The sequence below is a fragment of the Candidatus Methylomirabilota bacterium genome (genome assembly GCA_035764725.1).
Taxonomy (GTDB): Bacteria; Methylomirabilota; Methylomirabilia; order Rokubacteriales; family CSP1-6; genus DASRWT01.
Window position 1 is genome coordinate 1 of sequence record DASTYT010000073.1, and the last position, 41,479, is coordinate 41,479.

Genomic DNA, 41,479 nt, shown 5'->3' on the forward strand with positions numbered 1-41,479 from the left:
GCGTTCGAGCGCCCGCCCACGCCTTCCACCGCGCGATCGATGTAGCCGGGCCCCCACTTGTCCGTGCCCTTGAAGAGCATGTGCTCCTGGAAGTGCGCGTAGCCGAGCTCGTCCGGCTTCTCGTAGCGCACGCCCACCCCGACCCAGAGGTAGACGGCGACGATGTCGGAGGCGCGGTGGTCCTGGTAGATGAGACGGAGGCCGTTCGGCAGCTCCGTGCGCGTGGGCGGCGGAAGCTCGCCGCGGGCCGCCGTCGCGGCGGGGTTCGCCGCGGGCAGGACGGGCGTTCCCGCCGGCTGGCCCGCGCAGCCGGCGAGCAGGGCGCAGAAGCCGAGGACGGCGCGCGCGCGCAGCCCGCGCCCGGACGAGGACCGGGGGATCACGCCGGGGATTATACCGTCACCGCGGCGCCGGTCACCGCATCTGCGGTATCGGAGGCGAGGAAGGCGACGACCCGCGCCACCGACGCCGTCGAGACCCAGCCGGAGCGATCGGCGTCGGGCATGGCCTTCCGGTTGGCCGGCGTGTCCATGGTGCTCGGCAGCACTGCGTTCACCGTGATGCCGTGCGCGCGCACCTCCTGGGCGAGCGCCTGGGTGAGGGTGATCACGGCCGCCTTCGAGACCGTGTAGGCGATGAAGCCGCCCTGGGGCGGGATCACCGCCCGGGAGGCGATGTTCACGATGCGGCCCCAGCGCGCCCGCGTCATCTCGGGCAGCACGGCGCGGCAGCCCACCACGGCGGTGGTGAGGTTGAGCGTCATCATGCGGTTCCACTCGGCCAAGGGCGTGGAGGCGAGGTCCCCGCCCGCGAAGCCGCCCACCGCGTTGACGAGCACGTCGACCCGGCGGTGCCGCGTGGCGATGTCACCCACGTACGCGTTGACGGCGGCCTCGTCGGCGAGATCGCAGGGCTTCATCTCGACCCGCGCGGCCTCCCCGGGGGCCAGGCGCGCCTGGAGCGCCGCCTGCTCGGCAGGAACCACGTAGGGCACGCAGACCCGGGCGCCGGCGCCGAGGAAGGCGAGGACCATGGACTGGCCGAGGGCGCCGGTGCCGCCGCTGATGACGACGACGCGATCGCGCACGATCAGGGCGCGGCAGGGAGATCGGGCAGCCGCCGGTGGGGCGGCGCGGCCGCGAGCTCGCTCATGCGCGCGGCGAGGGAGAAGTCCAGCTCGGTGAGCCCGCCCGCGTCATGGGTGTTGAGGTCCACGGTGACGCGGTTCCAGACGTTGAACCATTCCGGGTGATGCTCCAGGGCCTCGGCGGCCTGGGCCACCTCGGTCATGAATCCGAAGGCGGCCACGAAGTCGGAGAAGGTGAACTCGCGGTGTAATTTGCCTCCCTTGATGGTCCAGCCCGGGAGGTCGCGCAGGCGCGCGCTCACGTGATCCGCGGAGAGCTTCGGCGGCGCGGGCATGGCCCTAGCCCGCCGCCGGCGCGGCCATGATGCCGGCGCGCTGCACGTCCTCGTAGCGGACTTTGGAGGTGTCGAACTCCTCCAGGTTGGCCACGAGCTTCTTGAACGTCTGCTCGAACGTGGGCAGCGTCTTCCGCTGGCGGGTGAGCGGCGTCGTCCGCGCCAGGACGTAGTTCTTCACATAGGGATGGTTGATGCCCCGCTTCTTGATCTTTGCCACGACCTTGCCGAGCGCCTCGTCGGCCTCCGCGACCATGTCGGCGCGCTCCTCGCGCTCGCCGAGCGTCTTCGGGAAGTGGCCCTTCAGGAACTTGTCCACGCGGCGCAGGATGGGCGCGAAGGCGCCGCCCGAGAAGCGCTTGTTCCGCTCGTAGAGCAGGCCCAGCGTGATGAAGTGGGGCGCCTCGAACTGGAAGGCGTAGGCCTCTTCGCCGCGGTCGGGCTCTTCTTTCACGAGACCCTTGTACATGCGGATGACCTCGAGGGACTTCTCCTTGAGGTTGTGGGCCTTCTCGGTGTTCAGGGCGAGGATCTGGTACGCGACCTCGGGCTCCACCACCACGATCGCCGGCACCATCTTGGCCTTGAGCTTCTCGAGGACGATTCGCCGGTGATTTCCATTTGGCGTCCAGTAGCGGCCGGGCTCGGGCGACATCACCACGATCGGGTCGACGAATCGGTCGACCTTCTTCACGCACTCGAGCAGGCGCTTGACGTGCGCGGGCGAGGGATCGCGCTGATAGGGCGTCGCGTCCACCTTCGCGGCGGGCAGCAGGCAGAAGATCTGCCAGTGATCCCCCACCGGCTCGCGGTAGATCGTCAGCACCGCGCCACCGTCCTGCTCGACCTGCTCGGCCAGCTTCAGCGCCGGCTTCGGGGGCTCCGCGTCGTCGGGAAACACGCTCCACCGCGCCATGCCACACCTCCTGGGGTGATCGCGGTCATTATGCCCGACGCGCGGGCCGCGCGATAGGCGCTACACGGACGCCTTCGCGGCGACGCCGGCACCCCCGGCGCTCCGGGCGGCGCGGCGAGCGAGCGCGGCGCGCAGGCTTCCGTAGATTCCGTCGGGCAGGAAAATGATGAAGATGATCAGCAGCAGGCCGTAGATGGTGTCGGCCATGCCGAGGAGCTTGAGCCCGAACAGGATGCGGAGGAATTCCGACAACGCGGTGGTGAGCGCGGTGCCGACGAGCGGTCCGAGCAGCGTGTACATCCCGCCCAGCACCACCGCGAACACGATCTTGAGCGAGACGCCGATGCCGGCCAGGGTCTCGGGGTTCACGTAGGCGATGGCCTGGGCGTAGAGGGACCCGCCGAGGGCGGTGAGCGCCGCCGAGAGTACGGTGATACCCAGCTTGAAGCGTGTCACGTGGATGCCCACCGACGCCGCCGCGGTCTCATCCTCGCCGATCGACTCAAGCGCCGCGCGCGCCATGCTCCGGTCCACCCGGTGCCAGATCCAGAGGCCGATGAGGAACATCGCAAGGCTTCCGTAGTAGAAGACCTGCTTGCTGCCGTACTGGACGGCCCAGAGGGAGTCGCCGCCCGCGCTGCGGAGGGTGAGGCCCAGGGAGCCCGCGGTCCAGTCGCGCTCGGCGATGATGAGAAGGCGGATCACCTCGCCCACCGCGAGGGTCACGAGGCCGAAATAGTGGCCGACCACGCGGAACCGGAAGCATGGGAGCCCCACCACCACCGCCAGGAGCCCGGCGAGGATCATGCCCGCCACCGCGCCCAGCCACGGCGTGACCCCGTAGACGTTCCAGAGGAGCACCGTGGCGTAGGCGCCCACCCCGAGGAAGGCGCCGTGGCCGAGGGAGACGAGCTGGAAGCGACCCATCAGCGACCACGCGCTGCCGATGAAGGACCAGATGAAGATCTGGATGGTGACGTGTAGCACGTACTGCCGGTAGCCGCCGAGCGGGATGAGTGGCTGGAGCAGGAGGACGAGGAGGAGGGCGCCGGCGAGAACGCGGCCGCGGGTCACTGGCGCCTCGCCAGGATGCCGCCGGGGCGGATGAAGATCATCACGATGAAGATCACGAAGGCGATCACGTAGCCCATCTCGGTGGACATCACCACGCCGCCCACCGCAATCACCTCGCTCATGATGAAGGACGCCACGAAGGCGCCCACCATGTTCCCCAGCCCGCCGAGCACGCACACCATGAACGTCAACGGCCCGAACTGGCCGCCGAAGAACGGGTGCACCGCGTACTGGAAGATCAGCAGCGCGCCGGCGAGGCCGGCCATGAGCCCACCCACTGCGGAGGTGACGACGTAGATGCGCTGCGGGCTCGCCCCCATCAGCGACATGGCCTCACGGTCCTGGGAGACGGCCCGGATCGCGGTGCCGATGTAGGTGCGGGTGAGGAAGAGGTAGAGGCCGATCACCGCGAGGATGGAGATCCCGAAGGGAATGAGGCGGGTGGCGGGGATGAAGATGCCGCCGATCTCCCAGGACGGCAGGGAGAGCCGGACCGACCGGTGGTCGGTGGTCCAGAGAAGCGTGGCCGCCGACTGCACGAAGAAGAGCAGCCCGCCGGTGGCGAGGAGCTGGTTGACGGGCGGGCTCGTGAGGATGGGCGAGATGATCAGCAGGTGCACGGCCACGCCGAGCAGCGCGCCGACTCCAAGGGAGACGAGTCCAGCGGCCCAGAACGGCCAGCCGTGCACGGTCACCAGGAAGTAGATCGCGTACATGCAGAGCATGACGAGATCGACGTAGGCGATCCACACGATGTCGAGCACGCCGAAGATCAAGTTGAGGCCGAGGGCGAGGAGGGCGATGACACCGCCCAGCAGCACGCCGTTGACCATCGCCTCCACGAGGAAGATCGGATCGATCATGGCTAGACGCCCATATATGCCTTTCTGACGAAGTCCTGCTCGCTGAGCTCGGCGGCGCGGCCCTCCATGCGGATGCGGCCGACCTCGAGCAGATAGGCGCGGTCCACCAGCTTGAGCACCTGCCGCACGTTCTGTTCGACCACGAGGATGGTGTAGCCCTCCTCGCGGACCCGGCGGATGAGATCGAAGAGCCGCAGCACCATCACGGGGGCCAGCCCCATGGACGGCTCGTCGAGGAGGATGATCTTGGGCCGCGACATGAGCGCGCGGCCGATGGCCAGCATCTGCTGCTCGCCGCCCGACATGCTGCCCGCACGCTGCGCACGCCGGTCCGCGAGCACGGGGAAGAGCGCGTACACCCGTTCGAGGCTTTCCGCGAAGCGCGCGCGCGCCGCGGGGAGAAAGGCGCCCATCTTCAGGTTGTCCGCCACGGTGAGGGCGGGGAAGAGCCGCCGCCCTTCCGGAACATGGGCGATCCCGTGCCCGACGATCTGATGCGCGGGGCGCCCGGCCAGCTCGGCCCCGTCGAAGGTGAGGGCGCCCGACCGCGGCGCGATCAGCCCGGAGATCACCCGGAGCAGCGTCGTCTTGCCCGCGCCGTTGGGCCCCACCACCGCGACCGTCTCGCCCCGGTCCACCCGGAGGCTCACGTCCCAGAGGGCGGTGAACTGGCCGTAGCCGGCGCTGATCGCGCGAAGCTCGAGCATGTCAGGCGGCGGTCACGCGAGGACGAGCTTCTCGCCGAGGTAGGCCTCGACCACCTTGGGGTCCTCGGCGACCTGCTGCGGCGTGCCTTCCGCGATCTTCTCGCCGTGGTCGAGGACCACGATGCGGTCCACCACCCGCATCAGCGTGGCCATAATGTGCTCGACCCAGACGATGGTGATGCCGAGCTCGCGGCGGATACGCTTCAGGAGCTCGGCGGCATCGTGCATCTCGGACGGGTCGAGGCCACCGAGGCTCTCATCGGCGAGGAGAAGCTTGGGGCGGGTGGCGAGCGCCCGCGCCAGCTCGAGCTTCTTGAGCCCGCCCGCGCCCAGGAGCGCGGTGGACGCGGCGGGATCGGTGGGTAGTCCCACCAGGGCCAGCGTCTCGCGGGCGTGCGCGCGTGCCTGCGCCTCGGTGCCCCGCTGGCTTGCGCCGTAGTGCGCGGCGACCGCCACGTTCTCCAGGATGGTGAGCTTGCGGAACGGCCGGGGAATCTGGAACGTGCGCGCGATGCCCTTGTGGCAGATCCGATCGGGGGTGAGGCCGCCGATCTCGGCCCCGCCGAAGGTGATGGAGCCCGCGGAGGGCAGGAGGGCTCCCGAGATGCAGTTGAACAGCGTGGTCTTGCCCGAGCCGTTGGGGCCGATGAGTCCCAGGATCTCGCCCTCGCGCACCTCCATCGAGACCTCGTTGAGGGCGGTGAAACCGCCGAAGCGCTTGGTGAGGCGGGAGACGGTGAGCATGGGGCGGGGCGGGGCCGGGGCGCCCGACCGCGCGCCCCGGCCCGTCCGGTCAGATCAGCCGCGCGCGGCCCACGGCGAGGACGCCGGGAGCGGGAGGATCGGCGCCGCCGTCGACACCGACTTCGGGAACACCACCTCGAACTTCCCCTCATGCACCTGGAACACCACCGGGAACGCGCGCTCGTTCTGGCCGCGCATCGGGTTGCCCTCGGGAAGGAACTTCACGCCGTAGCCCATCATCGTGCCGCCCTCGGGGATGTCGGTCTCGCGCGCCGCCTTCGCGAGCGCGTCGGGCCCGAAGCCGCCGTGCTTCTGGATGGCGCGGGGGAGGACATCGTTCAGGAGGATCCAGAGGTTGTTGAAGCCCATCGAGACGTGCGGCGCGATCGCCCTGGCGTCCATGTTGGGCTCGAACTCCTTCTGGAACCGCTTGACCATCTCCGCGGTGAGATCGCCCACGCCGGACTTGAGCTTCTTGGGATCGAGGAGCTGCGAGGCCACCGGGTCCACGGAGTGGAATGCCTCGATGTCGGCCACCCCGAAACTCTCCTTCAGCTTGTCGATCTGGCTGTGTCCGGCGCCGTGGCCCAGGTAGGCCTTCACGCGGAGTCCCTGCTCCTTGGCCTGGCGCAGGAACAGGGCGATGTCGGGGTTGTAGCCGGTGTGGAAGAGCACGTCCGGACGCTGCGAGCGGAGCTTGGTGACGAGCGCCGAGAGATCGGGCGCCTGAATCGAATAGCCTTCCTTCAGCACCACGTTCATGCCCTGCTTCTTCGCTTCCGCCTCGTTGGCCGCGGCCACGCCGGTGCCGTAGGGGCCGTCCTCGTAGATGATGGCCGCGCGCAGGTCCTTCGGCGCCGCCTTGAGCCGCTCCTGGGAGAAGGCGGCGATGTACTGCACGGAGATGGCGCCGAAGAGGCCGCCGTTGGGCTGCGGGCGGAACGTGTACTGGAGGTTCCGGTCCTTGAAGACGGCGTCGGAGATCGCGGTGGTGATCCAGAGGAAGCGCTTCTGCTTGTCTACTCTTTCCGCGAGGGGCACGGCGTGAGCGCTCGAATAGACACCGGCGAGGACGTCGACCTTCTCCACGTTGAGCAGCCGCTCCGCCTCGTTGATGGCGATCTCAGCCTTGGACTGGCTGTCGCCGTCCACGCGGACGATCTTGTGCTTGCCGAGCACGCCGCCCTTCTCGTTCACGAGGTCGATGATCATCTTCGCGCCGCGCCAGCAGTTGAGCGAGCCGGCGGCGGAGAATGGCCCCGTGTGGTCGAAGAGAATGCCGATCTTGATCGTGGGAGCCTGCGCATGGGCCCGCAGCACCCACGGCCCGACGGCGGTGCCGGCGGCCGCGGCCCCGGTGGTAGCGAGGAACTGGCGACGCGAGATGACGCCCATCGTGTGTCCTCCTCGGCGATGAAGAAGAGTGTCCGGGAATCGGCGGCACGCGCGCCCCATGGGACCGGGCGGCGTGGGCAGGAGAGTACAACGAAGCGCGGGCTTCCGTCCAGCCTCGCATAGACTGTCCAGGATGTCCGGCCCGGCTCTGGCACTGGTCCTCTGCGCCGCCGCCATTCATGCCGCCTGGAACGCGCTCGCCAAGCGGGCCCGGGCGCCCATGGCCTTCCTGTGGTCGTCCGTGGCGCTCGCCACCCTCGTGCTGTCGCCGCTGGGCCTCGCCTATCTCCCGGACGAGGGCGTCCCGGCGTCCGCCATGCCGTTTCTCGGCGCCACCATCGTCATCCACTTCGTCTACTTCTACGCGCTGGCCCGCGCCTATTCGGCGGGCGGCGACCTCTCGCTCGTCTACCCGGTCGCGCGCGGGCTCGGCGTGGCGCTCGTGCCCGTGGTCGGCGTGCTTCTGCTGGACGAGCGCCCTTCGGCGCTTGGCGCGGCCGGCATCGTACTCGTGATCGCTGGGATCGTCGCCATCGCGCTCGCATCGCGCCTCAGCCTCTCGCCTTCGGGGGGAGGGGGCAGGGTGAGGGGGCTCGGCTGGGCGCTCCTCACGGGATTGACCGTCGCCGCCTATTCCCTGGTCGATAAGGTCGGGGTCTCGCGGCTGCACCCGCTGCCCTATCTCGTCATTCTCGGCGCGGGGATGACGCTGCTGCTGGCGCCGCCGGTACTGCGCGACCACCACGCGCTCGTCGAGGAGTGGCGGGCGAACTGGCGCACGATCCTGCTCGCCTCGTGCATGAATCTCACCAGCTACCTGCTCGTGCTCTTCGCCTTCCGCCTGGCGAAGACGGGTTACGTGGTGGCGGCGCGCGAGCTCTCGATCGTGCTGTCGGTGCTGATCGGGTGGCTGTGTCTCGGCGAGAAGAATCTGGGGCGGCGGCTCGTGGGCGCCGCCGTGGTACTGGCGGGCGTGGCCTGCGTGGCCCTCGCGCGCTAGCCGCGCTTCCGGATCACGCGGCGCGCCCCGAATCCGAGGAGGCCGAGCCCGAGCAGCGCAAGGGAGGCGGGGAGGGGCACCGGCGTGACGACGGGCTCGAGGAGGAAATTCGGGCCGAAAAATCCGTTATCGCTGCCCGGCGACGCGTCGGAATTCGGGAATTGTAGATTTGCTCCGACGGCAAACTTGGCCGAGTCGAAGTTCGCCAGGGCCGGGTCGAGGATCACGTCGTCCTGGGACGCACGAAACATGGTCACGTCCTCGATGATGACCGATCCCAGCACATAGAATCCCGGCGCCAGGTCCACGTCGGCGATGTCCTCGAACAGCCACTGCCCGGCTCCGAGCACGGACGGGACCGCGATGTCCGCGCCGCCGCCTGCGGGAACAGTGGTCGAGGCGAGCAGTGTGCCTGCCGCCGTCCACAAGCCCACCGGGGTGCCGACCTCCAGTCCATTGGAGCCCTCGTCCCATACGCCGAGCGCGGTCACACGCACCGGCGTCTTCACCTCGACAGCCCAACCGATGGTGAAGGAACTATTCACATCAACTCCGGCAATTCCATCCCCGTTGATGTCGATGGCCAGGCTAGCCGCGAGCGCGGGCAGAGGTGTCGCCAGAAGCGCCAACGCCAGCACGGCTCCCCGGAACCCGCGCATGCAGTTTCCCTCACGCTATGAGAGGCACAACGCTCTGCAACACCAATTAGCGCGAAGATGCAAGTGTCGCGCCATGCGCGGTGGATCACGAGTAAGCTGCGGTATTTGCGCGTTTGCGCAAAGAGACGAACGTAGTGCCGCAGTGATATGCGGGAATGTTGGCAAGAAACCTGACTCCGCGAGTCCTCACGCATGGCCCCGCCATCTCGCGGTTGGCGGCGCCGAGGTCCCGTAAATACGCGCGGCGCAAAGGGAAATCTAAGTAGGCGCATTCGCGGTGGGAAGTATATTCTCTGTAAACCCGGCTGACGGCGCTGGAGAATGATTTTCCAGTAATAGCACCTATAGAATGTCTATATCTGCATTCCGAGCGGTCACAGCCGCGTGGCGCGAACCATCCATTCGAGACCACGCCGACGCTCGATCGACGCCGCCGGCGGCCCGGATTCCACGATGGCGAAGTGCGGCGCGAGCAACCGCTCCACCTCGTCGTACGCGACGGGGAAGGGCGGCCCGTCCTCGCCCTCGCGCAACGGATAGAAGCACCCGAGCAGCGTGCCGCCGCGCTTCAAGATGGTACGCAGCACGTCGACATAGTCCGCGCGCCGCGCGGGATCGATGGCGCAGAATCACGTGTACTCCCACACGCCGTCGAAGGCCTCGCGGTGGTCGCGGCCGAGGGTGAAGACGTCGCGCTGCTCGAACGTCGCGCCCACACCCCCCGGGGAGGTGAGGCCACGCGCTTCCGCGACGGCGGCGGCCGCGAAGTCGAAGCCGACCACGCGATAGCCCTGGCGCGCGAGCAGCCGCACGTCATGCCCGCGCCCGCAGCCCGGGACGGCGATTCGCGGCCGCGGGTCGTCTGCCGGTTGGGGGAGAGCGGGGGCCATTTCTCGGCCCCCGCTGATGGCGAATCGCCCGCCCCCGGCAAGCCACGCTCCCAGCACTGGACTGGGCTCGCCCAGCTCCCAGCCGTCCTGCCCCTCGGCATAGAGCCCTTCCCAGAAGGCGGGCGTGCTTACGGGCTTCCGATCGAGTCCCATCCGAAGCCCTCGAAGTGATCGATGACGCGCTCGGCCCCCGCCGCATGGAGCTCTTCCGCGGAATAGGCAGTCGCCACGCCGATCGCGCGCATGCCCGCGGCGCGCGCCGCGTGGATGCCCACCACCGAATCTTCGAACACCAGGCATTGCGCGGGATCCGCGCGGAGGCGACGCGCCGCCAGCGTGTAAACCTCGGGATTCGGCTTGCCGTACGTGACGTCGTCGGCGGTCACCACCACCGGGAAGTGATGCAGGAGCCCGATGCCGCGCAGGAGGTGATCGACGTCGTACGACGACGCGGACGTGCCGACGGCCAGCGGCACGCGGCGGCGCGCCAGATCCCCCACGAAGCCGGCGACCCCCGCTACCGCGCGCGGCCCCTGGCGCGAGAGGCGCGCGTAGTGGTCGCGCTTGCGACGCGCGAGCTGATAGGCCTCCCAGTCCGGCACGTGCCGGCCGAGGAGGAGCGGGATGGCTTCCTCGCTGGGCCGCCCGATGGTGAGCCGCCAGTAGTCCGGCCGCGGGGGCGACTCACCCAGCTCGGTCAGGAGCGCGTCCCACGCGGCGCGATGCCATGCCCCGCTGTCGAGCAGCACTCCATCCATATCGAAGATCAGCGCACCGATGGGAGCGATCATCACCTCAGTCTAGGGGTAGGTGGTATCGGGGTCGAGCGGGAAGATGGGTCGCCGCACCCGCTTGAAGTCGAAGCGCGCAAGGTTGGACGACGAGAGTCCCGGCGCGTCCACCTCGATGATCGCGCGGGCGATGGGCTCGAAGGCGGCCCGGTAGTGAATGGTGGACTTCACCACGAGGATCTTGTGCTCGAGCGGGTCGAGGCCGACGAAGCGGATCATCTCCGGATCCAGCGTTTGCCAGCGGTAGGAGATGAGGACCACCTTGACGTCGTTGACGTCCAGCACCGCGGTGATGCCGAGGCGGCCGGGGAGACCACGCGCCATCGGCCCCTTGTGCACGAAGCGGCCGTCCGACAGGGTGCGCACCACCCCGGTGACGCGGAGGGGGGCGCCGTGACGCTGGTCCACCTTGCCGCCCACGTCGAGGGTGACCGACTGACCCACGCCCGCCTTGACGCAGGCGGCCACCGCGGCCGGATCCCAGATGCACGCCACCACCGCCGAGCGCGCGCCCACGCGCAAGAGCTCCCGCAGGATCTCGGTGCCGTCGCCGGCCGCGCCGCCGCCCGTGTTGTCGGCCATGTCGGCGAGCACGATGGGCCGGCCCTCGGCGGTGAGCGCGCGCGCCACCGCCTCGGAGACGGGCAGGCCCTGGTGGATGAACTCGTGGCGATGCTCCCAGGCGGTGCGCGCGAGCTGATCGGCGAGGCGATCCGCGAGGGCCTGATCGCCGTCGGTGACGACGTAGACGCTGAGGCCGGCCTGGGGGATGTCCGCGTGGGGAAACCCGGCGAAGAGAGAGATCGAGATGACCCGGGGATCCTTCTCCATCTCGTCCGCCATGTCGTAGAGCCGTCGCATGGGCCCGCGCGCCGTCCCCTGGTTCCCCAGGGGAGGAAGGATGGGCGGGGTGCGCAGCGCGGCGGTTGGACGAAGCCGGCCCGCGATCACCTGCAGCAGGCGTTCGGTGGCTTCGACGCCGCGCTCGGCCATGTCGACATGGGGATAGGTCTTGTAGCCGTGGAGGAGATCGGCGCCGCGCACCATCTCCTCGGAGAGATTGCCGTGGAAGTCGAGGCTCACCGCGATGGGCACGGAGGGCCCGACGACCGCGCGTACCGCGCCGATGAGGTCGCCCTCGCCGTCGTCGATGCCGTCGCACACCATCGCCCCGTGCAGATCGAGCAGCACACCGTCGAGCGGCCCCGCCGCGCGGAGATCGGCGAGCATGCGCTGCTTCACGTGCGCGTAGATCTCCTTGGTGACGAGGCCGGCCGGCGACGCCGCCGCCGCCACCGAGGGGATGAGCCGCACGCCGTGGCGCTCCGCCGCGTCGATCATGCCGCCCAGGCAGGTGCCGGTGCCGCGGTACGTCTCCACGAGCTCACCGCCGTAGTGGAGATTCCGCGCTTCGAACTGGCGTCGGTCAGTCGGAATGTTACTGAAGGTATTGGTCTCGTGGGACATCATCGCGATGAACACGTTCATCGGCGTCTCCGATCAGAGCTTGAGCCGCGGATCCAGCCAGTCGCGCAGGGCGTTGCCGATGAGGTTGATCACCAGCGTGGTCACGAAGATGGCGGCGCCCGGGAAGGCGGCGATCCACCACGAGTTCAGCATGTAGACGCGGCCCTCGCCCAGCATGTTGCCCCAGGCGGGGATGGGTGGCTGCACCCCGAGACCCAGGAAGGACAGGAAGGACTCCAGCACGATGACCTGGGCGACTTGCAGGGTCGCGATGACCACGCTCGCCGAGATGAGATTCGGGAGGATCTGGCGGAAGATGAGGCGCCGGTGGCTCATCCCGAGGGCACGCCCCGCGGTGACGAACTCGCGCTCGCGGAGGGCCATGGTCTCGGCTCGGATCACGCGGGCGTAGAGGGGCCAGCCGGCGACCCCCAGCACCGCGATCATGTTGGGCAGGCTCGGACCCAGTACCGCGATCACCGCGAGGGCGAGCAGCACGAACGGGAAGACCAGGATGATGTTGACGAGCGTCATGATGATCCAGTCGATCGCGCCGCCGAAGTAGCCGGCGGCGAGCCCGGCGAGGATGCCGATGGTCGCGGACAGGATCACGGCCGACACGCCGACGATGAGCGAGATGCGCCCCCCGTAGATCACCCGCGAGAGGAGATCGCGCCCAACTTGGTCCGTGCCCAGCAGGTGGTCGGACGTCCCGCCCGCCATCCACGCCGGCGGCGACAGTCGATGGCGAATGTCCACCACGAGTGGATCGTGCGGGGCGAGCAGTGGCGCGAGAATCGCGCTGAGCACGATGACGAGCAGAATGGCGGCGGCGGCCACGCCGAAGCGCAGGCGCCGGAGCCGCCGGAGCAGGGGGGATCCCCGCTCGGCGTGAGGGGCGGCCTCGCTGGGCTGGAGGGCGACCTCGGGTGGGGCGCCGATCGCGTCGCTCACGCGCCGGCCCGGATGCGGGGGTCGATGAAGCCGACGATCACGTCGACCACCAGATTCACCAGCACGATGATGAGCGCGAGGAGCACCACCGCGCACTGCACCACGGGGAAGTCCTGGTTGCGGATGGAGTCCACGGTGAGGCTGGCCACGCCCGGCCACGCGAAGACGGTCTCGGTGATGATGGCCCCGCCCAGGAGCTGGCCGAACTGGAGCCCCAGAACGGTGATGACGGGGATGGACGCGTTCCGGAAGGCGTGCTTCCACACCACGCGGCGCTCCGCCACGCCCTTGGAGCGCGCGGTCTTGATGTAGTCCATGCTCATCACCTCGATCATCCCCGAGCGGACCAGGCGCATGGTGATGGGCGCGAACGCCATCCCCAGGCAGAGGGACGGCATGAGGAAGTGCTGCCACGTGCCGTAGCCGGAGGCGGGGAGGAGCTTCATCCGTACCGAGAGGATGATGATGAGCATGATGCCGAACCAGAAGAGTGGCAGAGCCTGGCCGGCGGTAGCGATCACCGTGCAGAGCGTGTCCACGATCGAGTGACGGCGCAGGGCGGCGAGCGTGCCGAGCGGGATCGCGATGAGGAGCGCGACGGCGAGGCCAGCGAAGGTCAGGTAGATGGTGGGCGGCATGCGCTCCATCACGAGCGGGAAGGCGGGGACGTCGCCGTACCACGAGCGGCCGAAGTCGCCGCGCACCGCATTGCTCGCGAAGGTCCAGTACTGGACGTAGATGGGGCGGTCGAGCCCCAGCAGGTGCCGATAGCGCTCGAACTCTTCCTTGCCGGCGTTCTGGGGCAGGAGGAGGAGGACGGGGTCGCCGATGACATGGAGGATGGCGAAGGACAGGATGGAGATGCCGATCACCACCACGACGAGCTGGGCGAGCTGGCGCGCGAGGTAGCGTCGCATCAACGAGGAGACGGCGCCCGCTCACTCACGGCCGCCGCGCCCCCTCGTGCGTGGAGGCGGGCGGCCGGGAGCGGCAACAACACGGGCGCCGGAAGCAGCCTACTTTTTCCGAGGAGTGGCGAGGAAGAGCCGGTCCACCTCGTCGGCGGGCGCGGTGTACTCCACGCGGTTGCTGATGCCCCACACGCCGCGCAGCCCCCACTTGTAGAGGTAGGCGGCGTCGTCGAAGAGGAGCTTCTGGGCCTTCACGTATATCTCGGTGCGCTTCTTCGCGTCGAGGGTGGACCGGCCGGTGGCGATCAGGTCGTCCAGCTCCTTGTTGCAGTAGTAGCTGTACGACTCGCCGCACTTGAACACGTCGTAGAGGATGGCGTCGGCGTCGAACACCGAGTAGTAGCCCCACGACCAGTTGAACATCGGGCCGCCCTTGCCTTCCTTGATTCGCGCCACCAGCACGGTGTTGTCGCCGATGTAATTGCGCTTCACGCGGAAGCCGGCCTTGGCCATGTCGGCCACGATGGCGTCGTTGGTCTGCTGGATGGCGGGCTCGACGATGGGCGGGCCCTCGTGGAACACGATGTCCACGCCGTTGGGATAGCCGGCTTCGGTGAGGAGCTTCTTGGCCGCGGCGAGGTCTTGCTTGTACGGCTTGAGGTTCGGGTCCCAGCCGAAGGCCATGGGATTGATGCCGGTGGCCACCCGGTCGCCCAGCCCGTTCAGCACGTGCTTGATAATCCCGTCCGAGTCCACCGCGAGATTGGCGGCCTGCCGCACCTTCCGGTCCGTGAAGGGATTGGGCCCGCCTCGCGCGGCCTGGTCGAGCTGTAGCATGGCGGTGCGGAGGATGGGTGAGGTGCCGGTGCGGGCGACCCCCGACTTCTCGATCACGTCCATCTGGTCCGGCGGCACCGCCTTGATCACGTCCACGCCGCCGGAGAGGAGCTCGGCGATCTCCGTGGCCTTCTCGGGGATGATGCGGATGCGGAGGTACTTGTAGTAGGGCTTGGGGCCCCAGTAGTCGTCGTTCCGGACGAGCAGATGCTCTTGCTTCCGGCTCCACTTCACGAGCTTGTAGGGGCCGGTGCCGATCGGATTCTCTGCCATCCACTGGTCGCCCTTCTCGCGGATCACCTTCTCGGACTGCATCACCTGGGCGGTGAGGCGCTCGACGAAGAGCGGGTAGGGGCCGTCGGTCTTGAAGCGCACCGTGTAGTCGTCCACCACCTCCACGCTCTTGATCTTGGCGTGGTTGCCGCGGGCGGTCATCTTCCGCGCGGGATCGAGCACGCGGTCGAAGGTGGCCTTGACGTCCTTCGCGGTGAAGGGGGTGCCGTCGTGGAACTTGACGCCCTGGCGCAGCTTCACTTCCCAGGTGGTGTCGTCGATGTTCTTCCACGAGGTGGCGAGATTCGGGCCCACCCGCCGCGTCTTGAGGTCGCGCGTGGCGAGATGGTCGAACGCGTGATAGCCGAGGATGATCGCCTCGCGCAGCACCGACGCGGGTGGATCCCACGAGTCGATGTCGGACTGCAGCGAGTAGACGATGGTGTCTTCCTTGGTCTGCGCGCTCGCCGGCCCGGGCACGACGAGGGCGACGGCGAGGAGCAGCGCGAATCCGGGGACCGCGGCGCGGCGCATGGCGACCTCCTTCTTCAGCAGGGCGGAAGGGACGGTGCGGTCGGGCAAGAGGGCCACATACTAGCGACGGCCCAAGGGGTTGTCAAACCACGTGCGCGCGCCGCGGGGCGCGCCTGCCCACGTCGCGGAGCGCGACGGCGGAGCAGGGCGCCCGCGGCGGTGTCCGGCTAGCGCGTGTGACGCTCGAGGGCAGAGAGCACGGCCCGGAGGGAGGCGGTGATGATGTTCGGGTGCTCGCCCACGCCCCAGCGGAGCACGCCGTCGCGGCCGGTGGTTTCCACGTAGGCGGCGGCCCGGGCGCCCGCGCCCTGGCCGAGCGCGTGCTCGGCGTAATCGACCACGTCCAGCTCGACGCCGAGGCCGCGGCGGAGGGCGTCGACGAACGCGGCGATGGGCCCGTTGCCGGCGCCGGTGACGGTCTTGGCCTCTCCGCGCACCACGAGGTCGGCGGTGATGCGGGTCCCTTCGCCGCCGTCCTCCGACTTGAGCTCGTGCCCGCGCAGTGTGTAGAGGGGCGTGGTCGGGAGGTATTCCTTCTGGAACGCGGTCCACATGTCGGCGGGGCTGATCTCGGTCCCGCTGTCCTCGGTGATGGCCTGGATGGTCTTGGAGAACTCGATCTGGAGGCGCCGGGGCAGGTCGAAGCCGTGCTCCATCTTCATGATGAAGGCGACCCCGCCCTTGCCAGACTGACTGTTGACGCGGATCACCGCTTCGTAGGTGCGCCCGACGTGCTTGGGATCGATGGGGAGATACGGCACCTCCCAGACGTCGTAGCCCTTGGGCAGGGCCTCCATGCCCTTCTTGATCGCGTCCTGGTGGGAGCCCGAGAACGCGGTGTAGACGAGGTCGCCCACGTAGGGATGCCGCGGGTGCACGGGCAGGCGGTTGCAGTACTCGGCGACCCGCCGGAGGGCGTCGATCTCCGAGATGTCGAGGCCGGGATCGACGCCCTGCATGAAGAGGTTCATGGCGAGGGTGATCACGTCCACGTTGCCGGTGCGCTCGCCATTGCCGAAGAGGGTGCCCTCCACGCGGTCGGCGCCGGCCAGCACGCCCAGCTCCGCCGCCGCCACCGCGCAGCCGCGGTCGTTGTGGGGATGGAGGGAGAGGCGGAAGCAGTCCCGGCGGCTGACCGTCCGGAGGAACCACTCGATGGTGTCGGCGTAGAGGTTCGGGGTGTACATCTCCACGGTGGCCGGGAGGTTCAGCACCATCTTGTGCTGGGGCGTGGGCTTGATCACGTCCATCACCGCTTCGCAGATGTCCACCGCGTACTGCACCTCGGTGCCGGTGTAGCTCTCCGGCGAGTACTCGTAGAAGACCTCGGTACCCTTCAAGGTCGGCTCGAGCTGGCGGCACAGCCTGGCCGCGCTGGTGGCGATCTCCGTGATGCCCGGCTTGTCGAGGCCGAACACCACCCGGCGCTGCAGGATGGAGGTGGAGTTGTAGAAGTGCACGATGGCGCGGCGGGCGCCCTGCAGGCACTGGTACGTCCGCTCGATGAGCTCGGGCCGGCACTGCACCAGCACCTGGATGAGGACGTCGTCCGGGACCAGGTCCTCCTCGATCAGGATGCGGACGAAGTCGTAGTCGGGCTGGGAGGCGGCGGGGAAACCGACCTCGATCTCCTTGAAGCCCATCTTGACGAGGGTCTCGAACATCCGCCGCTTGCGCTCGGGATCCATCGGGTCGATGAGCGCCTGGTTGCCGTCCCGAAGGTCGACCGAGCACCACTGGGGCGCCTGCACGAGCTTTCCGTCCGGCCAGCGGCGGTCGGGCAGCTCGAGCGGCACGAAGGGCCGATACTTGTCGAACGGCATCGGGGTCGGCGTCACGGGCTTTGGCGGCATGTCGTGTTCCCTCTTTCCCTCACGGTGGTCGATCAGTTCTGATCTCTAGAAACAAAAAACCTCCTGGCGGGACTGCGCAGGAGGCTGACGGCAAGCGCGGGAGGCGCGCTTGCCGCTACATAAGTAGGAGGCCGAGAAGTCGGCTGATCACGCGACGAATAGTGCCAGCCAACCCCCCGCCCTGTCAACACCTTTTCCGGGCCCTCAAGATTGACAAGCCGATTGGGGGCCAACCATAATGAGGGCCGTCGCGCACGCCATGGCTACACCACCTCTCGCCCTCGTCACCGGTGGAGCGGGCTTCATCGGCTCGCATCTCGTTGAGCGCCTGCTCGCTGAGGGCTATCGCGTCCGCGTCTTCGACAATTTCTCCACCGGCAGCCGCAAGAACCTCGCCTTCGCGGGCAAGGGCGCGCGTCTGGAGATCCAGCGGGGCGAGCTGGCGAACCTCGCGCACGTGCTGAAGGCGGTGCGCGGCGCCTCGATGATCTTCCACCAGGCCGCCCTGCGCTCCGTGCCGCGCTCGGTGGAAGACCCGCTGGGCGCCAATGCCTCCAACGTGACCGGCACGCTGCACCTTCTCGTCGCCGCCGCCCGGCAGAAGACGAAGCCGCGCCTCGTGTACGCCTCGTCGTCATCGGTGTACGGTGAGCGGCCCGAGCTGCCGAAGCGAGAGGATCAGCCCAGCGCGCCGATCTCGCCCTACGCCGCGACCAAGGTCGCGGGCGAGCTCTACGCCTCGGTGTGGAGCCGCCTCTTCGGCGTGGAGACGGTCGGGCTGCGGTACTTCAACGTGTTCGGGCCGCGGCAGGATCCCAAGAGCGAGTACGCGGCGGTGATTCCCAAGTTCATCCTGTGGGGCATGGGCGGCAAGCCCCTGCGCATCCACGGCGACGGCACGCAGTCTCGCGACTTCACCTACATCGACAACGTGGTCTCGGCGAATCTTCTCGCCGCGCGGGCGGAGGCCCGCGCCGTGTCCGGCAAGTCCTACAATGTCGGCTGCGGCAGCCGCACCAGCCTGCTCGAGATCGTCGGGCTGCTCGAGACGATGCTCGGCCGCTCCCTCGCCCGCAAGCACGAGCCGGGGCGGGTGGGCGACGTGCCCCACACCCTCGCCGACGTGAGCGCGGCCAAGCGCGACATGGGGTACGAGCCGCTGGTGGGCTTCGAGGAGGGCCTGCGCCGGACCGTGCAATTCTTCAGGGGGAGGACGGCATGACGATGGCGATGCTGATGCGGATGGCGCTGGTGCTCACGCTCGGACTGGGCCTGGGGGTGCCAGGGGCGCACGCGCAAACGGCGCCGGGCACCCTGATCGTCCAGGTCTCCACCGAGCCGCCCGGCCTCGATCTCACCACCAATCCCGCCTCGGCCATCGCGGGCGTGGTCTTCGACAACGTGCAGGAAGGTCTCATCAAGATCGACCGCACGGGGAAGATGGTGCCGTGGCTTGCCGAGCGCTGGTACACCACGGACAGCAAAAATTACACCTTCTTTCTGAGAAAGAACGTCCGCTTCCACAACGGCCGCGAGATGAAGGCGGCGGACGTGAAGTTCGCGCTCGACCGGGCGGTGAATCCCGAGACCAAGCACCCCTACCGCACCCAGTACGAGGCCATCCAGGACGTGATCGTGAAGGACGACTACACGATCACGGTGGCGCTCAAGCGGGTGGACGCCACCTTCCTCTACACGCTGGCCCGGCAGGGCTCGGTGATCTATCCGCGCGAGGCGGTGGACTCCCTCAAGACCCAGCCGCTCGGCACCGGACCTTTCACCGTCGCGGAGTGGGTGCGCGGCGACCGCATCGTCCTCCTGAAGAACAAGGACTACTGGGTGAAGGGGCTGCCGCACCTGGACAAGGTGATCTACCGCTTCATCGCCGACCCCAACGCCGCGGTGGCCGCGCTCAAGGCGGGCGACATCGACGTGTCCGCGTTCGGCATCGGCCCCGAGAGCGTGGACGAGCTGAAGAAGGATGCGCGCTTCCAGGTGATCGTGGGCGACACCACCAATGACGTCACGCTGTCGATGAACAACAGCAAGAAGCCCTACACCGACAAGCGGGTGCGCCTGGCCGTCACCCACGCCATCAACAAGGACGAGGTGCTCAAGGGCGCGATGTTCGGCCACGGCAAGGTCCTGGGCTCGAACGTCGATCCCCTCAATCCGTTCTTCGTCGACGTGTCGAAACGCGTGCCCTATGACCCCCCGAAGGCCAAGAAGCTCCTCGCCGAGGCCGGCTACCCGAACGGCTTCGACGTGACGTTCCGCGTGTCGCCCCAGTACTACTACACGGTGCGGAGCGCGGAGATCATCACGAGCCAGTTCGCCAAGGTCGGCATCCGCGCCAAGATCGAGCAGATCGAGTGGGGTCAGTGGCTCTCGCAGGTGTTCTGCCTCGCGCCCTGCCAGAACCCCGACTACGAGATGTCGATCATCGGCCACGCGGAGGCCTGGGACATCGGGAACTTCGCCAATCCCAAGTACTACTTCCGCTGGGACAACCCCGACTTCCAGAAGCTCTACGCGGAGTCCCAGGTCACGGTGGACGACAAGATGCGCCGGGAGCTCTACGTGAAGATGCAGCAGATGCTGGCCGACGAGGCCCCGGCGGTGTGGCTGTACATGCATCCTCGCCTCGTCGTGACCAAGAAGGGCGTCACCGGGCTCTGGAAGGACCTGCCGCTGCCGGTGCTCGACCTCTCCGAGGTCGCCTGGCAGAAGTAGGCGGGGCCGCGCGGGCGGCCGTTGCGACGATTCGTCCTGAGGAGGGTGGCCACGCTGGCGGTCACCCTCCTCTTGGTGTCTCTGCTGGTCTTCGTGGTCGTGCGCATCCTCCCCGGCGATCCCGCCCTGATCATCCTCGGCACCGAGGGCAATGCGGAGACGGCCCAGCGCATCCGTGAGTCGCTGGGGCTCAATCGCCCGCTGGTGGTCCAGTACCTCGAGTGGGTGGGGCGGGCCGCCCGGGGCGATCTCGGCCGCTCCATCCAGTACGACGTCCCCGTCGCCTCGCTCGTGGTGTCGCGCCTCGCGGTGACGCTGCCCCTCACCCTACTCGCGGCCGGATTCATGGCCCTGGTCGCGCTGCCCGTCGGCGTCTATGCCGCCACGCATCAGCGGCGCTGGGGCGACTACGTCGTGATGGCGGCCTCCCAGGTCGGGGTGGCGGTGCCCGGATTCTGGGCGGGGCTGCTCCTCGTGCTCCTCTTCGCTGTCCAGCTCGGCTGGTTCAAGTCGGGTGGCTTCGACGGCTGGGGCCAGGGCGTGCTGCCCGCGCTGAAGTCGCTGCTGCTGCCCGCGATCGCGCTGGGACTCTTCCAGTTCGCGGTGCTCGCGCGCACCACGCGCTCGGCGGTGCTCGAGGTGCTGCGCGAGGAGTACGTGAAGACCGCGCGCGCGAAGGGGCTCGCCGAGCGCCGCGTGCTCTTCCGCCACGTGCTCCGGAACGCCATGATTCCCATCCTCACCGTCTCGGGCATTCAGCTCGGGCAGCTCATGGCGGGGAGCATCGTGCTGGAGTCCGTGTTCTACCTGCCCGGGCTCGGCCGCCTCGCCATCGGAGCCATCTCCGCCCGCGACCTGCCGGTGGTCCAGGGTGTGGTGCTCTTCGTGGCCTCGGTGATCGTCACCATCAACGTGGCGGTGGACCTCCTCTACGGCGTCCTGGATCCGAGAATTCGCTACGAATGACGGCCAGGACGCACGCGCAACTCCACGAGATGCGAAGCCACCCTATAGAGGTCGACCCTTGGGGCGACCGTGAATCAAATCGGTTCCCGAGCGCAGCGAGGGGGTTCGGAGGGTGCTGATTGGACGCGCCTTCCGGCATGTCACCTTCACCGTCGGCCTCGGCGTGACGTGCGTGCTGCTGGCCACCGCCGCGCTGAGCCTGGTCTACACGCCGAAGGACCCGCTGGAGATGTCCATCACGGGGCGGCTGCAAGGGCCGACCGGGTCCCACCCCTTCGGCACTGATCAGTTCGGGCGCGATCTCCTGTCACGGGTGATGACGGGCGCCGTCACCTCGATCCTAGTGGGCGTGATCGCGGTGGGCATCGGCATGGGGCTGGGCGTCCTCCTCGGGGTGATCTCCGGCTACTTCGGCGGCTGGCTCGACGAAGGCTTCATGCGCCTGATGGACGCCGTGCAGGGCTTCCCGGCCATCCTCTCCGCGCTCCTGATCTCCGCGGTGTTCCGGCCCAGCGTGGGGATCAGCATGGTCGCGATCGGCGTGGCCTTCCTGCCCGTGTTCGCGCGCCTAACGCGCGCGTCGTTCCTCGAGCTGCGCGACCGCGACTTCGTGGCGGCGGCCCGCGCCCTGGGCGCCGGGGACGCCAGCATCATCCGCCGCCACATCATGCCCAACACGGTGTCGCCGCTCATCGTCCAAGCCACCATCAGCTTCCCGGTGGCCATCCTCGCCGAGGCGGCGCTGGCCTATCTCGGGCTCGGCACCCAGCCGCCGCATCCCTCGTGGGGCCTCATGCTGCGGGAGTCGCAGGCCTTTCTCGCCACGAATCCCTGGTTCGCGATCTTCCCCGGCGGGGCCATCGCGCTGACCGTGCTGGGCTTGAACCTGCTCGGCGACGGCCTCCGTGACCTCCTGGACCCGAAGCAGGTAGGCTGAGCGTGCTGTTCAGCTCGCTCGAGTTCCTGGTCCTCTTCCTGCCGCTGACCCTCGCGGTGGCGCTCCTCCTGCGCGGGCAGCCGCTGCTGCGGTGGATCGCGCTGACCAGCGTGGTGTTCTACGCCTTCGCCGGCCACTGGTGGTTCATCGTGCCCATGCTCGTCACCACCGTGGTGGACTTCTGGGTGGCCATCGCGATCGCGCGTGAGCTTCGCCCTCGCGTCCGCGGCTGGCTCCTTGCCGTGTCCCTCGCCGGCAACCTCGGCATGCTCGCCTACTTCAAGTATTCCGGCCTCCTCGCGCGCACGGCGGAGTCCGCCCTCGTTGCGCTCGGCCTCGAGGAGTCCGCGCGCGCCTCGCGCTGGTTCGAGGTGGTGCTGCCCGCCGGGATCAGCTTCTACACGTTCCAGACGCTGTCCTACATCATCGACGTGTGGCGGGGTCAGGCCCCCGCGGAGCGAAACGTCGTGCGCTTCGCCGGTTTCGTGAGCTTCTTTCCGCACCTGGTGGCGGGGCCCCTCACGCGCCATCATCAGCTCATCCCCCAGCTCGCGCGCATCGCCGCCACCGGCATCGATTCGCGCTGGCGGGAAGGGGTGCTCCTCTTCGCGGTGGGCCTCTGTAAGAAAGTGCTGATCGCGGACCGCCTGGGGAATCTGGTCGACCCGCTCCTCGCCCCGCCGCTGGCGCTGGACGCCCCGCGTGCGTGGCTGGCCCTCCTCGGCTACGCGTTCCAGATCTACTTCGACTTCAGCGGCTACACGGACATGGCCATCGGGCTCGGGCGTCTCTTCGGGATCGAGCTCCCCCAGAACTTCAACAGCCCGTACAAGGCGACGTCGCCCAGCGACTTCTGGCGACGCTGGCACATGACGCTGTCGGCGTGGCTGCGCGACTACCTCTACATCACGCTGGGCGGCAACCGCTGCTCGCCCGCCCGGCGACGCTTCAACGTGATGGCGACGATGGTGCTGGGCGGCCTCTGGCACGGCGCCAACTGGACCTTCGCGGCGTGGGGCACCTGGCACGGCGTGCTCCTCGCGCTCCACCACGGGCTGCCCGCGTGGGAGCGGATGAGCGCCTTCTGGCAGCGCAACGTGACCTTCCTGCTCGTCACGGTGGGCTGGGTGTTCTTCCGCGCGGAGTCCTTCGGCCACGCCGTGCAGTGGTTCGCGAGCCTGGCCGGCGCGCACGGTCTCGCCACGCCGTGGACGCCGGAGACGGCGGCGCTGACCGGCCTCGTCGTCCTGTGCCTGTTGATGGCCCGCCTCGCGCCGAACAGCTCGGAGCTGCCGCTGGGGCGTCTGGGCGCCGCGCGCCAGGTCGGTCTCGCCGGCGCCACCGCGACGGCGCTGCTCCTCATGAACTACGGCTCGAAGTTCCTCTACTTCCAGTTCTGACGACCATGCGGCCCTTTGCGATCACGGTGGCCCTGCTCCTCGGCCTCGCGGTCGCCGTGAACGGGCTCGCCGCCTGGGACCGCGGCCGACACGAGGCCCGACTGCGCGCGGCGTCGGCGGGTTTCCACGCAGGGCAGGTCGTGACGGGCTATCGCAACATGGACGAGCGCCGCTTCCAGCGCGCGCGCCTCGAGGCCATCCCGGCGCCGCGCATCGTGGCGTTCGGGTCGAGCCGGGTGATGGAGATCTCCACGATGCTGGCCGGCGTCCCGCCGGGGGCCTTCTACAACGCGGGAATGTCGGCGGCCACCGTGGAAGACTTCATCGCCCTGTGGTCGATCCTGGAGCGCCAGGGGAAGCGCCCCGACGTCGCGTGGTTCTCCGTGGACGCCTGGGCCCTCAACGAGGCGAAGGAGGAGGTGCGCTGGGTCGCCTGGGCCGATGAGGTCTCCGGGTTCCTCGCGCGCACCGGCGCGGGCGCCGCGGTGGATGGGCCGGTGCCGGAGGCCCTGTTCCTCTGGTATCGCGCCAAGGAGCTCCTGTCGTGGACCGTGCTCAGGACGTCGGTTGCCGACGTGCGCCGTCTCGCCGAGGGTCGGCGCCGCCACGGCACCGAGGTCCAGCAGGCCCTGGAAGGCTCGATCGTCGCGGAGTCCGCTCTCGGCGGCCGCCGCGGCCTGCGCGCCGACGGGAGCATCGTGTACGAGGCGGAGTATCGTCATCTCCCCGAGGAGCGGACGCGCGAGGAGGCGATCCGCTACGTCGCCGCCGGCCGCACCGGTCTCGAGGGTTTTCGACCCAACGCCGAGCGCGCGGCGCGCCTGGAGCTTCTGTGGGCGCGGATGCGGGCCACGGGCGTGCGCGTGATCGCCTGGCTGCCGCCCTATCATCCCGAGGCCTGGCGGCTGATCCAGGCCGACCCGGCGCGCGCCGCCGCCCTCCCCGAGGCCCGGATCCTGCTCGAGCGCGCGGCGGCCCGAACGGGGGCGCGGTTCACCGACCTCTCGGATCCCGCCTCGATCGGCTGCGGGGAGCCGGACTTCTACGATGCGATCCACGCGCGCGCAGCCTGCCTCCGGCGGCTCCTCGCGCGCGCGACTGGGGCCTGAGGGCGCCTAGCGCTTGCGGACCACCGAGGTGGGCACGTGCTCGTCGCTCACCGTCACGCGGCCCAGGACGACGTCGAAGCGGTCGAGGAGGAAACGCAGCGCCTCCGATCGGTCACGAAGCGAAGTGGCCGTATCGAGCCCGGTCCCCTCGGAGCGTATGTAGTCGAAGACGAGGTGCCCGCCCGGCTTCAGCGCGCGATGGAGATGCGCGAGCACCGGGATGGGGCGGGGCAGGTGCTCGAAGACCTCGAGACAAAAGATCGTGTCGTAGACCCCGGGCAGGGGCGCGTCGTCGTCCGGCGCGATACCGACCATGGTGACGAAGCGGTCGGCCCGGAACTTCCAGCGCGCGTAGTGGAAGAGGAGATGCGGGATGTCTGCGCCGACCAGCTGCAGATCCAGGTGGCGATAGCGGCGGGCGAGCGCGGTGAGGACGGGCCCGGCCCCGCAGCCGTACTCGGCGACGCGTCCGCCCCGCGGCACGTAGCGGATGTAGGGATGCACGCGCAGGGGCGACAGCGCGAGCCGGAAGGTGTGCGCGAATAGATAGTAGATCGTGCGCGGGTCACGCCACGCCTCGAGGTGCTTGTCGTCCGACGCGAGCGCGGGGTTCTCGAGGCTCTCGAAGTGGATGGTCTGCAGGCGCTGCCGGTACACGCCGGCCAGGAAGTAGAAGTCGTGGGGGTGGATGGGGCGATTGCCGAGCTCCTCCACCCAGTAGCGCTGGAACTCGAAGAACCAGCCGAGGGTCAGGTTGGCGTACACCAGCCGCCGGTGGAGACCGGTTCGCACGAGCGCGCCGAGGCCGTAGAGTTGGGCGAGGCTGGCCAGGCGTCCGAAGGCGCCGAGACCGTCGCCGCTGCGCGCGGTGGGATCGGGAGCACGGGAGGTGGCGTCCTGCGCGGCGAGCAGCGCCGCGACATCGAGCCGCACGTCGTCGTACTGATTCACGCCGTCGGCTCGCGCGGCATCATCGCCGCGGAGCGTAGCACGGTCGCGTCCCCGCACGGAAGGACGCGGAAGACCGCGTGCTAGAATTCGCAGCGATGTCCAGGGCGATCGGAGTCGTCACCGTCGCGCGATCAGACTGGGGGCATCTGGTACCCGTGCTCGAGGCGCTGCGCGCGGCGCCCGACGTCGCGCTGCGCCTGCTCGTGGGCGGCGCGCATCTCTCGCCGCGCTTCGGTCGCACCGTCGAGGCCATCGAGGCGTCGGGCTGGCCCGTCGCCGCGCGCGTGGAGATGCTCGGGGAGGGCGACGCGCCGCAGGACATGGCCGCGGCGGCCGCGCGCGCGGCCGACGGCCTCGCCACGGTCTTCGCGCGCGAGCGGCTCGATCTCCTCGTGGTGCTCGGCGATCGCATCGAGATGCTGGGGGCGGCGGTGGGCGCGCTCCCGTTCGCGCTCCCCGTCGCCCACATCCACGGCGGCGAGATCACCGAGGGGGCCATCGACGAGCAGGCGCGCCACGCCATCACCAAGCTCGCCCATCTCCATTTCGCCGCCGCCGAGCCGTACGCGCGCCGCATCCTTCAGATGGGGGAGGAGCCGTGGCGGGTGCACTGCGTGGGCGCGCCCGGCCTGGATCGTCTCGCCTCCCTCGCCACGCTCTCGCGCGGAGAGCTCGCCGCGCGGCTGGGTCTGGCTCTCCGGCGGCCCACGCTGCTCGTGACCTTTCATCCCGCCACCCTCGAGCACGCGGACACCGCGCGCCAGGTCGACGAGCTCGCGGCGGCGCTCGCCGCGGTGGAGGGCGACGCGATCATCAGCCATCCGGGCGCCGACACCGCCCACCATGCGATCGTGGCGCGGTGGACGGCGCTGGCGAAGGCGCGGCCCGCCACCCGGCTCGTGCCCTCGCTGGGCGAGGGCGTGTACGCTTCGCTGCTGCGCGAGGCCGACGTCATGGTGGGCAACTCCTCCAGCGGCATCATCGAGGCGGCGTCGTTCGCCCTGCCCGTGGTCAACGTCGGCTCGCGCCAGCGCGGGCGTCTGCGGGGGGCCAACGTCATCGACGTGGGCTACGGCCGCGACGAGATCGCTGCGGGCCTCGCGCGCGCCCTCGATCCCGCGTTCCGGAAGGGCCTCGCCGGCCTGCCGAATCCGTACGGCGACGGTGCCGCCGCGCCCCGAATCGCGCGTATTCTCAGAGACGTCGAGCTCGGACCGCGCCTGGTCCGCAAGCGGTTCGTGGATTCGTGACGCTCGCCGTCCTCGCCGCGCGCAAGGGGTACCTCAAGGTCCTCGGCTCCTTCATCCAGGCGGCCTGCGATCGCGGTCACCCCGTCGTGCTCCTCCACGATCCCGAGGAGAAGAAGCCGGGCGAGGCGGTGACGCCGGCGGACCTCGCGCTCTGGCCCGCCGCGACGCCGCGAGCCCACCGGCGCGGCGAGCCTCTCTTGCCCGTCCTGAGGGAGGCGGGCGCGACGGCGCTGGTGGGGCCGTCGCTCCACGCCGTGCTGCGGGCGATGGGGAACGAGGCAGAGGCGCCCGCCCTGCGCGACGCGGGGATCCGGCTCTACTCCGTGGACTACGTCTTCGACATGGTCTCGAGCGATCCGGAAGGCTACCGCGTCGTCGACGTCACCTGCTACATGAGCGAGCATCAGCGCCAGGTGCACTGGCAGATCCAGGCGGAGCGGTTTGCCGCGCTCGCCAGCGAGGCGGAGCGGCGGGCGAGGAGCGCGGTGGTGGGCTCCACCATGCTCGATCAGCTCGCGCGCGTCGATCGGGCCGCGGTGCGGCGGAAGTATGGTCTTCGCGACGGGCCCGTGGTGCTGTTCATGTCGCTCAAGATGGCGGTGCCGGAGCCGTTTCGCCGGCTGGCGTGGGCGGGCGGCTGGCGGGGCTTCCGGGCCGCCAAGGCGCTCGCCACCGGACACGGGGCCCTGGTGCCGGCGATCCTTCGCGGCAACGGCTACCTGGATCTGGCGCGCGCGCTCCGGAGCTTCGCCCGCCGGGCGGGCGCCAGCCTGGTGGTGAAGTCACGGGCGAAGAACGCGGACCCCGCGTTCCTGCGCCGCCGCGCGGACCTGTTCGTGGAGCGCGACGAGGACATGTTCCCGTACAGCTCCATCGAGCTGATGGCGGTCGCCGACCTCTGCGTGCACTTCCAGAGCGGCGCCGTGCTGGAGGCGGTGCACGCGGGCGTGCCGTCGCTGTCCATCCGCGTGCCCCAGACGCATCTCGAGGGCTACGCGAGCTTCCAGGAGGTGTTCGGCGCGCGGCCGGGCTCGCTCCAGAACTTCGCGGGCATCGTCTGGTCGGCGGACGCGGACGAAGCCACCCACCTCCTGAGCCAGGGGAGCCTCGCCGATTTCCGCATCGACCCCGCGGCGCGCCGCCGTTACGTGGAGAAGTTCCTCGGCTTCGACGACAACCGCAGCAGCGAGCGGGTGCTCGATCTCGTCGAGGCCGCGGGCCGGCTCAGCCCGGCCGCTGCGCCAGCCGCATCTCCGCCAGCCTGAAGTCCAGGGCGGTATCGATGTTGACCGACTCCTCCCGCGCCATCACGTACGGGGCGGTGGCGCGCGGGTAGAACGTCCGCTGCTCCCGCAGCGCGGCCACGCGCACCGCGTAGATCGAGCCGTTTGGCCGGAAGGCGGTGGGCAGGTCCTGGCGTCGGTCGACCCGCCCGCCTTCGGGAAAGAGCCACGCCAGGCGCCCGTTCTCGACGGTGAGCATCCAGTACGGCGGATAGTCCACCTCCGTCACCGCGACGACCGCCTCGAGGCCTGCGTCGGCGAGCAAGGCCGCGACGGCCGCGTCGATATGATGGGCACGGCGCAACGGCGCCGTCGCGGGCAGGAGCACGAGCACGTCCGCCTGCCAGCGCTCGTGCTCGGCGAGCCAGTCCAGCGCATGCAACGCCACCTCCAGCGAGGACGCCGTGTCGGTGGCGAAGGCGGCGGGGCGCACGAACGGCGTCTCGCCGCCCGCCTCCCGCGCCCGGGCCAGGATCTCGGCGTCGTCGCTGGAGACGATGGCGCGCGTGAGCGCCCGGGCCGCTTGGGCCGCGTCAACCGTCCAGGCGATGAGCGGCCGGCCGCCCAGCGGCAGCACGTTCTTGCGCGGAAGGCCCTTGGAGCCTCCGCGGGCGGCGACGAGCCCGAGCACGCGCGGCGAGGTCATCGGGACGCGCTGACGCGCGGCTGGTGCGCCTCGGCGGTGTCCGCCGTCACCTAGTCGACGGCGACCCAGCGCCCGGTCTCGCTGGAACGGGCGCAGGCGTCGATCACCCGCTGGACACGGTAGCCGTCGCGGAGATCCGACATTGGCTTCGTCTTCTTCGCCACGCAGTCGAAGAAGTGATTGATCTCGTCGATGTACATCTGCTCGTAGCTGGGCTCGAATTCCCAATCCTGCCACTTGCGATTCTCGTGGCTGTAGAGCTCGACTTTGTGCTGCCGCATGGACACCCGCAGCGTGCTGGTGGTACCGATGATCTCGGCCTCGGTGCGCAAGGAGCGGTCGACCATGTCGAGGTGGATGGAGCCCACGGTGCGCGGGCCGAAGCGCGCGATGACCTCGCATACGTCGTCGCTCGTGACCTCGAGGTCACTGAGCGTCCCCACCACCGAGAACACGCCCTGGATGGGTCCGATCAACCACTGCATCCAGTCGAAAGCGTGGCACTCGTCGAGGAGCACGCCGCCGCCCATCTCCTTCTTCGCCATGTAGAAGGTGCGGTAGTCCTCCCACGGGTGCCAGTCGGGGAGGTAGGCGCCGGTGAAGCTCCGCGCGGTGACGATGCGGCCCACCCGGCCCTCGGTGAGGAGCTCCTTAGCCTTCATCAATGGCCTGAAGAAGCGCATGCAGAAGCCGGTCATGCCGACCAGGCCGCGCGACTCCACCACCTCGAGGAGCTCGGGAATGCCCTCCACGCTCGCCGCCACCGGCTTCTCCATGAAGAGGTGCATGCCCCGCCTGGCCATCTCCAGCGCAGGGGGCAGGTGATACGCGGTGGGCAAGCAGACGAAGCCCGTCTCGTAGCGCTCGGCGGCGAGCGCCTCGTCGAGGGTGGCGAAGATGCGGGCGGCGGGATGCTTGGTCGCGATCTCCGCGCGCCGATCCTCGCGGGGCTCCACGATCGCGGCGGTGCGGCCGGTGGAGAGGAGGTTCCGGAGATGCCGCTTGCCGATGGAGCCGCCGCCGACGACGAGTGCCTGGATCACGAGTTCCCTTCTTCGCTCGCGCTCTGGGGCGCGAGCATGTCTTCGGTGAGGGGAGTGTCGGCGGCCACCGCGCGCGCGATGCGCCGGCCGACCACGCGCGGAAGCGCCGAGGGAGGCAGGCCGGTGCCGGGGCGGAGGATCACGAGATCCTCGCGCCGGAGCACCGTGCCCGCGGGAAGGTCGCGACCGGCCACGAGGCTCTTCCGCGCCACGAGCCGGATGGGCAACTCGCTCGTCACCGGCCGCTTCAAGCCGTCGCCCAGCGCGCGCTCGACCTCGCGCACCGACCGCACGAGCGCGGAGAGCTCGTCGGGCAGGAGCGAGGCCTGATGGTCGGGTCCGGGCAGGTTCCGGTCCACCGTGAAGTGCTTCTCGATGCACGTGGCGCCGCGCGCCACCGCCGCGACCGCCACGGCGAGGCCGGGTGAATGGTCGGACAGCCCCACCGGGACACCGAAGCGCTGGGCGAGCGTGTCCATCGCGCGCAGATTCGTCAGCGCAGGATCGGCGGGATAGTTGCTGACGCAGTGAAGGATGACGAGGTCGGTGAACCCGCTCGCGCGCAGGGTCGCCACCGCGGCCTCGACCTCGTCGAGGTCCGCCATCCCCGTCGACAGGATGACGGGGAGCCCCAGCCCGCCCACCACCTCGAGCATCGGGAGATTGGTCACGTCCCCCGAGGAGATCTTCAGACGCTTGACGCCGAGGCGCTTCAAGTAGTGCGCGCTCTCGACGTCGAAGGGCGTGGACATGAACTCGATGCCGCGGCTCGCGCAGTGGCCCCACAGCGCCTCGTGCGCGGCGGGGGAGAGCTCGAGCGCGGACAGCATCGCGTGCTGGCTCGCCGCGGTCCCGAGCGCGCGCTGCTGGTACTCGGCGGTGGGCGCGGCGCGGGTCACGAGCCCGTCCGCGGTGAAGGTCTGGAACTTCACGGCATCGGCGCCGGCCGCCGCCGCGACGTCGACGAGCGCGCGTGCGAGGCCGAGATCGCCGTTGTGGTTGACGCCTGCTTCCGCGATGACGAAGGTCCGGCCGATCATCGCGTCAATCCTGCCCATTTTAAAGGGATATTACAAGGCTTAGCGCGGCCGGGCGGGCACGCCGGCCATCTTCGCCCCCGGGGCCACGGACTCGATCACGACGGCGCCCGCCGCGATGACCGCGCCGGCGCCGATCTCAACCCCGGGAAGGACCACCGCGCCAGCCCCGAGGAAGGCTCCCTCGGCCACCAGCACTCCGCCCGACAGCACGACGCCGGGTCCGAGATAGGCGTGATCGGCCAGCCTGCTGTCGTGCTCGACGATGGAGCCGCTGTACACGACGACATTGCGCCCTACCGCGACGCGTGCGGCCAGGACGGCGCCGCCAAACACCACCGAGCCCGCCCCGACGGCCGCCGACCGGGCGATCACGGCGCGGGGATGCGCGAGGGACGGGGCGGGGAGGCCATGGGCGAGCGTGAGGTCGAAGAGCCGGCGGCGCGCCACCATGGCCGTGTTGCCCACGCCCACGAGGGCTCCGTCGCAGCGTCCCTCGCGAAACGCGGCGAGGCCCGCCGCATCATCGCCCCAGACGGGCAAGCCGAGCCTCAGCCCGCCCTTGAGAGCGGGGTCGGCGTCGGTGAAGGCCACCGCCGCGTGGGCGCCGTCCTCCGCGGCGAGGTCGGCCACCGCCTGGCCGTGCACGCCCGCGCCCAGGATCAGGAGTCGCATCGGCCCCGCATCGTATAGCGCCGCGGGCTCACGTGCCGCGCAATCCCGCGCGAAGAAAATCCTGGAAGGCGCGCGGTGACAGGAGCGACAGCGCGTAGCGGAGATTGTCGCCGGTGTGAGGATGCATCCAGCCGAGGCCGAGGAAATACACGGCGAAGGCGACGAGGGCGGCAGGCAGCGCGGGCCACGGCTCCGGCACGTGCGCCGGCCCGAGGAGGGCCGCCACCGCGTGGAACACGGCGAGGCTCACCGCGAAAGCCCCGAGATAGGCGGGAATCCTCGTGAAGAAGCCCACGCCCGCGAGCTCGCGCGTCCAGCGCATGTAGACCCAGCAGGGGAAGGCGACGAGGATCAGGCGCGCGAGGGCGGCGCCCGTGGCTCCGGGCAGGAGCCAGGGCACGAGGAGGGCGAGCACACCGAGATACACGGCCAGCCGCAGCAGGTTGACGGGGATGAAGCGATGCGTCTCCTCGAGCGCGTTGACGATCAGGGTATATGGATTGACGACCGCCTGCAGCACGGACGTCACCACGAGCAGGCGGAGCGGCCAGACCGCGGGCAGGAACGCCTCCCCGTAGAGCGCCAGGATCACGAGCTCGGCGCCCGCCCAGAGGGCCAGCCCGAGGGGGACGACGAGGAACAAGAGCTTGTCGAGCCCGCTCTCGAAGAGCCCGCGCGCCTCGCGGTCCGCCCGCTCGGAGCGCCGCGCGTAAAGCTGGGAGAGTCGCGTGAAGAGCAGCGTGGCCGGCGCCTGCATCACCGAGGACAGGGCCTCCCACAGCGCGCGCGCCACGTGATAGTAGCCGGCGGCGGTGAGCCCGGCCCAGCGACCCACGACCACCCGGTCCACCGAGTCCTGGAAGAGGGCGATCGGCGTGGTCACGAGGAACGGGCGCGCGAAGCGCCAGTAGCCACGAAAGCTCTCGGCGGTGGGCGCGCGGAGACCGATGCCGTGGCGCACCGCGAGCACGACGGCGGCGCCGGCGAGGCTCACGAGCCCTTCCAGCAGGAACGTGGCCGCGACCCACGTGATGTGGGGCGCCCAGGCCAGCACCAGCACCGTGGTCACGAGGCGCGCGACGCGCGCGACGAGCAGGATCACGGCATACGGCACCACCCACTCCCGCGCGAGGAAGACCTTGAGGTAGATGTCGGCGAACCCCATCGCGAGCTGGGCGCCGAGCATGCACGCGAAGACTTGAACGAGCTGCCCCCACGGGGCGAAGCCGGTGACGGCCCAGGCCACGCCGAGGGCCGCCAGCAGCAAGAGGTCGAGGGCGAGCTGGACGGTGACCATGGTGCCCAGGCACCGCCCGGGATCCTGCCCCTCGGCGAGGCGCTTGAGGTGGGCCTGGGCGAAGCCGGGCAGGAGGGCCGCCATGAGGAGCCCCACCAGGCCCATGCTGAAGCCGATCGACCCCACCGCCGCCGGGCCGAGCGTCCGGGCGATGAGGATCGAGATCAGCATGCCGAGCGCGCTCCCGAACCAGGTGCTCCCCAGCAGCAGCAGGGACTTGCGGCCCAGATCCTGGCGCGCCATGCGTTCCCATTCTATCGCGCCGGCACCCCGGAATCGGGCCGGGAATTTGCCTAAGTCCCCGAAGTTCCATATGATTAGGCCTCGGTGATGCCGACGTGGCCGTGAACCCATCCCTGGTCGTCTCCCCGGGCGCCTCGATCCGCGAGACCCTCGAGGCGATCACCAAGAACAGTCGCCAAGCCGTGGTGGTGGTGGAAGCCGACGGGCGCCTGGCCGGGCTCGTCACGGACGGCGATCTCCGGCGCGCCATCCTCCGCGGCGTTGCCCTCAACGCCCCGATCCCGCAGGCCATGAACCCGCGCCCCACCGTGGCGGCGGCCACGATCGACCGTGGCGAGGCTCTCTCCCTGATGCGCGCGCGCGGGATGCGCCACCTGCCGCTGGTAGACGGTGCGGGGCGCGTGGTGGATGTCCTGCGGCTCGAGGATCTCCTCGACACGGGACGCGTGCCCAACCACGCGGTGCTCATGGCGGGCGGCGACGGCAAGCGCCTGCGGCCCCTTACCGACGCGATCCCGAAGCCGCTGCTCCGCGTGGGGGGCAAGCCCATCCTCGAGGTGCTGATGGAGCGCCTGCGGGCGGCGGGTGTGCGGACCTTCCATATCACCGTGCGCCACAAGTCCGAGATGATCGAGGAGCACTTCGGCGACGGGAGCCGGCACGACGTCGCCATTCGCTATATCAGAGAGGACGAGCCGCTCGGCACCGCGGGCGCGCTCACCCAGCTGAGCGAGACCCCGCGCGATCCCTTCTTCCTCGTCAACGGCGACATCCTGACGAAGTGCGACTTCCGCGGCATGCTGGCGTTCCATCGGCGGGCCGGCGCGGACGTGACAGTGGGCACGGTGCGCCAACAGATCGACCTCCAGTACGGGGTGGTGGAGGTCGAAGGCGACCGGCTCACCGCGCTGTCGGAGAAGCCGCGGCTCGATCTGCGCATCAACGGCGGGATCTACGTCATCGAGCCCTCGGTGCTCGCGCGAATCCCGCGCGGGCGTGTCTTCGACGCCACCGACCTGGTCCGGCTTCTGCTCGAGGACCGGAGGCATGTCGCCGCCTTTCCCATCCGCGACTACTGGCTCGACGTGGGGCGCCTCGACGATTTCCACAAGGCCGATCGCGACGTGGCCGAGGGACTCCTTGACTAGCGTCGGCGTGATCGGGCTCGGCTACGTGGGGCTCACGCTGGCGGTGTCGCTCGCGCGCAAGGGCCTCACCGTGCACGGCGTGGATACCTCCCCCCGGGTGCTCGAGGCCCTCGCGGCGCGGCGCTCGCACCTCTTCGAGCCCGGCGTGGAGGAGACGCTGCACGACGTGATGCGCGACCGGCTCCATGTCGGCCCCGCCCTTCCCGCGCGCGGCGTGGAGGCGGTGGTGATCTGCGTTTCGACTCCCGTGGCGGAGGACTCCCACGCGCCGGAGCTGGAGAACCTCCGCCGCGCCGCGCGCCACGTGGCCGAGCGCTGCGCGCCCGACACGCTTGTGGTGGTGCGCTCCACCGTGCCGGTGGGCGGCACCCGCGCGGTGGTGCTGCCGGAGCTGGCCGCGCGCTGGCCGGCCCCGCGTCTCGCGTTCGCGCCCGAGCGCACCATCCAGGGCCAGGCGCTGCGCGAGCTCACCGAGCTGCCCCAGGTCATCGGCGGCATCGACGCGGACAGCCGCGAGGCGGCGGCGGGTCTCTTCAAGCGGCTGACCGGCCACATCGTGCCGGTGGGCTCGCTGGAGGCCGCGGAGATGGTCAAGCTCGCCAACAACTGCCACACCGACCTCATCTACTCCTACGGCAACGAGATCGCGCTGCTCGCCGAGCGGTGGGGGGTCGATCCCCTCGAGGTCATCCGCGCCGCCAATCTCGACTACCCGCGGCCCGATCTCGCCAAGCCCGGCTTCGTGGGCGGCGCGTGCCTGACCAAGGATCCCTACATCCTGTTGAGCGCGGCCAGCGCCAAGGGGCATGAGCCGTGGCTCGTGGGCCGTGCGCGGGCGCTCAACGAGCACCTCCCGCTGCGGGTCGCGGAGCGCCTGATCGAGCTGATCCGCGCGGCGCGCGGCAGCGCGGAGGGGGCGCGGCTGACCGTGCTCGGCTGGGCCTACAAGGGTTGGCCGCCCACCGACGACATGCGGGGCTCGCCGGTGGTGCCGATGCTGCCCCTGTTCCGCGCCGCCGGGCTCGCCCTCAAGGGGCACGATTACCTCGTCGCGCCCGACGTGATCCGCGGGCTGGGCGCGGAGCCGGTGACGCCGGAGGCGGGCTTCGCCGGCGCCGACGCGGTGCTCGTGACCATGAATCATCCGGAATACGCCAAGCTCGACCTGCCGGGGCTGCTCGCGGGGCTGCGCCGGCCCGCCGTGCTCTTCGACGCCTGGCGCATCCTCGACGAGGAGGCGGTGCGGGCGGCGGGCGTGCGCTACGCGGGGATCGGCTATGGCTAGGATCCTGGTGCTGGGCGGCGCGGGCTTCATCGGCTATCACCTCGCGAGCCGGCTCGTGGTTGAGGGCCACACGCTCACCCTGGTGGACGACCTCTCCCGCGGGCAGGCGGACGCGGCCCTCCAGGCGCTTCTCGATCGGCCTGGCGTGACGTTCCACCGGGCGGATCTCACTCGCCCCGGGGGCCTCGATGCGCTCGACCGAGGCTCTCCGGGTGACTGGGAGCAGGTCTACATGCTGGCCGCCGTCGTCGGGGTCAGGAACGTCGAGCGAGACCCGTCGCGGGTGATCCGCGTGAACACGCTCGCGCTGCTGAACGTCCTCGCCTGGCTGCCGGGGCGCGGGGAGACCCTGTTCTTCTCGTCCACGAGCGAGGCCTATGCGGGTGGCGTGTCGAGCGGCGCCCTGCCGGTGCCGACGCCCGAGGACGTGCCGCTGTCGGTGCCCGATCCCGGCGCGCCGCGCTGGGCGTACGCGGCGAGCAAGATCCTGGGCGAGGCGGCGGTGCTCCACGAGGCGCGCGCGCGGAACCTTCGCGTGGTCGTGGGCCGCTTCCACAACGTGTACGGGCCCCGCATGGGGGCGGACCATGTGATTCCCGAGCTCTCGCTCCGCGCGATCCGCCGCGAGAACCCGTTCCGCCTCTACGGCGCCGAGCAGCGCCGGGCCTTCTGCCACGTGAGCGACGCGGTCGAGGCCATGGTGCGGCTGATGGCCGCCGAGGCCGCGTGGGGCCGCGTGGTCAACATCGGCAACGACGCGGAAGAAACCCGCATCGGCGACCTCGCGCGACTGGTCCTCGACACCGCCGGCTTCGCGCCCGCGGTCGAGCCCATGCCCGCACCGCCCGGGTCGGTGGACCGGCGCTGCCCCGATCTCACGCGCCTCCGCGCGCTCACCGGCTTTCAGCCCAAGGTGGGGCTCGCCGCGGGCGTGCGCGACACCTTCGACTGGTACCGGCGCGCGGCGGCCGCCGAGGGGCGAGGCCGATGAGCGAGGGGCGGCGGGTGATCCCGAACGCGGTGCCGCATCTCGCCGGCAACGAGTGGAAGTATCTCAAGGAATGCTTGGACACCAACTGGGTGTCCTCGGCCGGGCCCTTCATCGCGCGCTTCGAGCGCGCGGTGGCGGACTGGGTGGGCGTGCCCCACGCGGCGGCCACCGTGAACGGCAGCGCGGCGCTCCACGTCGCACTGCTTGTCGCGGGCGTGAAGCCAGGTGACGAGGTACTGGTCCCGACGTTCACGTTCATCGCCACCGCGAACGCGATCGCCTACTGCGGCGCGCATCCGGTGTTCCTCGACGTGGAGCCGGTGGCGTGGGGGCTGGACCCCGCCAAGCTCGCCGATTTCTTGGCGCGCGAATGCCGGCAGGAAAATGGGCGCACCGTCAACCGGCGCAGCGGCCGCACCATCCGCGCCGTGCTGCCCGTGGACCTCTACGGCCATCCGTGCGATCTCGACCCGGTGCTCGCGGTGGCGCGGAAGCACGGGCTCGCGGTGGTCGAGGACGCGGCGGAGTCTCTGGGGGCGGTGTACCGCGGGCGGCCGGTCGGCGGCGATGCGCCGCTCGCGTGCCTCTCGTTCAACGGCAACAAGGTGATCACGAGCGGCGCGGGCGGCATGGTGCTCACGCGGGACGAGGGTCTCGCGGCGCGGGTGCGCGGCCTCACCACGCAGGCGCGCGGCGACGCGCTCGAGTTCGTCCACGGTGAGGTGGGGTTCAACTACCGCCTGTCAAATCTCCACGCGGCGCTGGGACTCGCCCAGATCGAGCAGCTCCCCGGCTTTCTCGAGGCCAAGCGCGAGACCGCCGCCGCCTACGCCGCCATGCTCGCGGGGGTGGACGGCGTGACGATGGCGGGCGAGGCGCCGTGGGCCCGCTCCGCCTGGTGGATGCCCTCGCTGCTGCTCGACGAGCGGCGGTGCCCCGACGTGCGCGCGCTCCTGCGCGATCTCAACGCGGAGGGCATCCAGGCGCGGCCGCTCTGGCGCCCGCTCCATATGCAGCCGGCGTTCGCGGCGGCCCAGTGCCACGCGATCGAGGTGGCGCCGCGCCTCTACGCCAGGGGATTGTCCTTGCCGTGCTCGGTCGGCATCACCCCGGAGGAGCGGCGCGCGGTGGTGGAGGCCCTGCTGCGGCGTCTGTCGTGAGCCTGGACGCGACGCTGCGCGCGCGCGTTCGCGACTACTACACGCGGTACTACCGGGACACCCTCGGCGTCCGCGACTGGCCGGGACTCGTGGACCTGCGCGAGGACGAGGAGGCGCAGGAGCACGACCAGCTCGAGCAGCTCCGAGGCGCGCTCGCCGCGTCCACGCTGCCCGAGCCCGTGCTCAACGTGGGCTGCGGTACCGGGGGCTTCAACGTGGTCGCGGCGAGGGCGGGCGCCCGGATGGTGGGGGTGGACGCCGACGCCGAGGCCATCGCGATCTGCGCGCTCAAGCGCCGGAAGCACGGCGGCGGTCCGTTCGTGCGCGCGGCCGCGGAGGCGCTGCCGTTCCGCGACGGCGCGTTCGGACTGGTCTACTGCTTCTCGTCGATCGAGCATGTCCAGTCGGTCGAGGCCACGGTGCGCGAGATGGTGCGGGTCACGCGGCCGGGCGGCGTCATCTACGTGCACACGCCGAATGCGTGGTCCTGGTACGAGGGGCACTACAAGATCCACTGGATCCCGTTCCTGCCGCAGGCGGCGGGCCGCGCGTACCTGCGCTTCCACCGGCGGCCCACCGCCTATCTGGGAACGCTCCGCCGCCTGACTCCGAGCCAGCTCGCGCGCGAGTTCCGGCGCCACGGTGTGAGGGACCTGCGCTTCCTCGATAACGAGGCGCCGCGGGAGTCGGTGGGGCGCTTCTGGCCCCTGCTCCGGCACTACTATCGCCTGACCGGGGTCGCGCCCTTCGTGGAGCTGGTGGCCCGGAAGCCGTGAGCGCGATCCTCTTCGCCAGCGAATACTATCCGCCGTTCGCGCCCGGCGGGGCCGAGTGGAGCACCGCCGCCTGGGCAGCCGCGCTCGCCCGGCGCGGCCAGCCGGTGTTGGTGGTGACGCCCAATTACGGCGCGGCTGCGCGCGAGTCGCGCGATGGCGTCACCGTGATCCGCGTGCCGTTCCCGCTCCGCCTGCGCCCGGGGCAGGGGGAAGTCGCCTGGCTCGTGCACCGCAACGCCCTTTTCTATCGCTACTTCGGCTGGTGGATCCGCCGGATCGCCGCGGCAAAGCGGGCCCGCATCATCCACGCGCACGGCAAGGCAGCGCTGGTGGCGGGCCTGCGGGCGGGCGAGCGCGCGAGCGTGCCCGTCGTCACCACCATCCGCGACGCCGGGCTTCTCTGTCCGCTGGGCTTCTGCACGATGTTCGAAACCACGTGGAAGACGTTCGACTGCACCACCGCGCAGTACGAGACCCGGTGCGTGCCCTATTTCCTCGAGCACTATCACGCCGCGGCGGGGCCTCTGCGCCGGGCCCGCCTGCAGACGTCGTTGCGCCTCGGCTGGCGCGATCAGCAGGCGCGCTTCCAGGCGCTCGCGCGGGCCGATGCCATCGTGGCGGTGAGCCGCGGCGTCCTCGACATCTACCCCGAGCGGCTGGTCGGCGGCGGCCGTAGCGCCGTGGTCCATACGCTGCCGCCGGCGATCGACCCGCCGGCGCCCGAGGCGGCGGCCGCCCTCCGGGCGCGTCTCGGCATCGGGCCCGGCCCGCTGGTGCTCTACGCCGGCAAGCTCTCGCCGGGGAAGGGCACTCCCGTCCTTGCCGCCGCGCTGCCCGAGATTCGCCGCGCCGTGCCCGGCGTGCGCTTCGCCTTCGCGGGCAAGGGCGAGACGACGCCGCCCGTCGCGCCGGACGTGCACGTGCTCGGCTCGCTGCCGCAGCGCGACCTCTTCGCCCTCTACACGGCGGCCGACCTCGTCGTGGTGCCCTCGGTGTGGCCCGAGCCCCTCTCCCGCGTGCTCCTGGAGGCGATGCAGCTCGGGCGGCCCGTGGTCGCGACGCGTGTGGGCGGGACCCCGGAGGCGGTGGACGACGGCGTCACCGGCCTGCTCGTCGAGCGCGGGGACGCCGCCGGCCTCGCCCGCGCCATCGCCGAGCTCTGCCTGGATGGGGAGCGCCGGCTCAAGATGGGCGCGGCGGCGCGCGAGCGCACCCGCGAGGCGTTCCGCGAGGACCGCATCGTCGACGGCCTGCTCGAGGTCTATCGCGCCGCGGCCGCGCGGCACGCCGCCAAGCTCCGGTCGGCACCGTGAGCGCCGATCTCTCCTCCTATCTCGGCATGTCGTACCGTCGGAAGCGCATCGATGCCGATCTCGCGCGCGTGGCCGGCCACTTCGCCGGCCGAGTGCTGGACGTGGGCGGGCTCCGGCGGCGCGGCGACTTCCGCCCGCCCGCGGCCGCGCGCTGGGTGGTGGCGGACGTGGACCTCCGCCCCCTCCCGGGCGCGGGTCCCCGGGTGGGGGCTGACATCCAGGCGCTGCCGTTCCGCGCCGGCTCGTTCGACGCGGTCAAGGCGACGGAGGTGCTCGAGCACGTGCCGGACGTGGCGCGCGCCCTGGCGGAGTGTCGCCGGGTGCTTCGGCCGGGCGGCACGCTCGTGATCACGGCGCCCTTCCTCGAGCGCCTGCATGGTGACCCCGACGACTACGCGCGCTACACGCGCAGCATGTGGGAGCGGCTGCTCGCCGAGGCGGGGCTGCGTCCCACGACCATCGCCGCGCAAGGCGGCTTCTTCACGCATCTGGCCGGCCTGCTTCGGTTCCTCGTGCTGCGCGCCCCCCGGCCGCTGCGCTGGGCAGGCTATGCGACGTTCCCGCTGCTGGACGGTATGGCGGGGCTCGACCGGCTCGCGCGCGTGCGAGAGTCCGAGCTGGCCGCCTTCGTGGGCGGCTACCTGATCGTGGCCACGCACCCATGACCCTCACGATCTGCTCGCCCCACTGCGGGGTCGCGCCGGAGACGACGTCGGGCGGCGAGACGTACGAGCGCGAGCTGCTGGCCCGGCTCGGCCAGGACGGCGTGCGCGTGGAGCTGATCCTCGCGCGGGGCAAGCCGCATCCCGAGGGTGTGCCCAACTGGGACGTGCACCGTTTCCCGATCGGACGCGGGCTGCGCTGGTACGTGGCGCCGTTCGTGGTGCCCGACGCCATCGGCCTCGTGTGGCGGGCGCAACCCTTCGACCTCCTGCGGGTGCACGCCCTGCGCTACATGGGCCCTGCCGCCCTCTGGGCGCGGCGCCTCTACGGGATCGACGCGCCGGTGGTGTCGCACCATCACCACCTCGATCCGAGCCCGCTGAACAGCGTGATCGAGCGGCGCGTGATCGAGCGCTCGGACCGCGTGGTGGTGGGGAGCGAGTTCGCCCGCCGCCAGCTCCAGGAGGAACTGGGCGCGCGCGTCGAGCACGTGGACGTGGTGCCCTACGGCGTGGACGCGCGCTTCGCGCCGCGACCCGCGCGCGCGGACCTCCGCGCGCGCTACGGGCTCGGCGACCAGCCGGTGGTGCTCTTCTTCGGCGGCCTCAAGCCGCGGAAGAACCTCCATCTGCTCCTCGACGTGTGGGCGCGCGTGGCCGGGGAGGCGCCGGCGGCGCGGCTCCTCGTCGCCGGCGGGGGGCCGATGCTCGACGAGCTCCGTGGGCGGGCGGCGCGGCTGGGTCTGGCCGACCGCGTCGTGTTCACCGGCTACGTGCCGGAGGCGGAGAAGACCGACGTGTTCAATCTCGCCGACGTCTTCTTCTTCCCCTCCGCGATGGAGGGGTTCGGCCTCACCGTGGCCGAGGCGATGGCCTCGGGGTTGCCGGTGGTCGCGTCCGACCGCGGCTCCATCCCGGAGCTGGTGGTGGAGGGCGAGACGGGCTTCGTCACCGACCCCGCGCGCGAGGGCGACTTCGCGGCGCGGCTCCTGACGCTCCTGCGCGACGCCCCGCTGCGATGGCGCCTGGGCGATGCCGGCCGCGCGCGGGCGGACCGCCTCTACCGCTGGGAGCGCTGCGTGGAGGGGACGCGGCGAGTCTACGAGGCCACGGTGGAGGCCTGGCGCCGCCGCCGGGTGGAGGCGCGACGGTGAACGGAATCTCGGTGGTCGCAGGGAAACGGGGCTAATGCGTCTCGGGCTCCTTCCGGCCCTCGGCGGCGGCATCCGCGAGCTGGCGCAGAGCGGCCAGGTCGCCCGACTGATCGACGGCTATTTCCGCAGG

39 protein-coding genes and 1 pseudogene are annotated in these 41,479 nt (G+C 70.4%); 17 read left to right on the plus strand and 23 right to left on the minus strand.

Features of this window, described 5'->3' with window-relative positions; translation table 11 throughout:
• The 9 genes from VFX14_12060 to VFX14_12100 all read right to left on the minus strand — a co-directional run.
• On the minus strand, positions 1-383 hold a 383-nt coding region (locus VFX14_12060; GenBank protein HEU5190415.1), incomplete at its 3' end, for an insulinase family protein.
• 8 nt (positions 384-391) lie between these two features.
• The gene (locus tag VFX14_12065) at positions 392-1,087 is read right to left on the minus strand and encodes an SDR family NAD(P)-dependent oxidoreductase (protein ID HEU5190416.1); all 696 of its coding nucleotides are present in this window, start codon (positions 1,085-1,087) and stop codon (positions 392-394) included.
• A 2-nt stretch (positions 1,088-1,089) separates the two neighbouring features.
• Complete coding sequence (locus VFX14_12070) at positions 1,090-1,422, minus strand: 4a-hydroxytetrahydrobiopterin dehydratase (GenBank protein HEU5190417.1); 333 nt, start codon at positions 1,420-1,422, stop codon at positions 1,090-1,092.
• A 4-nt stretch (positions 1,423-1,426) separates the two neighbouring features.
• Positions 1,427-2,338, minus strand: coding sequence for a chromosome partitioning protein ParB (locus tag VFX14_12075; GenBank protein HEU5190418.1), 912 nt, complete (start codon positions 2,336-2,338; stop codon positions 1,427-1,429).
• Between the two features lie 60 nt (positions 2,339-2,398).
• Positions 2,399-3,412, minus strand: a complete 1,014-nt coding sequence (locus tag VFX14_12080; protein HEU5190419.1) for a branched-chain amino acid ABC transporter permease — start codon at positions 3,410-3,412, stop codon at positions 2,399-2,401.
• A complete protein-coding gene (locus VFX14_12085; protein HEU5190420.1) occupies positions 3,409-4,275 on the minus strand; it encodes a branched-chain amino acid ABC transporter permease in 867 nt (288 codons plus the stop codon). Before VFX14_12085 ends, VFX14_12080 begins: the two co-directional genes overlap by 4 nt.
• 2 nt (positions 4,276-4,277) lie before the next feature.
• Complete coding sequence (locus tag VFX14_12090) at positions 4,278-4,982, minus strand: ABC transporter ATP-binding protein (protein ID HEU5190421.1); 705 nt, start codon at positions 4,980-4,982, stop codon at positions 4,278-4,280.
• A 12-nt stretch (positions 4,983-4,994) separates the two neighbouring features.
• Positions 4,995-5,726, minus strand: coding sequence for an ABC transporter ATP-binding protein (locus tag VFX14_12095; protein HEU5190422.1), 732 nt, complete (start codon positions 5,724-5,726; stop codon positions 4,995-4,997).
• A gap of 54 nt (positions 5,727-5,780) precedes the next feature.
• Entirely contained in the window at positions 5,781-7,121 is a 1,341-nt protein-coding gene (locus VFX14_12100; protein HEU5190423.1) for an ABC transporter substrate-binding protein, read from the minus strand.
• 133 nt (positions 7,122-7,254) lie between these two features.
• On the opposite strand from VFX14_12100, the gene VFX14_12105 reads away from it, so the two are divergent.
• The gene (locus VFX14_12105; protein ID HEU5190424.1) at positions 7,255-8,121 is read left to right on the plus strand and encodes a DMT family transporter; all 867 of its coding nucleotides are present in this window, start codon (positions 7,255-7,257) and stop codon (positions 8,119-8,121) included.
• Here the strand turns inward: VFX14_12105 and VFX14_12110 are convergent.
• The 8 genes and pseudogenes from VFX14_12110 to leuA all read right to left on the minus strand — a co-directional run bounded on the left by VFX14_12110 (position 8,118) and on the right by leuA (position 17,290).
• Positions 8,118-8,780, minus strand: coding sequence for a PEP-CTERM sorting domain-containing protein (locus tag VFX14_12110; GenBank protein HEU5190425.1), 663 nt, complete (start codon positions 8,778-8,780; stop codon positions 8,118-8,120). The two genes, VFX14_12105 and VFX14_12110, sit on opposite strands and share 4 nt — an antisense overlap.
• 374 nt (positions 8,781-9,154) lie before the next feature.
• A pseudogene (locus tag VFX14_12115) lies at positions 9,155-9,823 on the minus strand (methyltransferase domain-containing protein).
• Entirely contained in the window at positions 9,799-10,461 is a 663-nt protein-coding gene (locus tag VFX14_12120; GenBank protein ID HEU5190426.1) for an HAD family phosphatase, read from the minus strand. The pseudogene VFX14_12115 and the gene VFX14_12120 overlap by 25 nt, the downstream one beginning before the upstream one ends.
• A gap of 9 nt (positions 10,462-10,470) precedes the next feature.
• Positions 10,471-11,949 carry a M81 family metallopeptidase gene (locus VFX14_12125; GenBank protein HEU5190427.1) on the minus strand — a complete coding sequence of 493 codons (1,479 nt, stop codon included), beginning with the start codon at positions 11,947-11,949 and terminating at the stop codon, positions 10,471-10,473.
• Between the two features lie 12 nt (positions 11,950-11,961).
• Complete coding sequence (locus VFX14_12130) at positions 11,962-12,882, minus strand: ABC transporter permease (GenBank protein HEU5190428.1); 921 nt, start codon at positions 12,880-12,882, stop codon at positions 11,962-11,964.
• Positions 12,879-13,799: an ABC transporter permease gene (locus VFX14_12135; GenBank protein ID HEU5190429.1), complete on the minus strand. Its 921-nt coding sequence runs from the start codon at positions 13,797-13,799 to the stop codon at positions 12,879-12,881. Before VFX14_12135 ends, VFX14_12130 begins: the two co-directional genes overlap by 4 nt.
• 99 nt (positions 13,800-13,898) lie before the next feature.
• Positions 13,899-15,437: an ABC transporter substrate-binding protein gene (locus VFX14_12140; GenBank protein HEU5190430.1), complete on the minus strand. Its 1,539-nt coding sequence runs from the start codon at positions 15,435-15,437 to the stop codon at positions 13,899-13,901.
• Between the two features lie 167 nt (positions 15,438-15,604).
• A complete protein-coding gene (leuA, locus tag VFX14_12145) occupies positions 15,605-17,290 on the minus strand; it encodes a 2-isopropylmalate synthase (protein HEU5190431.1) in 1,686 nt (561 codons plus the stop codon).
• 259 nt (positions 17,291-17,549) lie between these two features.
• Here leuA and VFX14_12150 point away from each other — a divergent pair, with 259 nt between their 5' ends.
• The 6 genes from VFX14_12150 to VFX14_12175 all read left to right on the plus strand — a co-directional run bounded on the left by VFX14_12150 (position 17,550) and on the right by VFX14_12175 (position 24,435).
• Positions 17,550-18,512, plus strand: coding sequence for an NAD-dependent epimerase/dehydratase family protein (locus VFX14_12150; GenBank protein HEU5190432.1), 963 nt, complete (start codon positions 17,550-17,552; stop codon positions 18,510-18,512).
• Positions 18,509-20,023 carry an ABC transporter substrate-binding protein gene (locus VFX14_12155; protein HEU5190433.1) on the plus strand — a complete coding sequence of 505 codons (1,515 nt, stop codon included), beginning with the start codon at positions 18,509-18,511 and terminating at the stop codon, positions 20,021-20,023. The genes VFX14_12150 and VFX14_12155 overlap by 4 nt, the downstream gene beginning before the upstream one ends.
• Before the next feature lie 21 nt (positions 20,024-20,044).
• Entirely contained in the window at positions 20,045-20,989 is a 945-nt protein-coding gene (locus VFX14_12160; GenBank protein ID HEU5190434.1) for an ABC transporter permease, read from the plus strand.
• A gap of 112 nt (positions 20,990-21,101) precedes the next feature.
• Positions 21,102-21,926, plus strand: a complete 825-nt coding sequence (locus VFX14_12165; GenBank protein HEU5190435.1) for an ABC transporter permease — start codon at positions 21,102-21,104, stop codon at positions 21,924-21,926.
• Between the two features lie 2 nt (positions 21,927-21,928).
• Positions 21,929-23,326 (plus strand): MBOAT family O-acyltransferase, encoded by a 1,398-nt coding sequence (locus VFX14_12170; protein ID HEU5190436.1) that lies wholly within the window; start codon positions 21,929-21,931, stop codon positions 23,324-23,326.
• Between the two features lie 5 nt (positions 23,327-23,331).
• Positions 23,332-24,435: a hypothetical protein gene (locus VFX14_12175; protein ID HEU5190437.1), complete on the plus strand. Its 1,104-nt coding sequence runs from the start codon at positions 23,332-23,334 to the stop codon at positions 24,433-24,435.
• A 6-nt stretch (positions 24,436-24,441) separates the two neighbouring features.
• Here the strand turns inward: VFX14_12175 and VFX14_12180 are convergent, their stop codons facing one another.
• Positions 24,442-25,386, minus strand: a complete 945-nt coding sequence (locus VFX14_12180; GenBank protein ID HEU5190438.1) for a class I SAM-dependent methyltransferase — start codon at positions 25,384-25,386, stop codon at positions 24,442-24,444.
• Positions 25,387-25,481: 95 nt separating this feature from the next.
• On the opposite strand from VFX14_12180, the gene neuC reads away from it, so the two are divergent.
• Complete coding sequence (gene neuC / locus VFX14_12185; GenBank protein HEU5190439.1) at positions 25,482-26,636, plus strand: UDP-N-acetylglucosamine 2-epimerase; 1,155 nt, start codon at positions 25,482-25,484, stop codon at positions 26,634-26,636.
• Positions 26,633-27,901: a hypothetical protein gene (locus VFX14_12190; GenBank protein HEU5190440.1), complete on the plus strand. Its 1,269-nt coding sequence runs from the start codon at positions 26,633-26,635 to the stop codon at positions 27,899-27,901. The genes neuC and VFX14_12190 overlap by 4 nt, the downstream gene beginning before the upstream one ends.
• Here VFX14_12190 and VFX14_12195 read toward each other — a convergent pair.
• The 5 genes from VFX14_12195 to VFX14_12215 are packed head-to-tail and all read right to left on the minus strand — an operon-like array spanning position 27,861 to position 32,860.
• Positions 27,861-28,565, minus strand: a complete 705-nt coding sequence (locus VFX14_12195; protein HEU5190441.1) for an acylneuraminate cytidylyltransferase family protein — start codon at positions 28,563-28,565, stop codon at positions 27,861-27,863. The genes VFX14_12190 and VFX14_12195 overlap by 41 nt on opposite strands.
• A 50-nt stretch (positions 28,566-28,615) precedes the next feature.
• A complete protein-coding gene (locus VFX14_12200) occupies positions 28,616-29,608 on the minus strand; it encodes a Gfo/Idh/MocA family oxidoreductase (GenBank protein HEU5190442.1) in 993 nt (330 codons plus the stop codon).
• Positions 29,605-30,648 carry an N-acetylneuraminate synthase gene (neuB, locus tag VFX14_12205; GenBank protein ID HEU5190443.1) on the minus strand — a complete coding sequence of 348 codons (1,044 nt, stop codon included), beginning with the start codon at positions 30,646-30,648 and terminating at the stop codon, positions 29,605-29,607. The genes VFX14_12200 and neuB overlap by 4 nt, the downstream gene beginning before the upstream one ends.
• 39 nt (positions 30,649-30,687) lie before the next feature.
• Positions 30,688-31,320, minus strand: a complete 633-nt coding sequence (locus tag VFX14_12210) for a NeuD/PglB/VioB family sugar acetyltransferase (protein HEU5190444.1) — start codon at positions 31,318-31,320, stop codon at positions 30,688-30,690.
• Between the two features lie 28 nt (positions 31,321-31,348).
• Positions 31,349-32,860 (minus strand): lipopolysaccharide biosynthesis protein, encoded by a 1,512-nt coding sequence (locus tag VFX14_12215; protein ID HEU5190445.1) that lies wholly within the window; start codon positions 32,858-32,860, stop codon positions 31,349-31,351.
• A 95-nt stretch (positions 32,861-32,955) separates the two neighbouring features.
• Here VFX14_12215 and VFX14_12220 point away from each other — a divergent pair, with 95 nt between their 5' ends.
• Genes VFX14_12220 through VFX14_12255 form a run of 8 tightly spaced genes read left to right on the plus strand, consistent with a single transcriptional unit; the run spans position 32,956 to position 41,349 of the window.
• Positions 32,956-34,008, plus strand: a complete 1,053-nt coding sequence (locus tag VFX14_12220; GenBank protein HEU5190446.1) for a nucleotidyltransferase family protein — start codon at positions 32,956-32,958, stop codon at positions 34,006-34,008.
• Entirely contained in the window at positions 34,001-35,293 is a 1,293-nt protein-coding gene (locus VFX14_12225) for a nucleotide sugar dehydrogenase (GenBank protein HEU5190447.1), read from the plus strand. The genes VFX14_12220 and VFX14_12225 overlap by 8 nt, the downstream gene beginning before the upstream one ends.
• Positions 35,286-36,284, plus strand: a complete 999-nt coding sequence (locus VFX14_12230; GenBank protein HEU5190448.1) for an NAD-dependent epimerase/dehydratase family protein — start codon at positions 35,286-35,288, stop codon at positions 36,282-36,284. Before VFX14_12225 ends, VFX14_12230 begins: the two co-directional genes overlap by 8 nt.
• A complete protein-coding gene (locus VFX14_12235) occupies positions 36,281-37,444 on the plus strand; it encodes a LegC family aminotransferase (protein HEU5190449.1) in 1,164 nt (387 codons plus the stop codon). The genes VFX14_12230 and VFX14_12235 overlap by 4 nt, the downstream gene beginning before the upstream one ends.
• Positions 37,441-38,220: a class I SAM-dependent methyltransferase gene (locus VFX14_12240; protein HEU5190450.1), complete on the plus strand. Its 780-nt coding sequence runs from the start codon at positions 37,441-37,443 to the stop codon at positions 38,218-38,220. The genes VFX14_12235 and VFX14_12240 overlap by 4 nt, the downstream gene beginning before the upstream one ends.
• A complete protein-coding gene (locus VFX14_12245; GenBank protein ID HEU5190451.1) occupies positions 38,217-39,533 on the plus strand; it encodes a glycosyltransferase family 4 protein in 1,317 nt (438 codons plus the stop codon). The genes VFX14_12240 and VFX14_12245 overlap by 4 nt, the downstream gene beginning before the upstream one ends.
• Entirely contained in the window at positions 39,530-40,198 is a 669-nt protein-coding gene (locus VFX14_12250) for a methyltransferase domain-containing protein (protein ID HEU5190452.1), read from the plus strand. The genes VFX14_12245 and VFX14_12250 overlap by 4 nt, the downstream gene beginning before the upstream one ends.
• Complete coding sequence (locus VFX14_12255) at positions 40,195-41,349, plus strand: glycosyltransferase family 4 protein (GenBank protein ID HEU5190453.1); 1,155 nt, start codon at positions 40,195-40,197, stop codon at positions 41,347-41,349. Before VFX14_12250 ends, VFX14_12255 begins: the two co-directional genes overlap by 4 nt.
• Positions 41,350-41,479: the final 130 nt, after the last annotated feature.

Coding starts and splice junctions, on each gene's coding strand:
- VFX14_12070 (HEU5190417.1), bottom strand. CDS start 1,422: ATGCCCGCGCCGCCGAAGCTCTCCGCGGATCACGTGAGCGCGCGCCTG.
- VFX14_12075 (HEU5190418.1), bottom strand. CDS start 2,338: ATGGCGCGGTGGAGCGTGTTTCCCGACGACGCGGAGCCCCCGAAGCCG.
- VFX14_12085 (HEU5190420.1), bottom strand. CDS start 4,275: ATGATCGATCCGATCTTCCTCGTGGAGGCGATGGTCAACGGCGTGCTG.
- VFX14_12090 (HEU5190421.1), bottom strand. CDS start 4,982: ATGCTCGAGCTTCGCGCGATCAGCGCCGGCTACGGCCAGTTCACCGCC.
- VFX14_12095 (HEU5190422.1), bottom strand. CDS start 5,726: ATGCTCACCGTCTCCCGCCTCACCAAGCGCTTCGGCGGTTTCACCGCC.
- VFX14_12100 (HEU5190423.1), bottom strand. CDS start 7,121: ATGGGCGTCATCTCGCGTCGCCAGTTCCTCGCTACCACCGGGGCCGCG.
- VFX14_12105 (HEU5190424.1), top strand. CDS start 7,255: ATGTCCGGCCCGGCTCTGGCACTGGTCCTCTGCGCCGCCGCCATTCAT.
- VFX14_12110 (HEU5190425.1), bottom strand. CDS start 8,780: ATGCGCGGGTTCCGGGGAGCCGTGCTGGCGTTGGCGCTTCTGGCGACA.
- VFX14_12120 (HEU5190426.1), bottom strand. CDS start 10,461: ATGATCGCTCCCATCGGTGCGCTGATCTTCGATATGGATGGAGTGCTG.
- VFX14_12125 (HEU5190427.1), bottom strand. CDS start 11,949: ATGAACGTGTTCATCGCGATGATGTCCCACGAGACCAATACCTTCAGT.
- VFX14_12135 (HEU5190429.1), bottom strand. CDS start 13,799: ATGCGACGCTACCTCGCGCGCCAGCTCGCCCAGCTCGTCGTGGTGGTG.
- VFX14_12140 (HEU5190430.1), bottom strand. CDS start 15,437: ATGCGCCGCGCCGCGGTCCCCGGATTCGCGCTGCTCCTCGCCGTCGCC.
- leuA (HEU5190431.1), bottom strand. CDS start 17,290: ATGCCGCCAAAGCCCGTGACGCCGACCCCGATGCCGTTCGACAAGTAT.
- VFX14_12150 (HEU5190432.1), top strand. CDS start 17,550: ATGGCTACACCACCTCTCGCCCTCGTCACCGGTGGAGCGGGCTTCATC.
- VFX14_12155 (HEU5190433.1), top strand. CDS start 18,509: ATGACGATGGCGATGCTGATGCGGATGGCGCTGGTGCTCACGCTCGGA.
- VFX14_12175 (HEU5190437.1), top strand. CDS start 23,332: ATGCGGCCCTTTGCGATCACGGTGGCCCTGCTCCTCGGCCTCGCGGTC.
- neuC (HEU5190439.1), top strand. CDS start 25,482: ATGTCCAGGGCGATCGGAGTCGTCACCGTCGCGCGATCAGACTGGGGG.
- VFX14_12195 (HEU5190441.1), bottom strand. CDS start 28,565: ATGACCTCGCCGCGCGTGCTCGGGCTCGTCGCCGCCCGCGGAGGCTCC.
- neuB (HEU5190443.1), bottom strand. CDS start 30,648: ATGATCGGCCGGACCTTCGTCATCGCGGAAGCAGGCGTCAACCACAAC.
- VFX14_12210 (HEU5190444.1), bottom strand. CDS start 31,320: ATGCGACTCCTGATCCTGGGCGCGGGCGTGCACGGCCAGGCGGTGGCC.
- VFX14_12215 (HEU5190445.1), bottom strand. CDS start 32,860: ATGGCGCGCCAGGATCTGGGCCGCAAGTCCCTGCTGCTGCTGGGGAGC.
- VFX14_12230 (HEU5190448.1), top strand. CDS start 35,286: ATGGCTAGGATCCTGGTGCTGGGCGGCGCGGGCTTCATCGGCTATCAC.
- VFX14_12235 (HEU5190449.1), top strand. CDS start 36,281: ATGAGCGAGGGGCGGCGGGTGATCCCGAACGCGGTGCCGCATCTCGCC.
- VFX14_12255 (HEU5190453.1), top strand. CDS start 40,195: ATGACCCTCACGATCTGCTCGCCCCACTGCGGGGTCGCGCCGGAGACG.